We start from the raw sequence: 54,136 nt of genomic DNA, 5'->3' as shown, positions 1-54,136 counted from the left end.
GATGTTTTGGCAATCGGCGGGAAGGAAGGTCGTTGTGTCTTCCGCTTGACAGAGGTTGGCTACCCCACCTTCGTTTACGAACCGGGAAGCCAGGGCTTCATCAAGCTGAACGGCAAACTGATCCCGGTCAGCGCCGCCGGTACGGATCGCTATACCAGCGGCGATCTGCTCGTCACTACGCGCCTGCTGGACGATGAAGGCAATGCGGGCTTGCAAGCGCAGGAATTGATCGTGGTCCCGCCCGGGGCAGGAGATGAACTGGGGTACCGTGGGTATTCTATCTGCGATCAGTAGCAGAAAAACCTGCGGGAGCTGCCTGAATTTTTGCCTTAGGCAGACTATGCGCGGGTTTCGAAGCTGCAATGGACAGGCGGCTCCACCTCCCCCAAGAGAGCCTGCGGGTCGCAGGCTCTAGAGCCGTCTCGGAGCCCCGCGCGTGACCAACCCCATGCGCGGGGCTTCACATTCAAGCGCATCATTTGCAATTGCGAAGGTTTCTTTTTGACAGATAATCTGACCCTTGCCGTCTTCGGCGCCGGTGGAAAGACCGGCACGCTGCTCCTCGAACAGGCGAAGCGGCGCGGCCACCACGTGCGCGGTCTCGAGCATCATTTGCCGGACCCGGCGAAACGGATCGAAGGTGCCGACTATATCCAATGCGACGTGCTCGAGGACGACCTTGCTGATGCCATCCGTGGTTGCGATGCGGTTATTTCTACCCTTGGCGTTTCGTTCACGCCATCGACCGCGATCGACCCACCACCGCTCTACACCGAGGGAACACGCCGCATTCTCGAAGCGATGCGCCGGGCGGACATCGACCGGATCGCAGTGATCTCCGCAGCTTTCGTGGACCAGCAGCCCGGAATGCCGTCATGGTTCCGGCTGACTGTTGTCCCCGCTCTGGCAAACATTCTCGAACACATGCGGGTCATGGAGGGCATGCTCGAGGCCGAGCAAGGTCTCAGGTGGACGGCCGCAAGACCCGGTTGGCTTATCAATTTGCCCTATAGCGGCGAAGCGCGAGTGAAAGCGCGGACGCTATCGGCGGACTGCTTCCGCTGCCGCCATGCCGATCTCGCTGCCCTGCTTCTCGATTCAGTAGTGAGTGGGAGGTGGATCAACGAAAAGCCTGCAATCGGCAAGCCGGAGGCTGACGATCTTGAAGGGCTTCTTGCCCTTCGCGAGGAACTGGAAAGCCTCTTCGCATCTTCGTCGCGATAGGTTGAGCGATGGCGATGTTTGTCGCCGTTTGGAATGCGCCGCTTGCGGCATCGGCAATTCGGTCTGGAGTTTGAGAACATGACACATGACAAGAAAGACATCGCAGTGTCGCGGTGGGAAGGCGAGGGCGGGGCACTGCCCTGCGGTCCCCAGGAAGCGCTAGCAGCCACTTGCGACGAGTGGGATATCCCCGCCCTGTCGGACGCGGAGCTCATCCAGCTGCGCATCCGGGTCATTGCCTTGGAAAATATCGTTCTCAGCCTTCTGTCGAAGGCAAGCAACGAGCAGCTGGAGCATATCGCTGAAATGGCGGACTTTATAACGCCGCGGCCCGACGCGAAGCAGCATCCGCTGACCATCCACGCAGCGACCCAAATGAACCATATGGTGGAGCGCGCCAAGCATTTTCGATCATGACGCAGAATGCGGATGGCAACTGGTTGCTTATTTTTCCCACGCTGCCGTTCAGGTCTTTCTCGAAACAGCCTTCAGGAGGGGGGACACCGTCTCTAGCGGTTGAACTTTCCAAAGAGATCGGAAAGTTCCGCCAGTTTCATTCGCTGTGCTTCCTCGTCGCCGCTTTCGATTATGGCTGCGATGGACTCCTGCGCATGGATGGCGAGAACTTTGGTTCTCGTTGCTCGCAAGGCAGCTTCGATGGCTGAAATTTGTTGCAGAATGTCCACGCAGGAACGCTCGTCTTCCATCATGCATATCACGCCTCGTGCCTGACCCTCGATCCGTCGCAGGCGTGTGATCTCTTTTGCGAATTTCATCGTTCGATTCCTCACGATCTCAGGCGACACACAGGAGACTGCCCGGTTATTGCGGGCATGTATGCGAACCGCCGCGTAAATTGGCTGAGCGAAAAGTTCCCTACAAGGCTACTCGGGAAGGAACCGCTAAGCTCTCGAAGGGTTGATCTAATCTGTCGTTGAACGTGGCTTAAAAAGGCCGTCATCCAGTGTGCGGTACTGCGGAAGAAGAACGTCTGCCAAATCCCAGGGAACAGGAGCGGCGAATGGCCGAGAACCAACGATCGAAACGAGCGGAAAGCGGCGGTAATTACTGGCGCTTCATGGCGATGGTCTCGACCTCGACGGTGCTCATGTTCTTCCTCATGTATGCCAACACCTATGATGCCGACCACTTCTTCTGGAGCGAGACGCGCTTCTGGATGATGTTCGTCATGGGCGCGATGATGATGGTCGTCATGATCCTTTTCATGTGGGGGATGTACAAGGACAGAAAGAAAAATTTCATCATCATTGGCGTCGCAGCCATAGTCTTCGCGCTCGCGCTCTGGCTGGTCCGCAGTCAGACGACGGTCACGGGAAGCGAGTACATGCAGGCGATGATTCCGCACCATTCGATCGCAATCATGACCAGCGAACGGGCGCATATCCGCGATCCGCGCGTGCGCAAGCTCGCGCACGATATCATCCTCGCCCAGCGCCGCGAGATCGCGCAGATGAAATATCTTATCGCCGATATCGAAGAGAACGGAGTGAGGACCACCGAGAGGCTCCCCGAGGACATCGAAACTCCGCAAGGAGCAATGCGATGAACAAGACATTCTACACTTTTGCCGGACTGGCATTCGCTCTTGCTGCCTGCAACCAGAACACCGCCATCGGCAACGATCGCGAAGCGCAGGTCGATCCAGCGCCCACTCCCGCGCCGATCGAGCCGGCGGCGAGTGCTTTGCGGAACATCGCCACGGCGATCGTCAAACCGGAAACGATGACCACAGCCGAGGTCCAGACCATCGGCGGCGAGCGCGGACGCTGTATTTATCGGCTAACCGAAGTGGGTTTCCCGACGTTCGTCTACGAACCGGGTGTTCGCGGCTTCGTAAAGCTGAACGGCAAGCTGATTCCCCTTACCGCCGAAGGCCCCGATCGCTATTCGAGCGGCGAACTCCTGATCGCGACACGGCTTGTCGATGAAGAAGGAAATGCCGGTCTTCAAGCTCAGGAAATCATCATCGTCCCGCCAGGGGCGAAAGACGAGCTGGGCTATCGAGGATATGTACAATGCGATGAAGGAGTTACGTTGTGACAAGCTTCACCAAGGGGTTGAGCCTCGGTATCGTCGCAACCCTGCTGCTGCTGGTGGCGATTGCGCTGATCGTCATCCTAACCGGTGCATACAATGTAGCGGCCGATGATCGTCATTTGCCGACTACCGAGTGGGCACTCGACACTTCCATGACCAATTCGGTGCAAAGCCGCGCCGAAGACCTTCAAGCACCTGAATTCACTCCGGCAATGGTCGCGGCCGGCGCGGGTGACTACAAGGCCATGTGCGCGCATTGCCATGGCGGTGTCGGCGAGGGGCGGGCGGAATGGAGCGCAGGCATGCTGCCGCATCCACCTGCTCTGGCGACAGCCGCGGAGATGTGGTCGGACGAAGAGGTGTTCTGGCTCGTCAAACACGGCGTAAAGGCATCGGGAATGCCTGCCTTCGGCGGCACGCACGACGATCGGGCAATCTGGAACATTGCAGCGTTCGTGAAAAGCATGCCGGAAATGACCGAGGATGAATATGCCGCGTATCGGGGTGGTCACTGATGCCGGTGTTCGGAACGGGAGCGCTCGCGCCGTTGCGGTCCCGACTGCTTCGGTGCACCGACCTATTTGAAGGATGGTGTCGTCGCAAGTGAAGCTGGCAAAGGAAGAATAGTACCGTGCCACCAGTCCACCCCGTGTTCGTTCACTATCCCATCGCCTTGGGAGCCACCTCGGTCCTGGCAGACACCGCCGCGCTCGTCGCCCACCTCCCCTCGCTGCTCGTTCTCGGGCAATGGTCGATGGCGATTGCTGCTGCAGGTGCGGTAATTGCCGGTATCGCTGGCTACTGGGACATGAAGCGAGACGATCTGGCGGATGAGACACACGAGCTGGTGCACCTTCACTTGAACTCCGGGCTGGTTCTGTTGACCGCTCTCCTTGTCGCGGCAGTATGGCGTTGGTCTCTGGCAGAACCAACGCTTTTCTATCTTGTCTTCGCCTGGATACTTCTCGCCGGCATAGCGCTTCAGGCCTGGATGGGCGGAGAGATCGTTTATGCCCATGGCGGCGGCGTGGCGGCAGCGGGACAGGGAACGGCGCCCGAAGAAGAAGCGAAAAGACCTTCGCGCAAGTTCTACAGTATACTCACCGGCAAGGCCAACGGTAGCAAGCAGCATGATCGGTGAATGGCTTCTTCCCGCTCTTGATCGGAATACGCTTAGGCGGAATAAGCCAAGGCCAGAATCAGCCCATAAGTTGCTTGCGCAAGTACCGTCGTGAGGGGGGTGAGCTTTCCGTAGTGCAGTCCGAATGCTCCCGGCGGCTCGAGCCGGTGCTGACGGCTGGGAGCATCGTATTCGGTGGCCATACGCGGATGGATTATAGGCAGCGCAGGAAGGAAAACGGCTATCAGAAACAGGCCATGGGCAGTTCCCAAAAGGAGGCCGAGCCACCAATCGGATATATGTAGGCTAGCGAACAACAAGGCATAAAAGAAAGCGAAGAACCAGCCACCAAGCAAATAGAGCAGATAGCCGAAGATCAGAGCCCGTCGCCGGTCAGCGGCCACGAATGTGCCGAAGAGAAACGGCAGGCTGAGGCGGGAAAAGCCGAAAAGTTGCGCGCCTTCCAAAATGCTGGTCATCACTGCGGTCGCCACCAGGCCCCACACTGCCGGCGTGACCCAGTTCGCCAAAACCTCCTGCAGCGCTTCGTTCAAACTTCGTCTCCGTTTTTCTCGCCAAGGGCCAAGGCCGCGTGGACGAGCGCCGCATGCGACAGACCTTGCGGAAGGTTGCCGAGCATGATCTGTGCCTCTGGATCGTACTCTTCCGAGAAAATCCTCAGGTCGTTTCCTGCCCCGAGGAGCTTGCGCATCCTCCCCGCAGCTTCGTCGCGCCTGCCCGCCAGCGCCAGATATTCGGCCGCCCAGAAACTACAGGCCATGAACGCTCCTTCGGGGGAGCTGTTATCGTCTATGGACGGATCGTAACGCCAGACGAAAGATCCTTTGGCAAGCTCCGCATCGATCCGCTCGTAGGTCGCAACCATTCGCGGATGATCCGCCTCGATGATCCCCAGCTTGGGCAACAGCAGAACGCTCGCGTCGAGATGCTCGCAGTCCAAGGCTCCGGTATAGGCCTGTCTGTCCTCGTTCCAGCCGTGCTCCAACACGACGGCACGGATCGTGTCGAGGTTTGAGCGCACCTTGTCGCGGTCGAGTTCCAGAAGGTCGCGCTCTTCGAGCCACAGCGCGCCATCGAGAGCACCCCAGCACATCGCTTTCGAGTAAAGATGGTGCAATCGGCCTCGCCGCATCTCCCAGATGCCATTGTCAGGCTGCTGCCAGTTCCCGCACACGGTCTCCACAAAACCGGCCAGTCTCTTCGCTTCGGACCGACCGAAAGTCCCGCCCTGTTCTACCAGTGCGCGGGCGCCCAGGATCACAGAACCGTAACTGTCGAGCTGCACCTGTTGGCTGGCGCCATTGCCGATCCGGACGGGGGCGGAATTGCGGTAGCCCTCAAGATGGGAAACCTCTTTTTCCGGAAGATCGCTTCGGCCGAAAATGTCGTACACAGGTCGCAGTTCGGGCTTGTCCCTTTGCGTCGCATGCATCAGCCAATTGAAATAGGCCTCGGCTTCGTCCTGCAGTCCGCAGCGGACGAAAGCCGAAAGCACGAAATAGGCATCGCGCATCCAGCAATAGCGGTAATCCCAGTTCCGCTTGCCGCCGATCCATTCAGGGAGCGAAGATGTGGCGGCGGCCGCGACCGCGCCCGTTTCGCGGCTGGCCAACAGCCGCAAGGCCATCAGGCTCCGCCGGACAGGCTCGCGAAAATTGCCGCTATAATTGCTGCGCGATAACCACGCGCTCCACCACTGCTCGGCAGCCTGACGCTTCGTCTCGCATTCTTCGCCAAGCACAGGGATGACGCCGATGTCGCGGCGACAAAAGGACAATGAAAAGTACCGGCGATCGCCGGTCTGCAACTTTTCGGATCCAGCGACCTGTCGGCTGTCGCTGTCGCAATCCGCAACATCTGTGCGAAAAAGGATCAGATCGGCCTCGTGCTGGCAGGCCCACGATGTTTTGCCACGTTTTGCAAGATGCGGGTCTTTGCCGAAACACGGGCGAGGTTCGTAAACGAATTCGATGGTGGGGTTGCCACTTTCCGCCTCGACAATGCGAATGAGTTCGCGCTCGGGCTCGAGAGTTCCGCCGAGGCCGTTTGTGCGTAGCGCAAGGAAATCGGTTACTGAAACAATGCCCGTATCCTGGATCAGGCGCGTACGCAGGATCGGCGCTCCACCGATATAGCAGCGTTCGGTGGTGCTCTTTCCCTTCAGCCCGACTGCAAATCTTCCTCCCCAAGCCCCCAGCACGCCGGCGAATAGCGCCGGATCCGCGATGTTGGGCAGGCAGAGCCAGTCGATGCTCCCTGCCTTGGAGACCAGAGCACAGGCCTGCATATCTCCGATGACAGCGTAATCGGCGAGTGGCCTGAAGCCTTCGTCAACCTGATCAGCCCTCACCTTCGCCACAGGCGCGCAACGGCCGTCGCGATGCCGATCAGACCCGCCCCGATCGCGAGGGGAGCGCGGTTTTTCGTCAGCCACAATTGACTGCTGCGTCGCTTCGCCTTGGCGTCGAACGAGCCATGCGCACCATGATCGCCCGCTACCGGCTCATACAGATTGTGCCGCCGGTCGGGCGAAACAGGCTCGTCGGTCTGCTGGCCCGAAACGGCGGTACTAGCCAGATAGCGATCCAGTACCGGCGAGGCGAACCTGTCTCCCCAAACCGATTGCAATGTCGGCCAGCCCAGCTTCACCTCCTTGCGGCCTGCGCTTGCAGCAAAGTGTATCGCCTCTGCGGCGACTTCGGGTTGGTAGGGGGCGCTCGCCGGTTTGGGCTGCATCGGCAGGTTCGTCTTGATCCAGTCGAACTGCGGGGTGTTGACGCCGGGCAGTTGGACCATGCTGATCCGCACCCTGGACTTGTCATGGAGCAATTCGGACCGGACCGAATCGTGGAAACCTTGGATCGCATGCTTGGCCCCGCAATAGGCCGATTGCAGGGGTATGCCGCGATAGGCGAGGGCGCTCCCGACCAGCACGATCGAGCCGCGGTCGCGCGGCACCATTCGCTTCAGCGCGGCGTAGGTCCCGTGCACCTGTCCGAGATAGGTCACTTTCGTGACCCGCTCGTAATCCTCGAGCGACATGTCGACAAAGCGCGAGAGGACGCCGGCGAAGGCTGCATTGATCCATACGTCGACCGGTCCCAATTCTTGCTCGATCCTTGTTGCCGCGTCTTCGACGGCTCCGGCATCGGCGACGTCGCACTGGCAGATGAGGCCTTCGCCGCCAGCCTGCTCGACCTCTCGCATCGCGCCTTCAAGACCATCGCGTCCTCTGGCGATCAGACCGATCTTCGCGCCGTCTTGGGCGAACCGCCGTATGGTCGCCCGTCCGACCCCTGCCGAAGCACCGGTAACCACCACGACTGGTTTCGAGTTCGTTTTATCCATGTCGTATCAAAGCTCCCCCCTACTTGCGAGTTCCGCGATCCGATCACCGGTGCGGCAGGCGATCGCCTGGATCGTCAGCGAAGGGTTCACTCCGCCGGACGTGGGAAAGACCGAAGCGTCGCAAATCCACAGATTGGGAATATCCCAGCTGCGGCAGTCGGCATCGACCACGCTTGTCGCCCGATCCTTGCCCATGCGGGCGGTGCCCATCAGATGTGCTGTCTCGCTCTCGTTGCGCCAGCGCTGCGTAACTCCGACGACGTCCAGCGCGCGATCCATGAAATCCAGCGCATGATCGATCATGGCGTGCTCGTTGTCGCGGAAGGAGAACGTTACCCTTGAAATGGGCAGGCCGTATCGATCGGTCTCGTCGGCGAGCGTGACGCGATTGCGCTCGTCGGGAAGCACTTCGCCGACCATCTTCAGGCCCACCGAATGATTATAGCGGTTCATTTCGTCGAGGAGCTCGTGCCCCCACAGGGATTTACCCGAAACCGTTCTTGCCCAATCAGCAGGCAACGGTCCCGGGGCCATGTAACACCAACCGCCGTGATAGTCCTTGCCAGCATCCTCGTAGTTCCAGTGTTCGGTCAGGGCGAGACTGGGCGGTGCCTTGTAGGAGCGGATCTCGTCCTGCGAATAGCCGTGAACCGACTGGTTGAGATGGACAATGAGGTTCCTGCCGACCAGTCCCGACGAGTTTGCGAGACCGTCGGGAAACTCGCAAGTGGCGGAGTTGAGGAGCAGGCGGGGTGTCTCGATCGCATAACCCGCCACCACGACGTTCCTGGCCTTCTGAAAGCGCCATTCATTACCGCGATGATAGTGGACGCCGGTCACTCGCCCATTCGTAGTTTCGATCCGCCCGACCATCGCCAGATCGCGGATTTCGGCCCCGGCGGCGAGCGCCCGAGGCAGCCAGGTGTTGAGCACCGACTGCTTGGCATTGGTCGAGCAACCGGCGGCGCAGAAACCGCGATAGACGCACGGAGGGGCCTTGCCGCGTGGCGCTGAAAGCGTCGCGATCGGCGTTTCGGCCCAAGCGATACCGAGCTTCTCCGCGCCCCTTGCGAGATAACGGGCGGGGGCGTTCAGGGGATGGGCGCGATAAGGATGGCGCGGGCGCTTCGGTCCCCAAGGATAGCGGACCGGACCCGAGATGCTCAAAGTTTGCTCGACCTCGCGGTAATAGCGCCACATCTCACGCCAATCGAGCGGCCAGTCGACCCCATAACCCAGCTTGCTGCGACTCTTGAACCATTCGGGCCGGAACCGCAGCGAGACCATCATGTAGTGGACGGTCGATCCGCCGACGGCCTTGCCCGAATTGTTCGCGCCCAAATGAATTGGATCGGCACCATCGACAATCCGCTCGTCGGTCCAGTAGAGCTTAGACTGGTGATGCTCGTCCGAGGCAAAATCCTCCAGCGGTCGCCAATAGGCTCCGGCGTCCATGGCGATAACCGAGAAGCCCGCTTCGGCCAGCTTGCAGGCAAGCGTGCCGCCGCCTGCACCGGTGCCGACGATGACGAAGTCTACTTCTTCCTCGCCATATTCGCGCATGGGAACCCAGCCGCCGCGCGTGAACACATCGGGGGCCTTGCCATTCAGCGCGCGGGGCCGCTCTTGCGGGTTATCGTTCATGATGTTGCGGCCACCCGCGAAGGGGACGCCGTGATTCCTCGACGGCTTCCCACGGATCACGCCTGTTCTCGCCAAGCCGGACATAGCCGCGCGGGGATGCCGGTCCGCCAAACCCCATCGCGCTCCACAGCGAGGGCTGCGCCCAATGCGCGGAAGCCAGATCGGGCAGCAGACGCCATTTCCAGAATAGCTCGGACGGCAAGTCCTCCCATAGTTCGGCGCAGACCTCGCCATGTTCCACCATCCCCAGAACCTTGTTTGCGTTATCGGGTTCAAGTTCCGCAAAGTCGCGATCGAAGCGCAGCCTTGCTTCCGCTTCGATCGCATCGAGCCCCCGGCGCCAGCATTCGGCGGTGCGGGGCAGGCAGTCCAGCCGGTGCCCGTCGCCTTCGTCTTTGCCGATCTTTCGCACCACCATCGCCAGGGTGGTGGTTGCGGGTCGTTCCGGTGAGTCGGGGCAAACACGGGTTGTGATCGCACGCAGTGTTGCCAGTTGGGTATCGCTGAGCACGCCTTCGGCGACGGCAAGGGCAAGCCGCCTGTCGACGACTTCGCGGGTTTGCTCGTTCCAGCTCGGTGTGTCTCGCTTGGCAAGCACGTCATAGGTCGGAAAAGGGTCAGTCACGGGCGAATCTACGGATCAGCAACAGTGCTCCAAGGCCGGCGATGGCAAGCCCCGTGAAGGACGGTGGCGCGGGGATGGGCGGCCCGGCGAGCACGTTCTGTCGCCAGTTCTTCCAGCCTCCCATGTTCTTCGACACGCCATAGGCGTGAAACGCCGATCCCAGCAGGCCCAGCGCCGCGGTGGCGGCGAGCGAGGCAGTGGTGATCCAGGTCACGCGCCCGGTCAGGGCAGCGCGCGCCAGCGCGAGGGCAGCGACCGGCGGGATTGCCACTGGTAACCACATTGCGGGATTGTGATACGCGCCTCGGAAGTGGAGCAGTGCGGCCTCTCCGGCTGTCCCGGCAAGGCCCAAAGCGGTGAAGCCGGCAAGCGCACGCCCCGATAACAACGGCACTGGACCCAGCGCCGCGGCGCCGGAACCCAGTGCCTGGGAGGCTGCGCCGAGCGCACCCGCAACAACCAGCGCGGCAGGTGCACCGATCGGTGCCTGGTAGAAGACATTCCCGAGGCTGAAACCACCCGGCTGCTTGGCAATGTTGTAGATATGGAAGCCCAGACCGGCCGCACCTATCCCCACGCTGGCGGCATGAACGCCGATGGACCACGGTCTGACCGCGCTGTTCGCTCCGCCTCGTACAACGAGCGCGCCGTCAGTGATGAGGGATAACGCCGAAGCCCCGAGCGGCAGGACCATCGCCTTGTTGGCAAAGGAGCCGCGATAATGCTCCACAGAGGAATCCGACAGCACCGAACCGGCAACAATGGCCGCGCCTCCGGCAATCAGTCCCGCAGCGTGAGGTCTATCGTCGGCGGGCATCAGTCTTCCGTGAAAACCTTGCTCATCACCTGCTTCGCTGCACCTTTTAGCATGCCCGCTTCGTTCGGATCGCCCTTCAACGCGCTCGTCATGAACGCCTTGGCCTGCTCGAACTTGATGTGCGGCGGCAGCGGCGGGACCTCCGGATCGGTCTTCACCTCGAGAACGCACGGCTTCCCTGCCGAAAGCGCCTCTTCCCATGCAGAACCGAGCTGCCCTGGGTCGTCCACGAAAATTCCCTTGAGGCCGATCATCTCGGCGAACTTGTGATAGGGCATATCGGGCAGGCGCTGCGTCATTTCGGCCTTCGGATTGCCTTCCATCACCCGTTGCTCCCAAGTGACCTGGTTCAAATCCTCGTTGTTGAGCACGCACACGACGAAGGTCTTGTTGGCCCATTTGTGATGGTACTTGGCCACCGTAATGAGCTCGGCCATATTGTTCATCTGCATCGCGCCGTCGCCCACCATCGCGATCACCGGCCGGTCGGGATAGGCGAACTTGGAGGCGATCGCATAGGGCACGCCCGCGCCCATAGAGGCGAGACCGCCCGAAAGCGAGCCCATCATGCCGCGTCGCATCTGGACATCGCGGGCATACCAGTTGGCGCAGGAGCCGGAATCGCTTGTCAGGATCGCGCGATCCGGCACACGCGGGGATAGCTCGGTAAACACGCGTTGCGGGTTGACCGGGTTGGCTTCCACCATCGCGCGGTCGTGCAGCGTCTCTTCCCAGTCCTTTTTCCAGCCAGCGATATCGTCGCGCCAGCCAGTGTCGGTTTTCTGCTCGAGCAGGGGCAGTAGCGCCTCGATAGTGAGCGCGACATCGCCCTGCAGGTTCACATCGTGCGGGAAGCGGATCGAGAGCATTCCGGGCTCGATATCTACCTGCACCCCGCGCGCCTGGTCTTCCTTGGGCAGGAATTCCGAATAGGGGAAACCGGACCCGAGCGTCAGCAGCGTGTCGCACTCCATCATCAGATCGTAGCTCGGCTTGGTGCCAAGCAGGCCGATCGATCCGGTCACCCACGGAAGATCGTCGGGCAACACGTCCTTGCCGAGCAGCGCCTTGGCCGCGCCTGCACCCAGCTTGTCGGCGATGGCGATGACTTCATCCGTCGCACCCTTACTGCCAGCGCCCACGAGCATGGCCACCTTCTTGCCTGAGTTGAGAACTTCCGCCGCACGCTGGAGGTCGTCCTGCGCCGGGACGATCTTCGGCCTGCTATATCCCACACCCGAGAACACCGCCCCGTGCTTGCGGGGCGGTTCCGCCATGTCCTCTTCCTGCAGATCGTTGGGAAATACGAGCGCGGTGACGCGGTTGTTGCCCTTGGCGATCCGCACTGCGCGGTCCACCAAATGGCGCACCTGCGCCGGGACCATGGCATAGCCGGTGAATGCTCCCGCCACGTCCTTGAACATCGAGGTCATGTCGAGTTCCTGCTGGTAATGCGCGCCCACGGCGGTGCGCGCCTGCTGGCCGACGATGGCCAGCACCGGCATGTGGTCCATCCGCGCATCGTAGAGCCCGGTCAGCAGATGCGAGGCGCCGGGGCCCGAGGTCGCCAAGCACACGCCCAACTCGCCGGTGAACTTCGCATGCGCCGAGGCCATGAAGGCGGCCATTTCCTCGTGGCGCACCTGAACGAATTCGAATTTGTCCTTCATCTCGTCGAGGGCGCCGACAAGACCATTGATGCCGTCTCCGGGATAGCCGAAGATCCGGCGCACGCCCCATTCGTGAAGGCGCTTCCAAACAAATTGCGATACTGTCTGTGCCATGATGTCTCCTGAGTCAGGCCCATCCGTCGTATTTGGGAAACGAAAGGTGCCCGGCGAGAGTTCCGAAAGACCGAGGTCTTGAAAAGAAAACAGGAGCAGGTGCACCATGGATGCGATCGGTTGCAAACGTTGGGTTATCGCCGAGGGCTATATTCCCGGAAGCAGCATGGTGAACGCCGATCGGGCACTGGAAAGCCATGAGACCGCATGTATTCTCAATGCCGGTGATCAGCCTGCCAAGGTGCGGATCACTCTGTTCTTCACTGATCGCGATCCGGTCGGCCCTTATGAAATCGATGTCGGGCCCCGGCGAACACTGCATATGCGGTTCAACGATCTGGCCGAACCGGAGGCGGTACCACGAGACACCAGCTATGCCAGCATCATCGAAAGCGATGTTCCGATCATCGTCCAGCATACCCGGCTCGACAGTCGCGCTGCTGAGATCTCCCTCCTGTCGACGATGGCCTTTCCCGCAGAATAGTTCCGGATTAGAGCGGCAGACGGTCTTCCCGGACAAACAGGTCGGGTGACAACGCATCGAGGTTCGGCACGCCATACTGGCCAAGCTCGTTCATCATCTCGGATCGGAGAAGTTCGATCGCGCGGCTGACTCCCGCAGCCCCGAAAGCGTAAAGGCCATAAAGTGTGGCCCGACCGGTCAGAACCGCGTCCGCGCCCAAGGCGCGTGCTTTGAGAATATCGCTGCCTCGGCGAATGCCACCCGAGATGTAAAGCGCGATACGATCTCCGGAGAGTTCTCGGGCGCGCGGCAGGATATCGAGCGCCGAAACCGCCCAGTCTGCCTGCCTACCCCCATGACCGCCAAGAATAACGCCATCGACACCATGCTCAATCGCGCGTGACACATCCTCGAGATTGAGAACACCTTTGAGGAAAAGAGGCTTGCACCATCGTTCGCGGATCCTGGCGAGGTCGTCCCAGCCAAGCGATTTCGGCATTTGCTCTCGGATCCAGTTCGCGCTGTCGAAGAACGAGCGCTCGTCCTTCGGGACGAAGTCGATGACGTTGGAAAACTCCGGCAGACCGCGCGAAAGCGTCGTCACCAGCCAGCGAGGATGACGTGCAGCGTCGATCAGTCCGGGAAGGTTGGGGAAACCGCTAGCGGTTCGGTTCCGCTCGTCCCATTCGCGTTGACCGAAGATCTGGGCGTTGCTGGTGACCACCAGGGCTTCGCAGCCTGCCCGGTCGGCGCGGTCGACGAGCTCCTGCCAGATTTCCTCGCCACCGAAGACATAGAGCTGCCACCAGTGCCGCAGCCCCGGCACCGCCGCGACATCTTCCATCCTGTCGTTCGACATCGTGCTCTGGATGAACGGTACGCCGGCTTCGGCAGCGCCTTGCGCCAGCGCGACATCGGCATTGCGCATGAAAATGCCGTTGAGGCCGGTTGGCGCAATCGCAAGAGGGAGCGATGCGTCGCGGCCCAGCATTTTTGCGGAAACATCGCGGCACGCTTCGTCGGACAGCGTGAAGGGCATCGCTCGCCATTCTGCAAAGGCTTTGCGTTCCCTGTCCAGTGTGGCTTCTTGCCCCGCGCCGCCCTCGAGATATTCAAGGACGAACCGGGGCATGAGCTTGTGGGCCCGGGCGCGGAGATCCGCGATCGACCTGACCCGCGCTATTTTCCTGCCGGCATAGTGAATGCGCCGGGGAGATGATCCGACTTGGGCGACAGTGCCACTCGCTTCTCCCCGCCTGCTCAGGTCCCGTCCCCTGTCGGATCTGACCTACTGGACCGCACGACCTGGCATCTCCTCGTCGGAAACCCGCCAGACCGTGTTGCCCACATCGTCGGCGACCAGCAGCCCGCCTCGCCCATCTAGGGCAACCCCGACGGGCCGACCGTAAGCCTCGCCATCGGCGCTCAGAAAGCCGGTGAGGATATCGTAGACCGGACCGCTGGGTCGCCCTTCAGCGAAAGGGACAAACACGACCTTGTATCCGCTCGGGGGTTTGCGGTTCCACGAGCCGTGCTGACCTATGAAAGCACCTTGCAGGCCAAGCGGTGCCGGCTTGGAAGGATCGGTAAACGCCAGCCCCAGCGAGGCGGTGTGCGGTCCCAGCGCATAGTCGGGTATCAAGGCCCGCGCGACGAGATCGGGACGTTGGGGTTCGACCCTCTCGTCGACCTGATCACCCCAGTACGAATAAGGCCAGCCATAGAATCCGCCATCCTCGACCGCTGTCATGTAGTCGGGCGGAACGTCCGGTCCAAGCTCGTCACGTTCGTTGACCGCCGTCCAGAGCCGGTCGCTCTCCGGTTCGAAGGCCATTCCCACCGGATTGCGCAAACCGCTGGCGAAGAGGCGTTCGGCACCGGTGCGCAGATCGATCTCGCGGATCGCGGCGCGACCGACTTCCTGCTCCAGTCCACATTCGCCGATATTACTCGCCGAACCGATAGCCACATACAGTTTCGTGTTGTCGGGACTGACGGCGAGGCCGCGCGTCCAGTGCTGGTTATATGGCCCGGCGGGAAGGGTGGCGATTGTCTCGCCCGCACCGGCGATAGTCGTGGCGCCGGTTTCATAGCGGAAACGAAGGACCGCATCGGTATTGGCGACATAGAGATCTGACCCGACCAGCGCCATACCGAAGGGCGAATTGAGACCGGTGATGAAGGGCGTCCGCATATCGGCGACACCGTCATCGTCCGTATCGCGCAAAAGCGTGATACGGTTAGCGCTCGGGACCGCCGAACCAGCCTTCTTCATGAAAAGCTTCATGAAAAAACCCTTGATGCCCTTTCCGAGTTCAGGCTGCGGCGGCGCTGCGGATTCTGCGACGAGGACATCGCCGTTGGGCAGAACATGGAGCCAGCGAGGATGATCTAGCCCGGTGGCGAATGGCGTGACCGCCAAGCCCCGTGCCGGCACGGGCGCGGCGCCGTCGGGCCAGCCGGTGGCGGGGGCGACATCGAACGTTGGCAAAAGAGTCTCGGCCGGTTCGACGATCTGCGGCGCCGGCCCGCTTGCGGCTTCCACCGGTATATCCGCCACATGGCCGCATCCGGCAAGAGCAAGGGAGGCAAGGCAGGTTAAAAGAGCCGTCAGGCGCATGGAGCCTCCTTTTGTAGTTCGGATTCGCCGCGCACTCCCTGTTCGGTAGCCGGTCGCGCAAACGTGAAGAGGCCATAGCGCATGGCACCGGTTCGATAGGCAAGCATCAACCTGGGTAAACTTAGCGCAAAGCTGCGGTTGCGCGTCTCGCTGCTGGTGACAAGTTTACGATAGGAACTGTCGGTGGCGAGCCGTTTCATGAGCCTAAGCAGACAAATGTCCCAGGTCCGCCTTACCTGACGGCTTATATCCTCGAAAGAGAGAAGCTCGAACCCAGCGCGTGCGGCGAAGTCGACATACTCCTCGCGCGTTCCCATTCCTGGAAGTTGCCCTTCGCGGCAAATCGGCTCGAGCAAATGGCGGATCTCCCATGAGCGCGCGCTTTCCGATGCAAGCCAGGCGCAGATCACCAACTTGCCGCCGGGCTTGGTGACGCGATGAGCTTCGGCGAAGCATCTCTCCTTGTCGGACATATGCTCGGTGCTCTCGATCGCATAGGCACCGTCGAAAGACTGTTCCGCCAGATCGTTGTGCAGCCAGTCGCGGAGCAGAAATCGAACACTGCCAGTCCGCTGCTCTGCGCGCGCATGTTGCTCCTGCGAAATCGTAAGGCCGGTAACCTCCACGTCATAGGACGTGGCAAGACGCTCGGCCGTTGCACCATAGCCGCATCCAATATCGCAGAAATGCTGCCCGGCTTCGGGTTCCATGCGTTCGCCGACCAAATCGACTAGTGCGTCCACTGCCTCGCTGGCCCGCTCGTCGCCCGATCGCCAATAGCCATGATGGACATGTTCGCCCCAGACCTCGCGATAAACACGATCGAGCTCGTCATAGTGACCAGAAACATCGCGCGATTGCGGTTGGGAACGGGGAACGATCATCACCGGTTCCAATCCGTGTGGCCGGAGACTTGTTCCGAGTTGCCCTGTAGATAGTATAGAAAATCAGAGATTTGGTGGCAGAGTGCCGCGCAGCGTGGAGTGACTGTATGAGCAAGCGTCTGATCACCCGCTATCTTTCCGGCATCGTCGAGCGCGGAACGCTGGTGGTGCATTTCGCCGACGGTTCGTGCGAGAATTTTGGCACGCCTTCCGAACATTTCCCCGATGTTGCCATCCGATTTGTCGACCGAAAGGTCTCTCGGGACATACTCCTCGACCCGCGACTGGGCGCGGCGGAGGCGTTCATGGACGGGCGCCTGCTTGTCGAGCGTGGCGGGATCATGGAACTGGTCGAACTTTTGCGAGCCAACACGCCTTGGGACCGTGGAGGTTCGATCGGCCCGCCGAGCCGCCTGCGACGATGGCGTAACCGTGCCGCTTTCGCTTTGGAGTCGGTGAATTCGCGGATTGGCTCGCAGCGCAATGTCGCGCATCATTACGATATCGGAAACGCGTTCTACCAACTGATGCTCGATCACCAGCACATGCAGTATAGCTGCGCCTATTGGGACGAAGGCGTCGAGACACTGGCCGAAGCTCAGGAGGCCAAGCTCGCCCATATCGCCGCGAAGCTCGCGCTCGCACCGGGTCAAGAGGTTCTCGATATCGGCTGTGGCTGGGGCGGAATGGCGATCTATCTCGCCCGAACAATGGATCTGAGCGTCACGGGCATCACGCTCAGCGAGGAGCAGCTCGGCCTTGCGCGTACACGCGCCGACGAAGCGGGCGTCTCCGACCGCGTGAAGTTCGAACTGATCGACTACCGCGATCTTGCCGCCAGCGGGCAGCGTTTCGATCGGATTGTCTCTGTAGGCATGTTCGAGCATGTCGGACGCCCGCAATTCGAGACATTCTTCCGCAGCTGCGCCAATATGCTCGCGGATGACGGAGTGATGCTGCTCCATACGATCGGTCGGATCGGCACACCGGGGACAACCGACGCTTTCACGCGCAAATACATCTTCCCCGGCGGCTATATTCCGGCGCTTTCGGAAACCGTCGCGGCGAGCGAGAAATATCGTCTCATTGCCAGTGACGTCGAAGTGCTGCGGCTGCATTACGCCAGAACGCTGCGCGCATGGTATGCCAATTGCGAAGCCAACCGCGAGAGGATCGAGGTAATGTTCGATGCGCGGTTCTATCGCATGTGGATCTTCTACCTAGCCGGCGCCACGGCGGCTTTCGAAAATGGCGGAATGTGCAATTACCAGATTCAGTATTGCCGGGATCGGCGGGCTTTGCCCTTGACGCGCGGATATATGGGCGAGGAGGAAGGGATGTTGCGGGGCAGGTGGGGCAACCTTTCGGGACGGGTTTCTTAAGTTCCTTTGCTGACCTGACAGCAACCGTACGGGCCAGCCACGGAAGATCATGTCCAGATGCTACTGCTCATGGTGCAGTTCTACTTTCGCGCGAAGGAGTTGCATCATCCAATCTGGTCGAACGCAAGGCGCATATCATCAAGGCGACAGCTTCATGCGTGTCTTTCACGTGATTTTCCGCATCATCGAGAGAAACCACCATATCGAGCAGGACGTTTTCGTCGCAGTTTGCTTGACCGTCTTTGCCGACATACCGGTGTCTGACGGTCCTGATCGATCGGATCAGTGACCGGCTGCACCGGGTCCAGATCCATGAACCCGACGTATTGCTCGACGCTGCAAAAAGCCTCGCTGAGATCGGGGCGAGTCTACGATGCTCGCGTGACATACGGATGCGCGCCTTGCGGCGTTACCTTCGCAGATGCAAGGAGCGCGTTCCGCAATTGGTCAGTCGGCTATCGGGATAGGTTTTAGCAATTCAATTCTGCGCTGCTTTCCACGCGCCCATCGAACCCAGGTACACATCCACATTGTCAAAGCCGTGGGCGTCGAGCCAGCCTGCCGCCACTGTCGCCCGCATTCCGCTCGCGCACATGAGGGTGTAGCTGCGGGCCGGGTCCAGATCCTGCCAGCGCTTAGACAGTTCGCCGACATAAATATGCTCCGAGCCGTCGATCGCGGCTGCCGCCCGTTCATCGGCATCACGCACATCGAGCAGTGTCCATTCGTTGTGTTCGCCGGTCAGCCGCCGTTCGACTGTTTCGGTATCCACCATCGGAATCGATCGCATCTTCTTGCCCGCCGCCGCCGCGGGCACCACGCCTACGTAACCACCCAGAACGTTGTCCAGTGCAATGCGGACCAGGTGTTCCATGGCAGTATTCAGCTGGCCCTGCGACGAGGCGATCAGGGCGACACTCTCCCCTTCGCCGATAAACCACCCCGCAAAGGCGGGGATCATCCCAACCGGGAGATTGATACTGCCGGGCAGATGGCCCGACGCATAGGCGAGCGGCTCGCGGATATCGACGAGGTGGTCCGCGCCGCATTCGCCTAGCTCCTGTAGCGACATCGGTTTCGGCTCAATGACCCGCGGAGCGGGACTCCCGCCCTCCAGGTTCAGCCGCTCCATCAACCTGAAATAGGGAGGCTGATAATGGTTCTCTCCCACCTTGAAGTCGATAAAGGCTTCGCGGTCCTCGATCTGCAGCCGCGGATTGTTGTGCCGCTCGTGGCCCACGCTTGAGAACTCGCGGTCGGCCATGCCCGACCCGCAAACAGAACCGGCGCCGTGGGCCGGATAAATGATGGCCTGATCGCCCAGGTCGCAGATCTTGCGCAGGGAATCATAGAGCAGGCCTGCGACCTCGCGTTTGCGGTCGGGATAGAAGTCGGTGCGTCCGACGTCGCCGACGAACAAGACGTCGCCGGTAAACACGGCAACGGCTTTCTCCGGATATTCGGTGTCGAACAATGCGTAGGCGAGATGATCGAATGTATGGCCCGGCGTCTCCAATACGCGGAATTCGAGCTGGCCGACGCGATAGCTGTCGCCCTCGCACGTCGTTTGCGCATAGACGACTTCGCCATCGGCGTTCGGGCCGTGCAGCACCTTTGCCCCGGTCATGTCGGCCAGGACCGCTGCGCCGGAAACGAGGTCCTCATTACGATGCGTCTCGAAAATATGCGTGATCGCCAAGCCTTCGGCGCGGGCCTTCTCGATATAGATGTCGCAATCGCGGCGCGGATCGATCACTGCCGCCTGCCCGCCGGACCCGACGAGATAGGACAGATGGGATAGGCCGGGTGTCTTGATTTTTTCGAGAAGCATGATGAGTTTCCTTCTGGTCGGTTTACGAGGGGATGCGGTCAGGCCGAAAGCAGGCCTCCGAGCAAAACGGTTGGCAACCGTAAAGGATTGCGAGTTCACAGGAAAAGTGCCGCCTGTGCGGACGATGAGGAAAAACAAGTGCGTCGAGAATGCCTATAGCGATGGACGCCGAGAGATATGCCAATCTCGATTTCCTTTTTGGATATTCGTTCATATCAAACCTCGAGCGATATCGTCGGGCAGAGACGGATCGGCATTATCCCGCGACAATTCGCGAAACGCGCGGTTCTGCGACAGGAACACACGCCCGCCGATTTTCTCGAGAAATTCGGTTCGCTTGAGCCGATCCATCACCGGGCCTTTAACTTCCGATAGGTGGAGGTCGATCCCGCTATCGGAGAGCCGGTGATTGATCGCCTCGAGGCTTTCCAGGCCCGAGGCGTCCACTTCGTTGACCGCACTGCACATCAGGATGACGTGGCGCACCTCTGGCTGGTCCGCGACGCGCTCGAGCACATATTCCTCCAGCCAGCGCGCATTGAGATAGGTCAGGCTTTCATCGATACGGATCGACAGGACGTGCGGAACGGTAAAGACATCATGCCGCTCCACATTACGGAAATGTTCGGTTTCCGGAACACGCCCGACGATAGCCGCGTGCGGCCGCGATGCGCGCCACAGATACAGCAGCAGACCAACCACGACACCGGTAATCACGCCCAGTTCCACGCCAGCCAAGAGAGTGGTGACGATGGTCGCCAGATGCGCTGCGAAATCCGCCTTGGAATAGCGCCACAGCTGACCGGGCGTCTTCAGATCGACCAGGCTGAGCACCGCGACGATAATCGTGGCCGCCAGCGTGGCGATAGGCAGGCTGAACAGCAGCGGCGTAAGGAACAGCGATGCCAGGGCGATCCCGATGGCCGTATAGGCGCCCGCAGCCGGCGTTTCCGCGCCGGCATCGAAGTTTACCACCGAGCGGGCGAACCCGCCCGTCACCGGATAGCCGCCCGAAAAGGCGCTTGCGATATTCGATGCGCCCAAGCCGATCAGCTCCTGGTCGGGCGCAATACGCTGGCGTCTCTTGGCGGCCAAGGTCTGCGCGACCGAGACGCTCTCCACGAAACCGATCACCGAGATCAGCAGCGCGGGCACCCATAGCTGCGCGATCAGGTCCATGTCGGTCGACGGGGTGGCGAAAGGCGGCAGGCCCTGCGGAATGGCCCCGACCAGATCGACGCCCTTTTCCGCAAGATCGAGCATAACGGCCGCGAGAATGGTCAGCGCCACCGCGATCACGGGCCCCGCCTTAGCAGCGATATCGGCGGCGCGCGGTTTCAGGCCGATCCTCAAGAGGGCTGGTTTCAGTCCGCCCCTGACCCAGAACAGGAACAGCGTCGCCGGGATACCGATGGCCAGCGTCCACGGATTGGTCAGGCCTATATTGGACGCAAGCGATCCCAGCATCTCCGGCCAATTGTCGCCGCCGCCCGAAATCCCGAGAATATGCTTGATCTGGCTCGTGGCGATCAGAATGCCGCTGGCCGTGATGAAGCCGCTGATCACCGGATGCGAGAGCAGGTTGGCGAGAAAGCCCAGCCGAAGAAAGCCCAGCACAGCCAGCATGATGCCCGACAGAGCGGCCAGCGTGATCGCGGCTTCGAGATATTCGGCCGTGTCCTGCGCAGCGACAGCGCCCGCGGCCGATGCGGTCATCAGTGACAGGACCGCGACCGGACCCACCGCCAGCGTCCGGCTCGTCCCAAACAGCGCATAGGCCACCAGCGGCAGGATCGAGGCATATAGCCCGACGACCGGTGGCAGCCCGGCGAGCAAGGCGTAAGCCAGGCTTTGCGGGATAAGCATAATCGTGACGATCACCGCCGCCACCAGATCGTTCGTCAGGACAGAACCATTATAGGTGCGCCCCCATTGCAGAATGGGGAGGTAGCGTGCCAGCAAGGTGGGTTCGGCCATGGCTTCGATTGCTCCGACGACGCTTTAGCGCTGCGGCTCGAACAAGCGTACGATCAGCATTCCGCCCAGCATCGCCACCACGAAAGCCGCCGCCTTTGCCGGTTCGATCGCCAGTGCAGCGAATCCAGGTCCGGGACACAGGCTGGCAATTCCCCAACCGGTGCCGAACAGCGCCGCGCCGCCGATCAGACGGGGGGTCAGGTCGGTCCGGTCGGGAAGAGCGAACGTCGCGCCAATCAAAGGCTGCGCCATGCGTGCCTGGATCCGCCAGGCAATCGCCATCACGATCACCGCGCCGCCCATCACGAAAGCAAGAGTGGGATCCCAGTCCCCAAAAATGTCGAGAAAACCGCGTACACGCGCCGGGTCGACCATGCCGCCCAGCGCCAGCCCGGCGCCGAACAACGTCCCCGATAGGAGCGTCACCGGCCACGAACGCGTCATGACAGCACCTCCAGCCCAAAGGCATTCATGATGGCGACGGTCGCGATCCCGGCCGCCATGAAGGTCACCATGGCGACGAGCGAGCGCTGTGACAACCGGCTGACTCCGCAAACGCCGTGGCCGCTGGTGCAGCCACTGCCGATGCGCGTGCCGATGCCGACCAGCAGGCCCGCCACAATCAGCGGTACGTAACCGGCAAAGCTGGCCTGGATCCCGCCAGGGCCCCAGGCAATCAGCATTGCGCCAATCGGCAGACCCAGGACAAACGCCCACGCGCCGGATCTGGGCGTACCGTCACCGCTGATGCCGAAGGCGCGGGCGGCGATGCCGGACACGCCGGCAATTCGCCCTGCGCCCAGCAGCATCAGCGCGGCCGCGAGGCCGATGAGCACGCCTCCGAGCAATCCTGCCAGTGGAGCGGCGTCGGGAAATCCGGGCAGCATCACAGCTTGTTCACCGGCATCTTGAGGTAGGACGTGCCGTCATCTTCCGGCGGAGGCAAATGTCCACCGCGCATGTTCACCTGGATGGCGGGCAGGATCAGGCGCGGCATCTCCAGCGTCGCATCGCGCTGCGTGCGCATATCGACGAACTCATCCTCATCAACATCTTCGTGAAGATGCACATTGGCTGTGCGCTGTGCGAGCATGGTGGTTTCCCAGACGAATTCGGTGCGGTTGGGTGCCTTGTAATCATGGCACAGGAATACCCGCGTCTTGTCCGGCAGGCGCATCAGTCGCCGGACCGAGCGATAGAGATTGCGCGCATTGCCGCCCGGAAAATCGGCCCGCGCAGAGCCATAATCGGGCATGAACATCGTATCGCCGATAAAGGCCGCATCGCCCACGATATAGGCGATGTCGGCCGGGGTATGGCCGGGAACGTGGAGCGCGATCAGCGGTATATCGCCGATCATCAACTCGTCGCCATCCTCCAGCAGGCGGTCGAACTGCGAGCCGTCGCGCTCGAATTCGGTGCCTTCGTTGAACACCTTGCCGAACACGCCCTGAACGGTCACGATGTCGCGGCCGATGGCCATTTCGCCGCCCAGCTTCTCCTGCAGATAGGGCGCGGCCGACAGGTGATCGGCATGTGCGTGGGTTTCCAGAATCCAGTCGACGGTCAGGCCTGCCTCGCGCACATAATCGATAATCTCGTCCGCCGCTTCCAAGCTGGTGCGGCCCGAAGGCTGATCGAAATCCCAGACGCTGTCGATAATGGCCGCGCGCTTGGTCTGATCGTCGCTGACGACATAGGTCGCGGTAAAGGTCGGCTCATGGAAGAACGCTTTGACGTGAGGCGCTCGCGGATTGCCGGCAAGAACGCCGTTCACCTGTTCGATGGCCTTTTCGATATTCGTGTCGTCACTCATACTGTCTCTCCGATGTCGTCGCTCGGCTGGGGGATTGGCCGAGCTCAGGGCAAAACATGTCATGCAGCAATTCCAGAACACGCTGCGCATTGGGGTCGCACACACGGTAGAACACCGACTGGGCCTCCTTGCGGGTCGCGACGAGATCGCCTTCGCGCAATTTTGCGAGGTGCTGCGACAGGGCGGACTGGCTCAGCCCGACGCGCTGCGCCAGATCCCCGACGGACAACTCGCCTTCCTCGGCCAGGAAGCAGAGGACCAGCAGGCGCGATTCGTTGGCCATCGCTTTCAGCAGGCGGCTGGCCTCGCCAGCCTGGCGCATGAAATCCGTTTCTGAAGGCCCGTCCTGGCCCATAATCTTCTCCATTAGCTATTACTAATTTAGAGCAGGCTAAGATATTCTCAAGGAATGACTTTTGCCTTTCACCGATCTTTCGATGGTGGCATTGGAACCTGTAGCCGCTCCAGCTTCGTTGAGCGGGCAGGAGAGTGAACATGGAATACGATTTGGTAGTGATCGGCACGGGGACTGCAGCCATGGTTTGCGCTATGCGCGTTGCGAAAGCTGGCTGGAAAGTCGCGGTCGTCGACGAGAAACCGTTTGGCGGCACCTGCGCGCTACGCGGCTGCGATCCCAAAAAGATGCTGGTGGCCGGCGCAGAAGCGATCGAAGCAAAACAACGAATGACAGGTCACGGGGTAGAGGGGACTTTACGCATCGATTGGTCCGACCTTATCCGCTTCAAGCGCAGCTTCACCGACCCCGTGCCTGAAAAGCATGAGCGTCGGTATGAAGAGGCCGGCATCGTGACCTTGCATGGAACGGCAAAATTCACGGGGCCTGATCGGCTCTCCGTAGGCGACCAGGAAATCGAATACCGCAAAATCCTGATTGCGTCAGGAGCCAGACCTATACCTCTAGTCATCCCGGGCGAAAAGCACCTGATCGACAATGAGGGCTTTCTCGAATTGCCCTCGCTGCCGAAGCGGATCGTGATGGTCGGCGGCGGATATATCGCCGCCGAGTTTGCGCATATCGCCGCCCGCGCGGGAGCCGAGGTAACGATCCTCCAGCGGGGACCGCGCATGTTGACGCAGTTCGAACCAGAACTGGTGAGCTGGCTCATGGATGCGATCAATCGGATCGGTGTCCGCGTGATTACCGATACGACCGTCGATGCCATTCGAGAACGGGACGGAGAGTATACGGTCCATGCGAGTGGCAAGGAGGGGCCGATCGAGGTTGCGGCCGATCTTGTCGTTCATGCGGCAGGACGGGCCCCGGCGATTGAGCGGCTCGATCTCGAAAAGGGCGGTGTCGCAGTCGAAAACGGAAAGCTGAAGCTGAACGAATTTCTGCAGAGCGTGAGCAATCCGGCCGTCTACGCTGCCGGAGATGCTGCCTCGAACGGGCCGCCACTCACGCCCGTTTCCAGCCATGATGCAAAAGTTGTCGCGACCAATCTCGTCGAAGGCAATCACCGCAAGCCCGACTACAAAGGTGTACCGAGCGTGGCCTTCACGCTTCCGCCTATCGCCCGGGTTGGCCTCACCGAGGCCGACGCGAAAGAGGCGGGGCTGAAATTTCGAACAAAGTGCGAGCGGACCTCTCAATGGTTCACCGCCAGGCGGATCGCTGAACCGGTCTACGGCTACAAGACACTGGTTGATGAGCAGACGGGGAAGATACTGGGCGCCCACCTTGTCGGACCCGGCGCAGATCAGACCATCAATATTTTCGGACTGGCGATCCGCCATGGGCTCACTGCGGACGATCTGAAGACTACGATGTTCGCCTATCCAACCGGCGCGTCTGACATCGGATACATGGTCTAGGGGTGGGTCTAGGGCCGGGCGGTTTCCAGCATGTCTATGACTGCGCAGTCGGGCACATGCCCGCCCGAACACTGCTCGACGGTGGCGGCTAGGTGCCGTTCCAATCGGACGAGATCGTCGATTTTGCCCCGCACTTCTTCGAGGTGATGAACTGCAATCTTGCGCACTTCGTCGCAGCATGCTTTGGCAGGACCGCCCAGGTCCAGAAGTGTCCGAACCTCCTTTGGCGCAAAGCCTAGTTCGCGCGCCCGCTTGATGAATTTGAGTGTGCGAAGGTGACCATCGTCGAACACCCTGTGACCGCCTGCTGTGCGCTCCGGCGCACCGAGCATTCCGATCTTCTCGAAATACCGGATCGTCTCGATATTGACGCCGGTCTTGCGCGCCAGCTCACCTATCGACAGGCCGCCCATGTCGAATCTCCTTGCACCTATATCTACTACAGGAAGTACATAGGGATCGAATCGAGCGGAAGCAAAGATGACCGAGCAGACTATCCAATACGACGAGCCGAAAAACGTGAGCGATCGCGGGGTGGCTGGCGTCGGAGTACTGGCAAGTGCAGCTGCGCTTCTCTCCGCGGCTGCTTGCTGCGTTCTGCCCTTGGCCCTTGTCGCGGTCGGCCTTGGCGCTGGAGGGCTCGCATGGTTTGTTCCCTACCACTTGCCGCTCACAATCGCAGCCTTCCTAGTCGTGGCCCTTGGGTGGTTTCTTCACTTGCGCAAAGTGCGTTTTTGCAGTGCTGATGGCTGTGCGCAGCCTGCCCACAGCAGCGCTACCCGGCTGATATTGCTGATTGCCACCGCGATGGTCGTTCTGTCCGCGCTATGGGGTTTTATTGAACAACCGCTGATGCGTGCACTCGGAGGAGCCTGATGCAGACTGTCTCCACGATCACTTGCCCCCAATGCGAAGCGGCCACGACCGAAACCATGCCGAGCAACGCATGCTGGTTCTTTTACGAGTGCCCGCATTGCCAGAAAAGGCTGAAGCCGCTGGCCGGAGACTGCTGCGTCTTTTGCTCTTATGGAGATGTGCCATGTCCGCCCATTCAGGAGGCGCGCGAAAATGGCGGCGGTTCCACTTGTGGCGCGTCGCAGTAGAGGACCGCATCACCAACGGTGCGAACGAGATGTCTGTTCCAGTCGTCGAGGGCTTTGCCCTATTTCCTGTTTCCAGTTGGGGCGCTGGTAGGCGCGCGCAACGCCTGCTTGCGAACCGCTCACATGGTTCACCACCGCCAAGCCAGCTTCGGGTAAGGATACCGCTAGCGATTTCAACGAGGAGAAATGCAAGCGACAAGAACCCCGATATTACAAACGAAGGTTGCCAAATGGCCCTATATGACCCATACGATGCCATATAGGAGTATCATGATGACTGCATTTCAGCCTGTAGACACCGCAATTCGCGATTTTCGGCCCGTCCCGATTACCGATGACGAGGCCGCTGCGATGTTTCGTGCGGTGGTAAACCTGTTCGGAAAATGGGATGTGACCGACGAACAGGCATCCACACTGCTTGACGTCCCCGTGCGGTCTTACCGCCGCTGGAAAGCGGACGGTGAACCCGGCCGGATCGACCGCGACGGCAAGGCGCGATTGTCCAACCTGATCGGTATTCACAAGGCGCTGCGCTATATCTTTCGTGAGACACGGCGCGCCCATGACTGGATCAAGGCACCCAATAGCGCATTTCAGGGTCGCTCCGCGCTCGATATCATGCTGGGCGGCGAACTGACCGATCTGATGCGGGTGCGCCGCTATCTCGACGCCGAGCGTGGCGGCTGGTGATCGATCCCGACACGGTCCCGGTTTCCACCATTGAATGGCAAGACGCGGTCCGTATCATCCGCAGCATCCATCCGCCGATCGATCTGTTCGAGGATATTGCCGATCCTGCCGACTGGCCGCTGCTCATCTCGGCGGAGCAAAAGACCAATCCGCGATTGATGGAAAATATCGGCAATCTCAACCTCGTACCGCAAGAACGGCGTGTCGGCGGACCGGGGGCGACGTATCTTATGGCACCGTTCACCCATGTCAGCCCCGACCGCCCGACGCGATTCAGTGACGGCAGCTATGGCGTGCTCTATGCGGGCAACAGCTTCGAGGTCGCGCTGCTCGAAACCATTCATCATCATAGCCGCTTCATGGCGCGCACGAACGAAGCACCAGGCTGGACTTCGCAATTCCGCGAGGTCGTGATGGACATCAATGCGCGGTTGCATGATCTCCGCGCGGATGAGGGACGATTTAGTAAAGCCGCGGATCCGAATGACTATTCGGCAAGCCAAACGCTGGGAGGGCAGTTACGGGCAGCCGGGTCCAACGGCGTGGCTTATTCCAGCGTGCGCCGCGAAAGTGGCGAGTGTGCTGGCCTGTTCTATCCCGACCTCGCCTCAAATGCGATCCAGGGTCGCCATCTTGATTATCATTGGGATGGGGAGCGGGTTGATCTCTACCGCGATACCAGGACAGGGGAAGTGTTTCGGATCGTGTGACATGTGAGATGCAAATTTTCGGCGGAAATTTTGGAAGGGACGCGGCGCTGACCATACGCCGACAGCTCTGGTCTAATATTGCTGTGGGCGGCCTGTCGATATCCCCGCGACCGCCTGTTCCATCATCAATCGTGTCGAACGCAAAGCGCAATTCAACAAAATGCGATCTTCTTGAGTGCAGCCGATATAAATTCGCGCGTCTTCGGGATCGACGAGCATATCGATCAGAGCGGTTTCGTCGCCGCTTCGATCGCCATCTTCGCCGGCAACAAAGGATCGTTTCATAGCCGCTTCGCAAAGGGTCATCAGGCTATCAAAAACTGGGACGAGAATTTCAAGCCGATGCCGCGCCAGCGTCTGGTATATGTAGGGCTGAACCGCTTCGCCATGATCCTTGGCATCGCGCCAGCATCGCATGACGTCCAGAATTATGCTTTCCGGCATATCCAATGCTTCATCAAAGCGGACCGCCTGAGCCTCCGCCATTGTTTAAAGCCTCTCTAGTCTCTCGAACAGAGTCTTGGATCAGGACGCGCGGAACCAATTTATTGTATCACATACCGAGCGGGGTGGGCGAGCGGTCGCCTGATCGACAAAGCTTCAGTACGGCGATACCGGCGATCAATCATCCTTGTCGGCGTGCTCGGGTTTCCCTTGGCGCTCGCCCTTGGCGAAATCCTCAAGCTCGTCCTCGCTCATCGAGTCGTACATGTCTTTCGAAGCGCCTTGCAGATCGCTCACCTTGGTATCGCCGCGCTTCGCAGACAGAGCTGCTCCTGCGGCTTTTTGCTGGGCTTTCGATTTTGTCGGCATGGTATCTGCTCCTCGTCTCCACTCAATATGCTTCTCGCCACTTCGTGCGCGCTCGGTTCGTGGCTTCCGTCACCAGTAAGGTGTGACCGCCCAATAGTCGTACGACCGCGTCTGGTAATCGCGGTCATAAGCGGTGTCGCGCTCACTTTCCTTATAGGTCGGCGCGCCCTTCAACTGATCCTCGGTCACGTCGAGCTGATAGCCACCCAGATCGGTATTGTAGTCGAACTTCTCCCAAGGAAGGCTGTGCAACTCGCCGCCCATACCAAGGAAGCTGCCCACCGAAATCTCGACATCGCGGGCCTGACCACCGCGTTTTTCGATCAGGACACGTTCGACAGTACCGATCTTGTCGCCATTGGACCCATAGACCGCCGTTCCTTCGACGCGGTCGCTGCCAATCAGATCGCTGCTCCTTACGTTTTGATGCGACATCGTGATAACTCCTTTCCGACTGAAATTGACCAAGAGTGACTTGGTCACAGCGGAGTAACGCTCGCACCGCGATGATAGTTTCTCCGCTCGTCGCAAAAATCCTCTTTGATAACAAAGGTTAGTCACTGAAGCAGTAGGCTGATCGCCATTTAATATGAGCAAGGCGCTCGAACGGCCCGGCGGTTTTCTCGTCGAGAATAGGCTGGCAGCACGGCAGGAAACCGCGTCAAGTTTGCGCGCAACTTGCTGGGGGGCGCTGCGGGATCACATTATGGCGGCTCTGGGAATCCCGGTCCGGAGCCTAATCTTCCGACTTCGAATGCTCGACTATCATCAGAACAAGCCCTGAGAAAACCAACCCAAAGCCCAAGAGGTGAGACCAGCGAAAAGGTTCGCCGAGCAACAAATAAGATAGCACAAGCGCGCTGAGGGGCATGACCGCCATAGCACCTGCCGTGAGTGCTCCCGGCGCTTTGCGGGCACCATTATACCATAAAACAGGAGCAAGCCCCGCTGTAGCCGCGCCCCAGAAGGCTACCGCAAACCACCCAGTCTGACCTACGTCGGAAAAATCGAACGGTTGGGGGTCGAAAACGATAGCCAGAACAACAAAAACCAACGCAGCAATCAATGAGGCTGCCAGCGTGGCCTCCAGCGAGCTTATACCGTCGGACAGTTTCCGTGAAAGCAGGGTGTAGGCTGCCTCGAAACACACGGCCATTGCGACAAGAGCTGCGCCGAGGATCGGAGCTTCCGTGTCTCCGCCTCCTTCCGTTCGTAGCAGATTGATTGCTACTATCCCCGCGACCGCAAGGGCCAGTGCTCCCGACGTCCGCCAGTTCATTGCGGCACCGAAGAAAACTACGGCCGCGCCGGCAGTCACTGCCGGTGTTGCGCTCATGATCGTCGAGCCGATCACGCCTGTAGTGAGACGCATACCAAAAAGCATGGCTGCGGTGAAACCGACCATCCCGAATAATGAAATCGCGACAATCACCCACCAGTCCGACCGCTTCGCACCGGCAAACCGTTTCGTCAGCAGCCATGTAAATGGAGCAAGGACCAGACAAGCGATCAGCATTCGCATGCATGATGCCGTGAAGACCGAGAACTGTTGCCCGATTAGCTTGCTGAGCGGCGTCGCACTGCCAAAGAGTGCCATGCCCAGCAAAAGCTGCACAACAATCGCAGGAGCGGTCGAGCGTCTTTCGGATGCCATGATACTGCAAAAAGTTAGCATGCCGGGCTCCGCTTGGAAAACATAGTCTTGTTTCCGTTTCGCGGGCGGCGTCTCGTGTCAGATAGCTCAGTTCTTCAAGGATCTCGTCTATTTCTTATGCTGCGCCAGAGCCCGATCGCACGTATTCGAGCGATGAGAATTGGGAGGTTGGGAGTGATACGGACGTGACCCGCTCATCCGGCGACCGACCGAGATCAGTCCTAGGGCCACGCGCGCTACTTGGTAGCGGATCCGCGCACAAGCTTTCCTGGGAAGGGTTCCGAAAGGCAGGCCGAGCTGATCCGCTAGAATGATAATACTTCTTATGTTAAATCCGATACTTATTGTTAGCATATCAGAGTGCATGTAAAGTTCGCTGACGCAAGAGCGTCAGCCTTAGAAAACCGAAGGCCCTGTTAGCAGTGCCGGGTTCCATTTGCTGGTTGACCTCGGCAAACCATCTGGTGGCGTGCTCTTCATTGAGCTCGTCGATGCAGAGACCCGGAAAAGCCTCCTGCAAGTAGAGCCGCCGGTAGCAGCCATTGATGTTCTTGGTCTTTGGGACACCAGCGCATTGCCCATTTCTCCCAGAACTCGTCGAGGAACTGGGTGAGCAGAAGGATTTCGGCGAACTGATCGACATCTGCGAAAGTGGCGGGAGGGCGGTGTAATGACCGCTGGCACACTTTCACGCACCGAGAAAATTGTCCGGCTCAATGACCGGGCGCGGCAGGCGATGGGGCTGGCCGGTGTTGCCGTGGCGACAGAGGGATTCCGGGCCTTGCCCGAGGCAGATCGGTCTCGGGTGCGTGAGTTGATCGAGACCTTCGACGCCTTCGTGCCGGACAACGATCCGTAAGGCGCGCGTGATTTCGGAACGATCTATCAGGGCGGCGATGGAAATTGGACGATCATGCGACCGGCACAACTTGCCGAAACCGTGTTCTGGAAGATCGATTCCTACGACCGCGATTTGCGGTTCGGCAGCGAGAACCCGGCCAACCTAGCGACTGCCCGTCGAGTGCTGACGATCATGCTTGCCAGCGAATATTGAGGGGTGGAGCATGACCAGGCGCAATCCACCGGTCCACACCGCCGGACCCGACCCCGACCAGATCACCATGCCGGGCGTGCGCCCGGCCACTCTTAGCGAGATGTTGCAATGCCGCGCCGACATGCCGCGAGGTGCTCGGGCCGTGCAGCAACCGATACCTTGACGCGAACATCGCGGTCGAGCCGGTCGAGGATGCGCATCAGCCGGTCGACGGTGAAGCGGTCGAGCTTGACCTGGCGGATGCGCGAGAAATCGGCCGCCGCGATACCTGTGCGGGCCTGGGCATCGCGGACGGTCAGTTTTTCCTTGTCGAGCGTCTTGACCACTTCGGCGGCGAGGATCGCGCGGAGCTGACGCAGGCTCGCATCGGCCACGTCGAAATCGGCAAAGACATTGCCTGACCCGCGCACCAGTTCGATGTCGTCCTTCTGTTCGGTCATTCCAGCATCTCCTTCAATCGTCTGATCCGCTCGCGCACGAGGTCGATCTCGCGCTGCGGCGTCGATATTCCCTTCGTCGACTTCTTCTGGAAGGCATGCACCACCCAGATATCGTCATCCAGTTGCAGGGCGTAGACGACACGGTAGGCATCGCCGCGCTCCTTGATCGCCAGCTCCCAAACACCGGAGCCGAGACCAGCGAGCGGCTTGGCGATGTCCGGCGCCCCGCCATCGGCCACGATCGTCAGCGCATCGAGCGCCTTGTCGATCGCACGGGCCGGGAACGCCCCGAAATCCTTGCGCGCTGCCTTGATCCACGAAATCGGTCGAAGCGTTGGGGCGCGACATGATCCTATGTAGTCATATCTGACAACACTTGTCAATCGGGTATGTCGGGATGTTTGCCAGCGTGATCGAAGCGAAGCTTTCGTCTAACCATGTTTTCGGATTCATCCTGGTAGGACGTTCCCCACCTTCCCTGACCGCCCTCGTGCCGTGCGGAGATCAAAACCGAAGCCTTCCATCCGGCTCCGCAGACGCCCTTGGCGATGCCGAACGGCAGCCAAAGGCGCTGCCAATTCCTGCGGTGAATATAGACGTCAATCTCCGCATCGCCCAATATATTCACGGCAGTTCGTGTGGAGATTGGGGAGTCTATTCTCCGCCAACCGCATGGAACCAGAGCGACCGGATGCGAAAAGTCGGTCGCTTAAGCCTTTTCAACCGACCGATATGCCACTCCGATCCGGTGCTTGGCGCTTTCGCGTCGACGACGAACTGCATCGACAAAACGCCGCGCCGACGCCGCATTCGGAAAGCTGTCGCGCGCGCCCTTTCCTTTACAACCTATGCGACCCCAGTGACGATCGACGACGGTCCAGCCAAACAGGTCAAGCGTGACCGTGAGCTGATAATCGCGTGCGATGTTGCGCGCAGTATCGACAGCCCGCCAGTGCTCGCGGCATTCGAAGTGCTTTGCCATGAATAAACATTACTCACACCGAAACCCGCAAATCCAACGCAGAAACTGAATCACCGCCCTGCCCTGTGATTCAAATCTTCGATTAAGCATCGCAGGGGTCCTGCTATCCGAGCTTGGGCCACGCGGCCTGACATTTTCCGCAAGGACCTAAAGCATGCGGCGGAGGCCGCGCTTTCGCCGTCGATGCGACAAAATGATGACAACGTGGGCTATCTGAAGTTGATATCATCCCACTCGTTGAGGGTTGGCTTGACCCAGGATCTGATCGCGTTGGGCGCTGACGGTGTCGCGATCTTGAATGCAATGCGCTGGGATTCTGCATCGACGGTGCTGCGATACGGCAGGAAGCTGCAGGCATATTCGAGCGCAACCGCACGGTTTCTGGGAAACGATCCGCAATAAGACCAGGGTTTGATTCCGGACAACGAAGTTTCGATACTAGCTTTATTGAAACAGCATCTTCTCGAGTGCATCCGCCAGTTCACATCGCTTCTTGGCAGGGAGCCGGTCCAGATTGCGTTGCTTCCACAGGACGGCAGGCAGGTGCCAAGCTTCCGGTATGCCGAGAAGTTGCCAGTCCGGCTCTCCGCGTTTGAAGCCGACCAGAAACCGCCGATGCGCATCGGGCATGTCGGCAACCATCGCAGCGATGATCGCCTCGCGCGCTTCTTCAAGATCGGCCAGCGCGATCGGCTCATGCGTCATTCCGACAAAACCGCGCTCGAATTCCTCCATAAGCGGTTTTCGTGTCGGGGCAAGAACTTCGCCAATCGGGCGATGGTGACTGATGACGTAGACAAGGAATGCGCGCCGCAGCTCGTCGCCTATACCTTCGTGCGCCAGGAGATCGCGCACGTCGAAAAGATCGCGAGGGTGCTGGCGGTCGAGCGCCGCGACGATCTTGCCCGCATAAAGGTCGCCGAAGGATACGACCTGCAATTCGGCAAAGCCAAAGGCGTCTTCGACTGTTGGCACAACGCTCTTCACGGCAGGATCGTAGACGGTGCCGCGCAGTACCGGCGTCACCTCAATCTTGATCTGCACGCCTCCGGCGCGGACGACCAGCTTGGTGACGATTTTCTCGTCGGCCGAGCGCGAAGCATGGACCTTCGCATCCGGTATTCCGCGTTCGATCCGTTTCGCTATTCGCAGCATGGCCGCGTCGATCGCGGCAAGTGACCTGGTGCGATCCTCGACCGGCAGATAGGTCAGGTCGATGTCCACCGACAGGCGCGGCATGTCGCGCACGAACAGGTTGATCGCGGTACCGCCTTTGAGGGCGAAGGCTTCTTCCTGCGCCACGAAAGGAATGGTGCGGATGAGAAGGGCGACCTGTTGCCGGTAAGGGTCGAGAAAGGCCATGATGCCCGCTACCCCGCCAGATCGGACGGTACGGTTATGTGGTAGCCGGGGTCGAGCGTGCCACCTCTGACCAGGACGCGCTTCCCCGATCCAAGATCGACACGGGTCACATCGAGCCGGGATCGCCAGGCATGCCGGTGGCGGTCCGCGAAGAACAGGAATAGCCGTTTTACCTTCACGCTGGCACACGTCTCCAGCAGGGTTTGCAGGCGACGCGGGCTGAGATCGCTCAGCCCTTCCATCAGGGCATCGACTTGATGGAAACTCTCATGCTTGGGCAACTCGTCGAGCAGCTCGAGCACGGCGCGTTCCTTGCTGGCATAGCGGATGGGCAAGCTTAGGCCAGCGGCGCTGACCATGACCGGGCTGGGTTCCGGCGGCGCGCCGGCATCGCCGGGAAACAGACGCAGACTGTTGTGCCAGCGGAAGGCTACGTCGAGCGGCAAGCTGTCCAGCCATGTCGGCGGTCGCTTCGGCCCGTAGAGGTGAACCTCGCGCATCTCCGCCGAAAGGTAATGGGCATAGCCTAGCTGTTCGAGTGCGGTGCGCCCGCCGACGGTCAGCGGCAGGTCCAGCACGGTCTGGAGCGAGATAACCACCTGCGGCCATGTCAACGGCGCGCGCGAGCGACGATAGACCCGCCGCGCCGGACTTTCGAGCCAGCCAGCGCGGACATACTGGCTGCGCAGCGCCGATGAATAGCCGTGAGCCTCCATCCACGCGGCATCGGCCAGGAGTCCCTCGGGGAGTTCCCGCTGGAGCCGGTTTAGCTTGCCGTCCGAACGCTTAGTCATGCTTCGTGTTTTGGCATACCTTCAAACCAAAATCCAGTTTGAAGCTTTCCGCTTTTGCCAAGCCAAGCTTGGTGTTTGGCGAAGTCTACAAACCTTAGCTCGGACTCAGGGCCCAAACCTGCGGTCGAACTCACGCCTCAGCCGCGAGATCTCGGACGTCTAGTCTGCGAGGTATCCGCGCTGACAATGTTTCGGCATCCCGCTCAAAAGCAGACCAGTTCTCTTAATCTCCGCATTGCGCAATACATTCGCGACAGTTCATGCGGAGATTGGAAAGCCTATTTTCCCAAACTGCCTGAAACCATGGCTACGGGATGTGAAAGGTCGCTCGCCTATGTTTCTTCAACGGACCGATATGCCACTCCGATCCGGCGCTTGGCGCTTCCGCGTCGACGACGAGCTGCATCGACAAAACGCCGAGCCGACGCCGAATTCGGAAAGCTGTCGCGCGCGCCCTTCCCGTTACAACCTATGCGACCCCAGTGACGTTCGACGACGGTCCAGCCAAACAGGTCGAGCGTGACCGTGAGTTGATAGTCGCGTGCGATATTGCGCACGGTGTCGACAGCCCGCCAGTGCTCGCGGCATTCGAAGTGCTTTGCCATGGAAAAACATTGCTCACACCGAAGCCCTCAAATCCAACGCAGAAACTGAATCACCGCCCTGCCCTGTGATTCAAATCTTCGATTAAGCATGCAATGTGTGCACTGCCTTCCAACCCTGTCCCATGCGCAGGTTTGGAATTGCCCGCAAGGACCTCGATCAAAGGACTCCGTAACGGACCGCCCGTCCTGATTTGAACGCAGCATTCCGCCAGTTATTGTTTTTAATGACCTAGAATGCTATGCCCAGACAGGAGCGAATGATGGAAACCTTTGATCCATACGCAAATGACGGACCGATCGAGTACGTCGTTAAGACCGGTGACCCATCGCGTGGCGCATCGATGCGAGATGAACGAATCCTCCTCGATGATGGCTTTGATGCTTCTTACAGTTCTGGCGAAACAAGCTCTGGCTCTCTGACCGCTCTCGTTTTAGCTATCCTTTTCATGATCGTAGCTTTCGCCAGCATGTAGGCTGGCCGGGTTTCTCTAAAAAGGCTCGGTTTCATCTTTGATCCCGATCATAGAATCTCCGGTCAAAGCGTTCCTCCGATCCATCGGGCGATCTCTGATCCTCATCAAATTCACGTCGGCGCTGACCATATCGCTGGGTATTCGCATCGAGCCGCTGTCCTAGCGAGGTGCCTCCGTCGTCGATTCTCTTGCCAATCGAACCGTCGGACGAGCCACTTGCCAAGTTGCGCGCTCCCCCATGTGAACGACGCGGCGCGGACCCACGAAGGTCGGCTTCGGAAAATTCCCCAGGAACAGAAACATTTCCGATGATTGACCCACTCTGGGGGATCAAATCCTTATACGGGGCGACGCGCTGATCGTAATAATCGGAGATGATTTCGCGGGCCACCAGATCGTAAGCAGCCTGTTCCTGAGGGGAGTAGTCTGTGCGGGCAAGACTGGGCGCCGTAATGCCCATTTCAGCGGCTTTCTCCTGATAACGACCTGCCACGATCTGGCTCATGTCGAAGTTCACGATCGCGCCGACGCCATCCCGCGTGGATGTGTTACTGCTAAGAGAAAGCGCAGTTTCATCGATCTCCGCAATGCGCCCATCAATCCTTCGGATCTGTTCGAGCGCCTGCTCACGAGAATGGGAGTTGTCGGTGTATGCTTCGCTTCGGTTAAAACTGCCGCTCTGCGAATATGTGCCGCTGTCCTGCGTAACATTCGATCCGTTCGAGCGGTTGTCCGATGTCGATGAGTCGAAGCCATTCGACTGATCGCGACGACCTCCGCGATCGACACTGTCCACATAGACGCCCTGGCCCGAAACTCCTGCCTGTACTCCGCCGCTGATACCGGGTCGCCCACCGCCTCCACGTTGATTGCTACCGCCTCGGCCACCACCGGCGCCGACGCCGATACTTCCTCCCCGGCTAGTTTCCAGCCTATCGGTTTGCGTCTGCTGCTTCCCGGAAGTGGTCGTGATGCGTTCACTTTCGTTGACGCCGTCTCGGGCATCCACCGACTGGTTATCGAAGCGCTGAATATTCTCGCCAGAACGATAACCGGCCGAACTCTCCGACCCACTCGAATTTCGAACACCACTGGTTTGCCTGGTCGAGGTGCGATCAAGAAAAGAAACTGCGCGCGAACGTTCCTGGGTCAATGTATTTCGCGCCGTCTCCAGCTCCGAAAGCGTCTGCTGCCTTTCCGCGTTGTTGAAAGAACTGAGCGACGAGCCGAACGCAAGGCGGCTCATACCCGGAGAGGTGTCGAAGACCGACGAACCATCGGCCATTGTTTTGGTGAACGTTCCGTTCGAATTCACCATCGACTGGACCGCGGCTCCACCCGTGAACGAAGGCGCGGTGTTCCACTGGTTGGCTTGCCGGTTGGAGCTCGACAGGTTCATGTAGCTCTCGTTCCCGTAGGAATAGTTACCGGTCGTTCGCTCGACAGCCGCCGCTTCCGCTGCAGCCTGTGCTGGCGCGAGCATCGACGTCGCTTGCGATGATACGGCCATCGCTCCCCGCGCCATGCCGGCAGCAAGGAACGGAATCGACATCATCAGGAAGCCTGCAATCGTCGCGGTATCGGCGTTGACAGCATCGATACCGGCCATGCCTGCCATCGTGATGCCGCCCGGCGCGGTCGCATTCAACGAGTCCGACGCGCGATCCATGATGAACATGTGCAAGACCACATAGAGTGGGCCCCATGCGGCCAGATAGAAGAAGCCGGTGAAATAACCTTTCAGCGCGGTCACCCCTGTGCGCGGAAGAAGGAAGAGCGGAAAGAGGACCGGGAACATCGCATAGAAGACGACGGTCAGCACGATGTTGAGAAGCGGGACCCACGTCATCGCTTGCTGTGTGATCGACGTGTAGGTGTTGCGCGCCTGTTCCTCGGCGCGGAGCATGGCGAATGTATCGCCATCAGCCGCACCGAGATTGGCGCGCGCTTCGAGGAAGGCACTCACCAGCGAGCGTTGATGGAAAATCTGTTGCGCGGTCTGACTGCTACCGTGGAACTGATTGGCGATGACTGGGAGGTCGGCGATCAGTTTGGCGCGAGCAGCCGCGGGCGTGAGGCCTGGAAAGAGCTTGCGGCCCTCCTCCTCGAGCTGCGCATCGGTATAGGTGACAATTCCGCTCTGAAGGCTCGTGTATCCTGCCTGGCAAGTCACGATCGTCGGGGTGCCCGTGGCAGGGATCCACTTCATACCTCGCGCCGGCGAGCCGGGGCCCATATCGGTCAGGATGTCGTTCGAGTTCGCGATCGTGTCGAAAGACGCATGGCCGAGCAAGATGTCATAGAAGAGGCACTGCTTGAAATACTCCTCGAGATTGGCGCTGATGCGGGGGTCGCGGATCTGGAAGTCCCGGGTGCGATCCCAGAGCCTCGCTCCATAGATCATACCGTTGTTCGACATCTGCAGGGTGCCAGGCATCGTGAAGACGGTCTCGGCCGTGCGCGTCAACCAGTCGCCGGCAGTCGAGCTGACCGACGCGATGAGGGCCAGACCAACCGGGACGTTGCCGACCGTCGAGGGTGCCAGACTGGGATTGAGGCGATCGGTGACCTGCACGGTGGTCGTCGGAACGATGAGTGCCCCGTAAATGAGTGTCGCACCCAGGAACCAGTTGAGCCAGGCGCGCCAGTTCAAACTGAAGGCGACGATCAGAAGCGTGTATATGAAACCCATCACCATCACGACCCGGAGAAGCGAACGGAAGCCCCCTCCCCCCGTCCATGCGGAGACCGCGTTGAGGACGTTGACGATGTATTCCCCGCCCCCAATCGTGAAGATCTCCATCATGGTCCCTGATCCTTACTGGACGCCTTGGTTCGACAGCGACGTGCTGAAGGACAGCGCCGCCGACATCTGCGGGGAGAGATTGTTGCGCAGCGTGCCCTCCAGGAAGACCGCGCGCTGGATGACGTGCTGCGTTCGATCGAGGCGCAGGTTCATGCCTTGGGAATATCCATCGAGGACGTGGCGCACGGAGACGATCTGGTCACGCCATTGCGACAGCGCTTCCTCGTTCGCGTTCTGGAACGTCCCGACTCCCCGCGATGCGTAGCCGTAATATTGCTGCGCAAGCGCATCGAGCAGATCCATCGACACAATCTCGGCCAGATCGTTCATGTCATTGGCTGTCATTCCGCCAAGCGTCGCCGCCGCGTTGACCGAAATGATCTTGTATAGCGGGATCGTGGTCGCGCCGAGCAGTCCGATCTCGTCCGACGTCAGCGCGGTGTTCGACCGGATCTTGGCATTCATGCTCTCGATCATCGCACGGACGCGAGGCTTCAATGCCTGCGCCTGGTCGACCGACATGGTCTGAGTCGTCGGATTGAGACACTTGTCGATCGTATCGCACTTCAGCATCGTGACCGAGTTCGTGCCGTCGAGAAGCGCCGTCAGGAGCGCGCGATCGCCTTGCCCGAAGAACTGGTAGCCGCGCTTTCCGCTCCCATCGCCATCCTGATAATAGATGACGGTCCCCACGAACGTCATGAGGTACTCGCGGAATTGGGGAGAGAAGCTCGGATAGCTCTGCTTCAGCATATCCCACGTGAAGTTGTAGCTTTCCGACGGAATGTTCGGATCGCTGTTCGCAGCGATCGTCGACTCCCGCTGACCGCCGGTCCCGCATTCGTGACGGCCTTTCGCCCAGTCCGAAAAGAGCCCCTGGCTGTTGCCGATCGACTTGCAGATCTCCGACGACATGCGGTCCGACTTTCCCCACAAACCGCCGACGAGATTTTGAGCGGTTTCGCAGCTGTTCATGTTGAACTGGTTCATCTGCTGAGCCTTCTGCGCCATCTCTTCGATCGTCGAGGCGATCTGCGGGCTGATCGACTTGATGGCGAGCTGGAAGGCGAAGCCGAGCGCATTGTTGGCGGTCGCCTTCATCATCGCGACGATCTCGTCGGTGTTGATGAAGGAGAAGCTGCCCGAGAAGACGTCGATGCCGCCGCAACCCGCCTTGATCGAGGGCAGTTGCAGATTGACCGGGTTCACGCTCTTCTGCGGAAACCGTGTCCAGATGTTCCCACCCGAATAATAGCCCGCGGATTGGCCCTGATAGGCGGTCGGCCCGGTCGCGTTGGCCGCCGCACCCATGTCGTTGAAGAAATCGTTGAGCTCGGCCCCAACCTGCGCGCTGACCGGCGCAGCGGCCATGCCTGTCGTCGCCACCGCGAAGAGAGCGACACCGGCGCGTTTTGCGAAACGGGCGGCGATGCCGCCTCTCGTCCGAGTAGACATCAGTAATCGCTCCCTGGCTCGATCTGCGTGAGGTAGAAGATGCGCTGCATGACTTCGTCGGCCGCCATGACGCCGTAGCCGATCGGGATCGGCTGCTTGGTTTGCGTGTCGAACAGGACGATCGCCGGCACGGTGCCTCCCTGAAGACCCATTCGCTGGTACTGTCCGCTGTCGATCACGTAATTCGGGAAGAGCTCATTCGGACCACCGTCCATTGATACAGCCAGCACTTCGAGGCCGTAGTTGTCGGACAACGCGCGCATGACCGGCGAGAACGTCCGGCACGCCGAGCAGCTCGAAGAGTAGAAGTAGAAGACGCCGTAGCGCTGCGTGAGCGCCTGCATCGATCCCTCGCGCTGGTCGCGGCGGTCCGTGAGCCAGGTCTGCTTGGCCAAGGTGCCCACTGGCCGTTCGAGTGTGTAGTCGAGCTCGGGGTTCTGCCAGATCGACCTGCTCCACGTATCGGCGAAGGTCGACGCACGATCGAGCTGCTCACGCTGAAAGCGGATGTAGTTGACGATGTTCTCGGAGGTCGGTTCGAGGATCGCGAGCGCCTTGAGTTCGTCGAGCTGCTTGGTGATCGCCGCCATTCGCTCCACGGCGGGTACGGTTTGGGCGGGCTGTTGCTCCCTCTCCTTCGCCTCGCGCTTCACCTTCTCGGAATTGCAGTAGAACCACGACCCGAGCTTGCGCTCGTGGCAGTAGAAGGCATCGCGCTGGGACGCCGTGTCCGCCGTCTGCGCCAAACTGGGGGCCGTGGCTGCGGCGACTACTGCCGCAAGGCTGAGCAAAGCGAGCTTGTTCATGAGCGTTTCCCTTTGTCGAGGTCGAGCATCTGCAGGAGGAAGGCGGTCTTGAGGTGACCCCGACCACGGTCGATCATCCGGATCATTCCGCCGGACAGGGTCGTCGCGCCGTCGATGCCGGCGTCGGTGAGGCAGAAATCGAAGGCGCTCTCGCCCGCCCGGGAGATCCAACCGCGTTCGAGCAATCGGCCGATAGCGGCCACGAGCTCCGCCCTTGATGCTGGCCGCAGGAACCAGTCGTGGATGCGCGAGAACATCTCCTCCTCGCTGGCAGCAAGGTTGCGTCCGATCGCGACGCTGATTGCGAGATCGAGCACCTCGGCAGCTGGGAACGGATCCCCTTTCTGAAACGCAATGACTTCGCCGCCCGACACTTCAAGTCCCTCCATTCAGAGTGTAGTAGTCTTCAATCTTGGTCTGGATCTGGAGCGACATTTCGATCTCGTCGGGCAGCTTGGCCGCATCGACGAACTCAGCGTAAACCTCGCGGAAATCCATCCGGCTGAGGTCGAGCTGCTGGAACTGGGCAATGAGGAAACCCTCGCAGTCGGGCTCCTTGGCCTTGCCCCATCGCATCCCTAGCTGAGCCTTGCCTTGCTCGTTGAGGATGCGGACCAGCTTGCTCCCGTAGCAGCAGTAGGATTGCTTGCGCGTCACGCAGACGCCGAGGATCTTGTCCGAGCAGTAGGTGCCGACATAATGGCAGAGCCCGGCGTCATCCTTCTTGTCGACGTCCCGGTCCTGGCTGTTGCAGAGCCACGGCGTGAGAAGGGGAACGCCCTTCCCGCTGCAGCAATTGGACAGCCCGAACACCTTCTTCGTGCATTTGAGGTTCTCGCCGCTGAAGATCTTGAGCTGGTTCGGGTCGAACTCGTCCCTGAGTTCGCCCAGGACGTTCATGGCGACCATTGCGTCCTTGAACTCGGTCGACGCCTCGCGCGTGACACTCGTGCATTCGCCGTCGATGCAGTAGAGGTCGCCAGCACAGACGTAGGCAGGCGGCGGAGGCGCGCCCGTGTCCGGTGTCGTGCACTGGAACCAGCGATCATAGACGTTGCAGGTGATGCCATCGGCGTCGTAGCTCAGACATTCGTCATGGCTGAGCGAGCATTCCGGACGTGCCTCGAGCGCAGCACAGTCGTTCGCCGGAAGCAAACCCTGGCACTGATACGTGCGGCTCCACTCCCAGCACGGGCGGGTTACGGGCAAGCCATTGATGACGCGCGTCTCGCTGGGAGCCGTGCAGGTCTCGCCTTGGAGCGAGCACGTCGCTCCACCGATCGTGGCTTCGCATTGTGTTTCGTCGACGGACTCGCTGACAATCGAAATCGTGTTCCGCTCAATGCCGCCGGAGACCGCAGTTTGCGCGGGGCAAGAATAGGTCAGACGGTAAATTGGGTCGCCGGGTTCGGAGCAGTAGCGAGTGCGTCCATTGTCGTACCACTGAAGGCACCCTTGGCCTATCCGGACCCGGTTGATCTCCTGACAACCGCCGGCATCGAGCTGGCCTTGAATGGCGGCGCATTGCCGCGCGCCTAGATTGACATCCCTGTCGAACCCCTCATCGCAGGTGTACTCCCAATACCGGGAACCCTGTGTCTGAATTGTCAGGAGAGCCCTGCACGTCCGCGCTTCGTCGAAAGGCTGCGAGCCCTGGTTGCAACTCTCGAGATAGGTGGTCGAGCCACCGCCCCCGGGAGGCAGTGGATTGCATGAACCGCTCGATCCACCCGGGCTAGCGCCGGGACCAAGATAGGCGTCGGGATCGCTTTCGATGGCGGATGCCGCGGAGAGATCGATCGTCGCAGGATCGACGACCTTGCGGTATGGATCTACGACGATGCGATAGTCCTGCTGATAGCGCTGCGCTTCGCCGGCCGTCGTCAGGCCGACCGCATCGTCAGCATACTCGAGCGATGGAAAATCGGTCCCTCCGTATGTCGGGACGTTCGCTTGCGCACCATCGGCGAGGATGGACCCGTTGGTGGCATCGCGGACGCCCTCCCCGATCGCCTCGCCCTCTGCGCGCGCATCGGCCGAAGTCATCTGGGCATGGGCGAGCTGACCCGTCGCAACGAGAACGGCACAAGCAAGAACGAGGCCGCGGATGTTCACCGCGCAGACCTGTAGTTGGCGAGCGCAACCCGCGAGACCGGCGAGCCGGGGCCGTTGGCGTTCGAGAAGGTCTCTAGCACGTAGCCAACGCTGACGTTGCCGGCGATCCGGTCGTGCGGAGGCGGCGTGGTCACGCAGTCGAGCTGGTCGCAGGGTTCGAAATCGCTCGAAAGCGCGACGTAGGTCGGTACCCGGTCGACCCGAAACGACCGGAACAGCCGCGGATCGATCGCGACGTTGCTCGCGCCAGCCTGGTCCACAACATTGCGGATGCCGGTGATGAACGCCTGCGGGTTTCCGGCCGAGAAGCCACGGAACACGACGACGCCACCAGCTTTGGTCGTGTCCTCGATCATCTTCGCGAGAGATTCCTCGGGCATCGAAAGGCTCGCGAATGCGATGAACAGTGGAGCACCTTCGGGATTGGCCATGCCCGCTTTCGCGCCGGCGACCATTTCGTCGAAGTCGAAAGGCCCGTCACCGCCCGCAATATCGGACACATCGAGACCTTCGATCGAAGCGTAACCCTCATTGACGATCGTCTGCGCCTCTTCCTGATGTTCCTCGCCATTGGAGGTCACGTAGTCGAAGAGTGCCTGGGCATCCTCTTGGAACTCTCCCGCGCGCGCCTCGATAGCTTGGGGGTCGAACCCGTCAGCGCTCTGCGCGAAGACCGCCGTTACACAGCCGATGAGGCTGAAGCCGGTGAGCGACATAGCGATTTTTCGGTTCACGGCGAGCCTCCGTCCTACAGCACGCAGCAATTGCGTTTACGCCAAAGGAGGAAGCCGACGTCCTCTCCCTTGACCGGGTAAACCTGTCCGGATTTGGGCAGGATGGTTGTCGCCCCGATCGGCGAGCAGCTTTCGCGTCCGCTGACCATCGGCGTGGGGTTGACCTGCTGAAGCCGATACTGGCTCTTCTTGAGGATCGGCATGATGTATTTGGAGCAAAGGGCCTTCGAGCCGCTGGTTCCCCAGGCGAGGCCCTGACGATGCATCTTGTAGATCATTCTCTCGGCCGCGAGCCGCGCCGACTGCTTGATTCCGACATTGGCTCCGATATTGCCGTTCATCGGATACATCGGCCCTTGGCAACCCGAACACCAGAACAGCTCGTCGATCGGCAGTTTGGCGGTCGAGGCGATGCAGTCGGCCGAACACGCGGCCTGCGCGATCGGCGAGGTGAAGAGCGCCGCTTCCGGGTTTAACAGCGTCGTCAGCTCGTCGTCCTGCCAGAGCGGATCGATCTCGCTCATATAGGCAATGTCGAAGGAGCTCGCCTCAAGGCACAGGAAGTCGGTTACGACCTCCAGCCAATAGAGAAGCGGATAGATGTAATAATGAACGTGATATTTGGCGGTGTTCTGCGATTGTCCTCCGATCTGCGAAGAGTTCGACGCATAGCCGTTACCGATCGGGAAGCCAGGGTCGAGCTTGATGCCTCCGAGATTTGGAAAGCACCACGGTTTTGTCGAGACATCGACAAGGCGCACGGGTTCCCAGAATCCCATCGCAAGCCCGACGCGCGGCACGGGCGTTCCGCACGCGCAGATCGGCAGATCCGGATTCTTGGTATCGGCGCGCGAGGATGGCCAGATCTTGAGCGATCCGAGCGAAAGTGGAAACATGCAGCCCCAGCACACATCCGTGATCGGATTGACAAACGATCCGGAACAACGCCCCGGACCGGAGGGCAGTCCTTGGGCGGACGCCGGCGCGACAAGAGCAAGGGCGGCAAGCGCCGCAACAACGGTAAGCCACCTACGCAACATCGTCGGTCTCCCTGAAGAGCCAGGCATCGTCCGCGGCGTTCTTCAGCCTGGCCCATGCCCAGCCCTGAACGGCCATGAAGGTGAAGGCCGCGGCCAGGCTCGGGAGAGCGGCGGACCCGATCAGCTGGCGAAGCTCGCCAAGGAACAGAAGTGCGACCGCGAGAACCAGGCAGGCTGCGATGACGCGGAAGCGCGCAGCCCGCAGCTCCTTGGTTTCCGGAGCGGCCAGCGGAACCGGGATCATATCGCGCCAGGACGTCACGATTGCCTCCGGGGGATAGCTTTTTCGGTAACCAGCAGGAGATCGCCCTTTGCCTCGACGAGCGCGGGCGTGCGGGTGATGCCGAAATGACTGGTGAGCTTGCCCTCCTGGTCGAAGTAGAACCGACGCTGGTGAGTTTTCATGGATTCGAAGGGCGAACCGTCGACGAAAATGATCTTGGCGCGTTCATCGGGTCCGTGCCCGAGCGCCCATTCAACCTCGGCGGGATCGTCGCCGTCCACGAAGACGAGCTTCTTGGATAGCCCCGAAGTCGTTAGCGGATTGACCCGCTGACCACGCGCCGCGATCAGATTGCCTTGGTGGTCGCGAATGTCGTTCTCGACCACGATCGCGGGATCGAATTCCCACGAACGCGTCTCTTCGGCACGCGCCATTCCCGGAACGGGAACCGGACGCATGACGCGATCCTTCACTTTCGCGGCGAACTGCTGGTTCATCTCGTCGAGCTTGCCGGTCGCCTGCGCATGATCGAGACGCGCCTTGATGACGGACAGGAGGTCGGGCTCGATGACGGGCCAGGTCTGACCCATCTGGCCATGATCCTGCGCCTGCGCCTGCGCAGTCGGCATCGACGGCGCCGTCGCAGCCGCGGTGACGGCGGCGCATGAGAGGATGACGAGACGATACCTCACAGGATCGCCACTCCCGTTCCAACGAGGCGGTCGCGGCACACGAAGCCGATGTGCGAATAGCGGCTGTCGAAGCCATCCTTGTGGTGAGTGGCCGCGAACACGCAGCCTTCCGGAACGACGCCGAGAGGACCTTCGGTCAGGGGATCGCCCCGTTTGGTGAGCGGCTTGATCGATGCGATGCGCTCGCCATTGACCAGCACGTCGCGGCCTTCGCGGGTCACGAAATCGCCGGGCAGACCGAAGGCGATCTTGGCGAAGGCGCCAGGCTCTTCGCCGAAATACTTCTGGGTGACCGGATCATGGCCCGGGTGGAATATCACGTAATCCCCGCGGTCGGGAAAGCGGCCACTTTCGACAAGGAACGCCCAGTTCGGCAGCGAATCCGTTGCGTTAATCATGAAGGCATGGGTCTCGCTCCATTGCTGCAGGGACGTCACCGCCGTTCCGACGCCGAAAAGCGCGGCGATCGCGAGTAGCTTGCCCTTGGTCGACAGCCGCTTGGCTCTATTGTTGAACACCGCCCTGCCCTCCCCCGTTCGCGGCCATGAACGCCTGCATTTCCTGCTCGACACGCGCGTCTTGCGTTTGTTGCATGTCGATCGAAGCCTGGGCGATTTGCGGGCGCGGCACCTTCGCGTAGACAGCCGCCTTTACGCTCTGGGTGACATCCGGAACCTCGCCGCCGATCACAGCCTCGTGCACGAGAACGACCTTCCCGCTCTTCGACAGGCCGGCGACGGTCCGATCGAGTGTAGCCATGAAAACGGCCGTTTCCTGGGCGGCGGTCTGTTCGTCGGAACTCGATCGCGCCTGGGCCTGCAGATATTCGCCGATGATGCCTTGCAGCTGAAGCTGCACGAACTCCTGGCGTCCCCCATCTTCAGAGACGAGGTTCTTGGTGACCCAGGCTCCCCAGATGAAGATGGCGGCGGCGGCAGCGAGCAGCGCGATCTCCCGGGGTGAAAGACCCGCGAAAGCGCGTTTGGCAGCCACTGTCTTGGGCCTGCGAACTTCGCCGGTCGCCGCACGATCGGCATTCTCGAACAGATCAGTCATTGTCACCTCCAGCGACTTCGAAAACGGAGCGAAGGCTCGCGCGGCGAAAGAAAGCGATGAGAACCCAGGTGCCGCCGAGGACCGTGAATACGATCGTTTGGAATTGCGCCTGTCGAGCCGCGTCGGCCGCGAGGAAGCGCGCGGTCAAATTGTCCAGCTGAAGCATCGTCCCAGAAAGGGTGAAGCTGCCGAGGAGGACGAAGAACAAGGTCGCGACGCCAAGGGTCGCGAGGCCCGTCGTGGCGAACCACCCGATCAGGCGGAGCGCAACGGCCATTGCGTCTTGGCCGCGTGCGATCCGGGTGTGCGGGGATCCGGCGTGTGCAAACGCGTTCATTCCGCGGCCTCCAGCATATGATGGCTTTCGGGAAAGGCTACTGCCTCGATCGCATCGTGCATCGGGAAGCCAAGGTGGACGTAATCCTCGATGTCGGCGAAGACGTCGGGGCTCGAGGAATAGAGCGCTGCCGAATACCGATCGAGGACGAGCCGCCCGATGCTCTCGGTGTCGGGCCCCCGAATGAACACGTCCGAGTAGTCCGCGCCGTTGCGCTTCAAGGACCGCAAGAGCGCCTCGGTCATGTTGTCCATCTCGAAGCGATCCGAATTGCGAAAGTCGGAGATCGTCTCGCCCTTCTGCTGAAGGATGAGGAACCAGTCGGAGTTCTCGAGCGCGGCGCGCGACCCCTCCGACTTGTAGTAATCGTGGATCGATTGCGTCGCCGTGATGAGCGAACCGCCATATTTGCGGCAGGTGCGCGAATAAGTCTCGACGAAGTCTGCCATCGCCCCGCCCTTCAGCATCTGCCAGGCTTCATCGATGATGAGTGGTTTGGGGATCGAGCGGTCCATCCGGCGCATCACCTGAGAGGCAATGAACATCACGGATGTCAGCACCACGCCGCGCAACTCCTCGCGCGTCGCCAGATCGGAAAGCTCGAAGACGGTGAGGTCGGCTGACAGGTCCAGATTGGCATCGCCGAGGAAGAAGCGACCGAATGTCCCGGTCGAGGCGAACGGCAGCAGCGAGGTCGCAAGATCGTAGGCGAAGGGATGTTCGGGCTGCTTTAGCGCCTCGATGATGTGGTCCACCGTTCCATCGCGACCCTCTGCTTCCCAGACGGCGTTGACGGCCTGGTCGATGAGCCCCCGCTCGGTGTCGTTCAGTCGGGTCTCGTTCCGCGCCATCTGCGAAATGATCGACTTCAACATGGCGAGGCAGTCGACCAGATAGTCATCGTCGCCTTGGGCCAGCTCTTGGTCGATCATCCGGAAGGGGTTGATCGAAATGCCCGAAGAGAGCTTGAATTCGGTAAAGGTGCCGCCGAGCGCCTTCGCCATGTGCTCGAAACTGCGACCGTCATCGATCACGATCGTCTTCGCGCCGACGCCGGCGAAGCTCGCCGTCAGATCCTGAAGGAGGACCGATTTCCCCGAACCCGACTTGCCCGCGATCGCCACGTTGTGGTTGCCGGCACCGTTCTGGAACGGCGACCAGAATTGCGGTTGTCCCCGGCGCCCGATGAACAGCAGATGCGGAATGTTGCCGCCTACATATTCACCCTGGATCGGTGCGATGGCCGCGACGTTCGTGGAGCGCATGGTGCGCAGCCGCTTCATGCGCTTGTAATCGGAATCGAGTCCGTCCGCGAGCATGAGCGGGAAATGGGCCATGAAGGCGGGCAGCTGGATATGGGTCTCGTCGATCAGGTCCCACCCGCTCGCCTTGTAGAGCGCCTTGAGCGTTCGCTCGCAGGGCTCGCCACGTCCCTTGGGCGCAAGGATCGAAACCGCATAATAGCATGAGACCAGCTTTTCGCCCTGCTTCACACGGTCTTGGACGAACTGCCATTCGGCGGCCTCTGTGCGAAGCTTCGGGACGAGCTTGACGCCCTTTCCCTCCGCCAGCGAGCTCGTGCGCGCGAACTTGTATCCCGCCTTGCTTTCCGAAGACTCCTGCCCGGGGATGACCCCGCACACGGTCTGGAGGACCGGGCATGGCAAGTTCAGCTTGGGATTGAAGATATCGCCGATGATCTTCTGCGTGTCCCACGGAGCCCAGCGATCGGGGAAATTGCGTACCGCCATCGTCCGGATGTCGAAGCGCTCGGGAACGAAATCCTTCATCTCCGGCACGCCCTCGACAGAGGCACCCGTTGGGCGGAGCGACTGCGCATGAAGGATAAGGCGATCTTTCTCGACATGGGTGACGAGATCGCGGCGGACGCATTGTTCGTTGATTGGGTCGAACCGGTTGTACCCCGGAACCTCGTCTCCAGCTCCGGTCGATGGAGCCAGGATCTCGTCGAAAAAGCGGATCAGATCGGTGGGCTCGAATTGCTTGATTGGAACGTCGATCGATTCCAGCGCCGAAATGGTTCCGTCGCGCATCGTCACCAGATCATCGGTCGTCAACCCGGAGCCTTGACTGACGCCGACCGACATGACGACACGGTAATTGCGGACGAAGAAGGGGCCGTCGCTCGCGAGAGTCGACCACGCGCCGTTGCGGAGCTTGTCGAGACGATGTCGGGCAAGGGTCTGGAAGACGCCCGAGGCGCTGAAGCGCGGTAGCGCCCAGTCCTGCAGCTTCTCCGCGACGCGCGGAGAGGAATAATTGGTTACGCTGAATTTGGTCCCGGGCAGGAGGATATCGGAGAACAGCGAGCTTATGATGTCGTTGACGCGATCATTGGCCCCGACCAGCGGCGCAAGCTCGAGGATGAAGCCTTTCGAGCGGACCTGGTGGAAGACCCGCTTGTCTTCGTCGTAGGAGCGATAGCCAAGGTAATGCGACAGCATCGGCACCTGCGGCGGGTTCGACTTCTGCTCGGGTTTCCGGCTGTCGCCGACCACCAGGTCCACGATGTTGCTGAATGCTCTCATCATCGCGCTTCACTCCACCACGCCGGGAAACGATGCGGCCTGCCGCCGCGGCTTCGCCTGCTGGCCTGCAAGGCGTTCGGATACCTGCGCCTCGATCGCCGCGATGGGATCGGTCCCTGTCGCGACGGCGACTTCCGGCGGCTTTGCCGTAGGATCAGCCGCGGGCGGGAGGATATCGGGGGTGATCGCGAGGAACGGCGGGGCACTCTCCGCAGCGGCAAGCAGCCCCTGGTTGCGCGTCGGATGGCGCCCGCGCATCGCCATCGCCTCCATCGCATCGCCGCGACCAGGCAAGACGGCCTCGGTCCTGACGGTCCGCCGTGCGTGGATCATGCCCGTCGCATCGGTGTAGCCCGGAAAGACAACGGCAAGCTCGTAACTGGGGGCACTGGTCGCCGTCATGGGAACGGACGCGAGAACGGTGTTGTGGACCGGAGCATCGATCCCGTCATCCATCTGGTAGGGACCGGCGGGATTGAGCAGATCGGTGGAGCTCGTTTCCTCGATCCGCGATATCGCGTTGTCGTCGATCACGGTGGAGGGGGCGCACACACCGTCGGGAGCATCGCACCGGAAACTGCCGCTCACATTGGTGCCCAGTGTGGTGCAGGCCGAGAGCGCGCCGCCAAGCGCGGCGATGGCGAGAATGGCTTTGCTGTTCACGATGCACTCCCTTGGATCCAGCTTTCGAGGAATTCGCGGGGGCGGTAGCCGTGAACGACGGCACCATCCTCGCGGACGATTACGGGGGTTCCATTGAAGCCATGCCGGCGCGCGAAAGCTTCGTTGGCATCGAGCCCCGACGTGTCGCATTCCGATCCGGTGGTAATCGACCCGCCATCATACGCCTGATTCACGGCCCGGCGCTTGTCGGGAGAGCAGATCACGGCTTCGGAAATCGGGCGTGTGCCGAGCACCGAGATTGGGCGCTCGACGACCTTCACGTTGAGCGTCTCGAGGGTCTCGTGAAGCCGCTTGCAATAGCCACAGCGGAAGTCGCTGAAGACGGTGACCGTCTTTGTCCCCCGGCCCATCACGACCGCGCCGTTCTGCGGCAACGCAGCCAATGCGCGAGGGTCGATCTGATCGTCGATCGAGCCGCCCGTGGCATCGCCTGCGGCGGGCGCTTGCATGTCGACGCCAGGCGAGGCCGACTCTCCGCCCCCTCCCCCGATCAGCATGTCGGGGTTCATCTCGAGCAGCCGCGCCGCCGTCAGATCCTGCTTGGTCTCCATGTCGTAGACGCGGCCGATAATGAGATAGCGAGCGCCGTGATCGATGTAGAAGAGGTTCTGCCGAGCCTGCACCTCGCATACGCCCTCGATCTTCTCGCAGTCGATCGCTGTGATCTCGGTCTTGGGCAGGCGTTCGGCGAGGGCCTGTTGCACGGCGGCGTCCGAGGAACTCTGCGCAAGAGCCTGGGCTCCAAGGGCAAGAACGCCTCCCGCGCCAAGGATCCCGACTGCTTGAACAGTCCGGACGAGACCGGCTTTATGATCGTCGTGCATGAGCCGCTTGAGGGTCAAATTCTTCAGCATGATTGCCTCTCAGTTCCTGATGAAGGTGCCGTCGAGGAACACGACCTCGACACTTGCGCCGGTGGGCATCTCGACGACGGGCTGATATTGCTCCGCGCGCTCGATGAGATATTCGGAGAGGGTCGTGCCGGCCTGTTCGGCACCGCCGCCAAGAGCGCGCAGGCCGACCTCACTTGCATCCGGATCTTCGCGACCCCCCGAGATGATGGGCGCATTGAACGAGCCGTTGAGGGCGCTGCCGGCGCTGCTGACGAGACCAGCGAGGAAGGCCTGAGTCGTCAGGGACCCCTCGCGGCTGACAACCCGGCCGCGAACACCGACCTTGCCGCCGAAGGCGATGAAGCCCTTCACCTCCGATACGGCGAAGCGGCCGCCAGGCTGCGCGCATGTCATGCGCTGAAGCTTCACGTAGACCTTTTCCGAGGAGAGATCCCCGTAAGCCGCGCCGTTCACCATGCAGCCCTGTACGCGAGTGGCGAGAAGGCGACCCTCGCTGTAGACCGAGCGCGCTGGTCCGGTGATGCGCAGAAGGACAGGGAGCGGATCGCTCTGGCTCCGCGTATTCGTGGTGGCGTCGACCCCGACGACCACCGTCGCCTTCGCGATCGAGTTGGGAGGCAAGTAGTTCGGAGAGTCTGTGTAGATGGCGGGCGACTTGGAAGCGTCGATCCGCGAACCCGTGCCATTCGCCGTGAACGAGACCATCTGCACGTCGTTGGCGCGCCGCGGCGGCTGCGGCGTCGCCGCGACAGGCGATGAGGAGGGGGCGACTCCCAAAGCCTGTGCGGCGGCGACCGGACCCGGAGCACTCGGTCGGGCGTTGCCGCGGCTCGCCTGCTGGCGTAGCTGCTCGTTCTCGCGCTCGTATGCTTCCAGAACACGCTGGCCATCGCGGACCATCGCGGCGTTCTCGTTGCGCAGGCTCTCGACCTGCGACTGAAGCTCCATCATCTGGCCGGCCTGCGCTTCGACGCCCTTCAGCCGCTGCCCCTGGGAGTTGATCTCGCCCTCGTACATGGCGACCCATTCCTGGTCGACACGCTGGCGGTTCATGAGGGCGTCGGTCGAGACCGTGGTCTCGGTCCCGTCGTCCATCGCCTGTTCGATGGTATCGTCGGTATCGAGGACGTACATCGAACCCGCGATCGCGATGACGCCCACCAGCCCGTACATCAGCATCTTCTGACGCTTCTGGGTCTGGTCGTTCTCCGCGATCGAACCCCTCTCGTCGAGCTCATCGTGCTCGTCGTATCCGGCGGCATCCAGATCCTTGGGTTTGCGCTTCAGGAGATCCATCTCAGTTACCTTCCTGTGGGGACGACGACATAGACGGCAGTCGCCTGCCCACTCGCGAGGTCACGGTTTGAAATGCTGACGGCGATCGCACCGTCGCCGGCGATGAGCTCTTCCTGCAGCGTCATGGGAGCGGCTCCGGTGTTCTCGATCCGAAGAACCTTGCCCGTCATGGTCGGGCTGCGATATTCGCTGACCAGCTGGACCTTGATGTCGCCGACGTTCACCGGCGCGCGAGCGGCGTCGCTGATTTCGAAGCCCGTCACGGGACGCTGTTCGAACATCGCCCGAACGAGGCCCACCGCACGATCGGCGAGCGAAGCAGCTTGCAGCGTTTCGGCCTGCGGCTGCGGATGCTCGATATCCGCGTTGGCCACGAAGACCTGCAACGCGCCGTCACCCGACACCTGACAGTCGAACTTGTAGACGTATCCCTTCTGCGTTGTGCCGAAGAAGGAAATGTTCGGCTTGGTGTAGCCTCCCGGCACCGACAGATAGATGTCGCCGCGCGTGGGTTCGTGGACAATCGAGAAGTCCTCTGCCTCGATACCGCTCTGGACGCGCGACACGGCGACGAACTGATCGTCCTTGAGCGCGATCCGGGTAAGGTCTGATTTCGACGCCTGACAACGTACCTCGCCGTTGTCGACGGCGAGAATGTGTTCCTGCGCGAGTGCGGGCGCAGCCGACATGACGAACGCGCCTGCGATAAGCGCCGCGCCGCTCAAGCGCGTAAGGTAGCAGTCGAGGCGCGAGGCCAACAGCCCGCCGGAGACGATCATGAGCGAAGAAATGACGGGGTTCATTCTTCCTCTCCTTCTTTCACGACGACGCCGAAGCCCTTCAGGCGGAGCGAGACGCCGGTATATTTCCAGTGGAACTCGAAGACCTTGTGTTCGCGGCGGACGTCGCGCGAACCGACGATCGTATGGAGGACGCCGCCGACCTGGCTCGTGAGTTCGTCGGGGTTGGTCCTGATCCAGTCGATGGTAACGAACTGCGTGACCTGCGAGCCTTCCTGCTCGGCCATGATCTCCATCAGCTTGGCTTTGAGCGCGCCGCGCGATTCCGGCGCGGCGATCGCGACGATCCCGTCGAGCCAGTACTGGAGGGTTTCAGGCGAGCGATTGAGCGCGAGCTGCGCGGTGTCGCGCGTTACCGCCTCGAGATACTCGGGCGTGACCGACGAGGAGCTTAGCGTCATTTCGCTAGGGAGGATCGGCTGAAGGACGACCTCCCGATCGCGCGTCGAGGCGGCCGTGAACATCACAACCACAAGGATGCCTGTCCGTCGTCAGAACATTTGGCACAGAACTGGTCGCTCGTTTGATGAGTGTTGGCCTCGTCTGGAGGGTTGATCTT

At 60.8% G+C, this 54,136-nt stretch carries 63 protein-coding genes and 1 pseudogene (1 of these 64 cut by a window edge); 18 read left to right on the top strand and 46 right to left on the bottom strand.

What is annotated here, in order from left to right:
• The 3 genes from Q9K01_RS12290 to Q9K01_RS12280 form a co-directional block, all read left to right on the top strand.
• A protein-coding gene (locus Q9K01_RS12290) for a DUF6692 family protein (RefSeq protein ID WP_066850778.1) crosses the window boundary here: on the top strand, window positions 1-294 show its 3' portion. The gene continues 192 nt to the left of window position 1, outside the view; 294 of the gene's 486 nt are visible here — the last part of the coding sequence; the start codon falls outside the window, past its left edge; it ends in the stop codon at window positions 292-294.
• Between the two features lie 207 nt (window positions 295-501).
• Window positions 502-1,224: an NAD(P)-dependent oxidoreductase gene (locus Q9K01_RS12285; RefSeq protein WP_066850779.1), complete on the top strand. Its 723-nt coding sequence runs from the start codon at window positions 502-504 to the stop codon at window positions 1,222-1,224.
• Window positions 1,225-1,302: 78 nt separating this feature from the next.
• Window positions 1,303-1,641 carry a hypothetical protein gene (locus tag Q9K01_RS12280; protein ID WP_066850947.1) on the top strand — a complete coding sequence of 113 codons (339 nt, stop codon included), beginning with the start codon at window positions 1,303-1,305 and terminating at the stop codon, window positions 1,639-1,641.
• A gap of 92 nt (window positions 1,642-1,733) precedes the next feature.
• On the opposite strand, the gene Q9K01_RS12275 is transcribed toward Q9K01_RS12280, so the two are convergent.
• A complete protein-coding gene (locus tag Q9K01_RS12275) occupies window positions 1,734-2,000 on the bottom strand; it encodes a metal-sensitive transcriptional regulator (RefSeq protein ID WP_066850780.1) in 267 nt (88 codons plus the stop codon).
• 308 nt (window positions 2,001-2,308) lie between these two features.
• On the opposite strand from Q9K01_RS12275, the gene Q9K01_RS12270 reads away from it, so the two are divergent.
• From Q9K01_RS12270 to Q9K01_RS12255, 4 genes are all read left to right on the top strand, one after another.
• A complete protein-coding gene (locus Q9K01_RS12270) occupies window positions 2,309-2,791 on the top strand; it encodes a DUF305 domain-containing protein (protein ID WP_066850948.1) in 483 nt (160 codons plus the stop codon).
• Window positions 2,788-3,285: a DUF6692 family protein gene (locus Q9K01_RS12265; RefSeq protein WP_066850781.1), complete on the top strand. Its 498-nt coding sequence runs from the start codon at window positions 2,788-2,790 to the stop codon at window positions 3,283-3,285. The genes Q9K01_RS12270 and Q9K01_RS12265 overlap by 4 nt, the downstream gene beginning before the upstream one ends.
• A complete protein-coding gene (locus Q9K01_RS12260) occupies window positions 3,282-3,797 on the top strand; it encodes a c-type cytochrome (protein WP_305930512.1) in 516 nt (171 codons plus the stop codon). The genes Q9K01_RS12265 and Q9K01_RS12260 overlap by 4 nt, the downstream gene beginning before the upstream one ends.
• A gap of 134 nt (window positions 3,798-3,931) precedes the next feature.
• Entirely contained in the window at window positions 3,932-4,423 is a 492-nt protein-coding gene (locus tag Q9K01_RS12255; protein ID WP_087910613.1) for a DUF2231 domain-containing protein, read from the top strand.
• A 32-nt stretch (window positions 4,424-4,455) separates the two neighbouring features.
• Here Q9K01_RS12255 and Q9K01_RS12250 read toward each other — a convergent pair whose 3' ends face one another.
• From Q9K01_RS12250 to Q9K01_RS12220, 7 genes are all read right to left on the bottom strand, one after another.
• Window positions 4,456-4,956 (bottom strand): hypothetical protein, encoded by a 501-nt coding sequence (locus tag Q9K01_RS12250; RefSeq protein ID WP_232469182.1) that lies wholly within the window; start codon window positions 4,954-4,956, stop codon window positions 4,456-4,458.
• Window positions 4,953-6,773: a glycoside hydrolase family 15 protein gene (locus tag Q9K01_RS12245; protein ID WP_305930511.1), complete on the bottom strand. Its 1,821-nt coding sequence runs from the start codon at window positions 6,771-6,773 to the stop codon at window positions 4,953-4,955. Before Q9K01_RS12245 ends, Q9K01_RS12250 begins: the two co-directional genes overlap by 4 nt.
• The gene (locus Q9K01_RS12240) at window positions 6,770-7,771 is read right to left on the bottom strand and encodes an SDR family oxidoreductase (RefSeq protein WP_066850785.1); all 1,002 of its coding nucleotides are present in this window, start codon (window positions 7,769-7,771) and stop codon (window positions 6,770-6,772) included. The genes Q9K01_RS12245 and Q9K01_RS12240 overlap by 4 nt, the downstream gene beginning before the upstream one ends.
• A 6-nt stretch (window positions 7,772-7,777) precedes the next feature.
• Window positions 7,778-9,415: a GMC family oxidoreductase gene (locus tag Q9K01_RS12235; RefSeq protein ID WP_305930510.1), complete on the bottom strand. Its 1,638-nt coding sequence runs from the start codon at window positions 9,413-9,415 to the stop codon at window positions 7,778-7,780.
• Window positions 9,405-9,926: a gluconate 2-dehydrogenase subunit 3 family protein gene (locus tag Q9K01_RS12230; RefSeq protein ID WP_305930509.1), complete on the bottom strand. Its 522-nt coding sequence runs from the start codon at window positions 9,924-9,926 to the stop codon at window positions 9,405-9,407. The genes Q9K01_RS12235 and Q9K01_RS12230 overlap by 11 nt, the downstream gene beginning before the upstream one ends.
• 106 nt (window positions 9,927-10,032) lie before the next feature.
• Window positions 10,033-10,857, bottom strand: coding sequence for a hypothetical protein (locus Q9K01_RS12225; RefSeq protein ID WP_066850788.1), 825 nt, complete (start codon window positions 10,855-10,857; stop codon window positions 10,033-10,035).
• Window positions 10,857-12,641, bottom strand: coding sequence for a thiamine pyrophosphate-requiring protein (locus tag Q9K01_RS12220; protein ID WP_305930508.1), 1,785 nt, complete (start codon window positions 12,639-12,641; stop codon window positions 10,857-10,859). Before Q9K01_RS12220 ends, Q9K01_RS12225 begins: the two co-directional genes overlap by 1 nt.
• A gap of 106 nt (window positions 12,642-12,747) precedes the next feature.
• Here Q9K01_RS12220 and Q9K01_RS12215 point away from each other — a divergent pair, with 106 nt between their 5' ends.
• On the top strand, window positions 12,748-13,125 hold the full coding sequence (locus Q9K01_RS12215; protein WP_066850790.1) for a sensory rhodopsin transducer: 378 nt from the start codon (window positions 12,748-12,750) through the stop codon (window positions 13,123-13,125).
• Window positions 13,126-13,132: 7 nt separating this feature from the next.
• Here Q9K01_RS12215 and Q9K01_RS12210 read toward each other — a convergent pair whose 3' ends face one another.
• The 3 genes from Q9K01_RS12210 to Q9K01_RS12200 form a co-directional block, all read right to left on the bottom strand.
• On the bottom strand, window positions 13,133-14,236 hold the full coding sequence (locus Q9K01_RS12210; RefSeq protein WP_087910614.1) for an alpha-hydroxy acid oxidase: 1,104 nt from the start codon (window positions 14,234-14,236) through the stop codon (window positions 13,133-13,135).
• A 156-nt stretch (window positions 14,237-14,392) separates the two neighbouring features.
• Window positions 14,393-15,724 carry a PQQ-dependent sugar dehydrogenase gene (locus Q9K01_RS12205; RefSeq protein ID WP_422785316.1) on the bottom strand — a complete coding sequence of 444 codons (1,332 nt, stop codon included), beginning with the start codon at window positions 15,722-15,724 and terminating at the stop codon, window positions 14,393-14,395.
• Complete coding sequence (locus Q9K01_RS12200; protein ID WP_305930572.1) at window positions 15,715-16,608, bottom strand: class I SAM-dependent methyltransferase; 894 nt, start codon at window positions 16,606-16,608, stop codon at window positions 15,715-15,717. The genes Q9K01_RS12205 and Q9K01_RS12200 overlap by 10 nt, the downstream gene beginning before the upstream one ends.
• A gap of 107 nt (window positions 16,609-16,715) precedes the next feature.
• Here Q9K01_RS12200 and Q9K01_RS12195 point away from each other — a divergent pair, with 107 nt between their 5' ends.
• Window positions 16,716-17,990 (top strand): SAM-dependent methyltransferase, encoded by a 1,275-nt coding sequence (locus Q9K01_RS12195; protein ID WP_305930506.1) that lies wholly within the window; start codon window positions 16,716-16,718, stop codon window positions 17,988-17,990.
• A gap of 478 nt (window positions 17,991-18,468) precedes the next feature.
• Here Q9K01_RS12195 and Q9K01_RS12190 read toward each other — a convergent pair whose 3' ends face one another.
• The 6 genes from Q9K01_RS12190 to Q9K01_RS12165 form a co-directional block, all read right to left on the bottom strand.
• Window positions 18,469-19,821 carry an MBL fold metallo-hydrolase gene (locus Q9K01_RS12190; protein WP_063612649.1) on the bottom strand — a complete coding sequence of 451 codons (1,353 nt, stop codon included), beginning with the start codon at window positions 19,819-19,821 and terminating at the stop codon, window positions 18,469-18,471.
• Between the two features lie 210 nt (window positions 19,822-20,031).
• Window positions 20,032-21,798 carry a SulP family inorganic anion transporter gene (locus Q9K01_RS12185; protein WP_063612648.1) on the bottom strand — a complete coding sequence of 589 codons (1,767 nt, stop codon included), beginning with the start codon at window positions 21,796-21,798 and terminating at the stop codon, window positions 20,032-20,034.
• A 24-nt stretch (window positions 21,799-21,822) separates the two neighbouring features.
• Entirely contained in the window at window positions 21,823-22,242 is a 420-nt protein-coding gene (locus Q9K01_RS12180) for a DUF6691 family protein (protein ID WP_063612647.1), read from the bottom strand.
• Window positions 22,239-22,685, bottom strand: a complete 447-nt coding sequence (locus Q9K01_RS12175) for a YeeE/YedE family protein (protein ID WP_305930505.1) — start codon at window positions 22,683-22,685, stop codon at window positions 22,239-22,241. Before Q9K01_RS12175 ends, Q9K01_RS12180 begins: the two co-directional genes overlap by 4 nt.
• On the bottom strand, window positions 22,685-23,614 hold the full coding sequence (locus Q9K01_RS12170; protein WP_063612645.1) for an MBL fold metallo-hydrolase: 930 nt from the start codon (window positions 23,612-23,614) through the stop codon (window positions 22,685-22,687). The genes Q9K01_RS12175 and Q9K01_RS12170 overlap by 1 nt, the downstream gene beginning before the upstream one ends.
• Window positions 23,607-23,981 (bottom strand): ArsR/SmtB family transcription factor, encoded by a 375-nt coding sequence (locus Q9K01_RS12165; protein WP_225871717.1) that lies wholly within the window; start codon window positions 23,979-23,981, stop codon window positions 23,607-23,609. Before Q9K01_RS12165 ends, Q9K01_RS12170 begins: the two co-directional genes overlap by 8 nt.
• Window positions 23,982-24,109: 128 nt before the next feature.
• Between Q9K01_RS12165 and Q9K01_RS12160 the strand changes: the two genes are divergently transcribed.
• Window positions 24,110-25,450, top strand: coding sequence for a dihydrolipoyl dehydrogenase family protein (locus tag Q9K01_RS12160; RefSeq protein ID WP_063612644.1), 1,341 nt, complete (start codon window positions 24,110-24,112; stop codon window positions 25,448-25,450).
• Between the two features lie 8 nt (window positions 25,451-25,458).
• On the opposite strand, the gene Q9K01_RS12155 is transcribed toward Q9K01_RS12160, so the two are convergent.
• Window positions 25,459-25,863, bottom strand: coding sequence for a MerR family transcriptional regulator (locus tag Q9K01_RS12155; RefSeq protein ID WP_063612643.1), 405 nt, complete (start codon window positions 25,861-25,863; stop codon window positions 25,459-25,461).
• A 67-nt stretch (window positions 25,864-25,930) separates the two neighbouring features.
• Between Q9K01_RS12155 and Q9K01_RS12150 the strand changes: the two genes are divergently transcribed.
• The 4 genes from Q9K01_RS12150 (at window position 25,931) to Q9K01_RS12135 (ending at window position 27,953) form a co-directional block, all read left to right on the top strand.
• Complete coding sequence (locus Q9K01_RS12150) at window positions 25,931-26,326, top strand: hypothetical protein (protein WP_185885840.1); 396 nt, start codon at window positions 25,931-25,933, stop codon at window positions 26,324-26,326.
• Entirely contained in the window at window positions 26,326-26,553 is a 228-nt protein-coding gene (locus Q9K01_RS12145; RefSeq protein WP_082834648.1) for a GDCCVxC domain-containing (seleno)protein, read from the top strand. The genes Q9K01_RS12150 and Q9K01_RS12145 overlap by 1 nt, the downstream gene beginning before the upstream one ends.
• 273 nt (window positions 26,554-26,826) lie before the next feature.
• Window positions 26,827-27,243 (top strand): MbcA/ParS/Xre antitoxin family protein, encoded by a 417-nt coding sequence (locus Q9K01_RS12140; RefSeq protein ID WP_063612731.1) that lies wholly within the window; start codon window positions 26,827-26,829, stop codon window positions 27,241-27,243.
• Window positions 27,240-27,953 (top strand): RES family NAD+ phosphorylase, encoded by a 714-nt coding sequence (locus Q9K01_RS12135; protein WP_305930504.1) that lies wholly within the window; start codon window positions 27,240-27,242, stop codon window positions 27,951-27,953. The genes Q9K01_RS12140 and Q9K01_RS12135 overlap by 4 nt, the downstream gene beginning before the upstream one ends.
• Before the next feature lie 72 nt (window positions 27,954-28,025).
• Here Q9K01_RS12135 and Q9K01_RS12130 read toward each other — a convergent pair whose 3' ends face one another.
• The 4 genes from Q9K01_RS12130 to Q9K01_RS12115 all read right to left on the bottom strand — a co-directional run bounded on the left by Q9K01_RS12130 (window position 28,026) and on the right by Q9K01_RS12115 (window position 30,420).
• Entirely contained in the window at window positions 28,026-28,439 is a 414-nt protein-coding gene (locus Q9K01_RS12130) for a hypothetical protein (protein WP_063612640.1), read from the bottom strand.
• 135 nt (window positions 28,440-28,574) lie between these two features.
• Window positions 28,575-28,766, bottom strand: a complete 192-nt coding sequence (locus tag Q9K01_RS12125) for a DUF3008 family protein (protein ID WP_063612639.1) — start codon at window positions 28,764-28,766, stop codon at window positions 28,575-28,577.
• 69 nt (window positions 28,767-28,835) lie between these two features.
• The gene (locus tag Q9K01_RS12120; RefSeq protein ID WP_063612638.1) at window positions 28,836-29,201 is read right to left on the bottom strand and encodes a PRC-barrel domain-containing protein; all 366 of its coding nucleotides are present in this window, start codon (window positions 29,199-29,201) and stop codon (window positions 28,836-28,838) included.
• 301 nt (window positions 29,202-29,502) lie between these two features.
• Entirely contained in the window at window positions 29,503-30,420 is a 918-nt protein-coding gene (locus Q9K01_RS12115) for a DMT family transporter (protein WP_063612637.1), read from the bottom strand.
• A gap of 545 nt (window positions 30,421-30,965) precedes the next feature.
• Between Q9K01_RS12115 and Q9K01_RS12110 the strand changes: the two genes are divergently transcribed.
• The 3 genes and pseudogenes from Q9K01_RS12110 to Q9K01_RS12100 form a co-directional block, all read left to right on the top strand.
• Complete coding sequence (locus Q9K01_RS12110; RefSeq protein WP_257730376.1) at window positions 30,966-31,091, top strand: hypothetical protein; 126 nt, start codon at window positions 30,966-30,968, stop codon at window positions 31,089-31,091.
• Window positions 31,091-31,279 carry a hypothetical protein gene (locus Q9K01_RS12105; RefSeq protein WP_082834649.1) on the top strand — a complete coding sequence of 63 codons (189 nt, stop codon included), beginning with the start codon at window positions 31,091-31,093 and terminating at the stop codon, window positions 31,277-31,279. Before Q9K01_RS12110 ends, Q9K01_RS12105 begins: the two co-directional genes overlap by 1 nt.
• 15 nt (window positions 31,280-31,294) lie before the next feature.
• Window positions 31,295-31,474: pseudogene (locus Q9K01_RS12100) on the top strand (DUF3768 domain-containing protein); the annotation flags it as partial.
• A 92-nt stretch (window positions 31,475-31,566) separates the two neighbouring features.
• Here Q9K01_RS12100 and Q9K01_RS12095 read toward each other — a convergent pair.
• The 6 genes from Q9K01_RS12095 to Q9K01_RS12070 form a co-directional block, all read right to left on the bottom strand.
• Window positions 31,567-31,914: a helix-turn-helix domain-containing protein gene (locus Q9K01_RS12095; RefSeq protein ID WP_063612636.1), complete on the bottom strand. Its 348-nt coding sequence runs from the start codon at window positions 31,912-31,914 to the stop codon at window positions 31,567-31,569.
• A complete protein-coding gene (locus tag Q9K01_RS12090; RefSeq protein WP_063612635.1) occupies window positions 31,911-32,297 on the bottom strand; it encodes a type II toxin-antitoxin system RelE/ParE family toxin in 387 nt (128 codons plus the stop codon). Before Q9K01_RS12090 ends, Q9K01_RS12095 begins: the two co-directional genes overlap by 4 nt.
• A gap of 326 nt (window positions 32,298-32,623) precedes the next feature.
• The gene (locus Q9K01_RS12085) at window positions 32,624-32,896 is read right to left on the bottom strand and encodes a WGR domain-containing protein (RefSeq protein WP_067502382.1); all 273 of its coding nucleotides are present in this window, start codon (window positions 32,894-32,896) and stop codon (window positions 32,624-32,626) included.
• A gap of 444 nt (window positions 32,897-33,340) precedes the next feature.
• Complete coding sequence (locus tag Q9K01_RS12080; protein WP_067505954.1) at window positions 33,341-34,258, bottom strand: nucleotidyl transferase AbiEii/AbiGii toxin family protein; 918 nt, start codon at window positions 34,256-34,258, stop codon at window positions 33,341-33,343.
• A gap of 8 nt (window positions 34,259-34,266) precedes the next feature.
• Entirely contained in the window at window positions 34,267-35,052 is a 786-nt protein-coding gene (locus Q9K01_RS12075) for a type IV toxin-antitoxin system AbiEi family antitoxin (protein WP_094744547.1), read from the bottom strand.
• 332 nt (window positions 35,053-35,384) lie between these two features.
• Window positions 35,385-35,657, bottom strand: coding sequence for a WGR domain-containing protein (locus Q9K01_RS12070; protein ID WP_067501020.1), 273 nt, complete (start codon window positions 35,655-35,657; stop codon window positions 35,385-35,387).
• Window positions 35,658-35,914: 257 nt separating this feature from the next.
• On the opposite strand from Q9K01_RS12070, the gene Q9K01_RS12065 reads away from it, so the two are divergent.
• On the top strand, window positions 35,915-36,130 hold the full coding sequence (locus tag Q9K01_RS12065) for a hypothetical protein (RefSeq protein WP_179408788.1): 216 nt from the start codon (window positions 35,915-35,917) through the stop codon (window positions 36,128-36,130).
• A 31-nt stretch (window positions 36,131-36,161) separates the two neighbouring features.
• Here Q9K01_RS12065 and Q9K01_RS12060 read toward each other — a convergent pair whose 3' ends face one another.
• The 18 genes from Q9K01_RS12060 to Q9K01_RS11975 are packed head-to-tail and all read right to left on the bottom strand — an operon-like array spanning window position 36,162 to window position 54,044.
• Entirely contained in the window at window positions 36,162-38,936 is a 2,775-nt protein-coding gene (locus tag Q9K01_RS12060) for a conjugal transfer protein TraG N-terminal domain-containing protein (protein WP_179408787.1), read from the bottom strand.
• Between the two features lie 12 nt (window positions 38,937-38,948).
• Window positions 38,949-40,391 (bottom strand): conjugal transfer protein TraH, encoded by a 1,443-nt coding sequence (locus Q9K01_RS12055; protein WP_305930503.1) that lies wholly within the window; start codon window positions 40,389-40,391, stop codon window positions 38,949-38,951.
• Window positions 40,391-41,197: a conjugal transfer protein TraF gene (gene traF, locus Q9K01_RS12050; RefSeq protein WP_160729019.1), complete on the bottom strand. Its 807-nt coding sequence runs from the start codon at window positions 41,195-41,197 to the stop codon at window positions 40,391-40,393. The genes Q9K01_RS12055 and traF overlap by 1 nt, the downstream gene beginning before the upstream one ends.
• A complete protein-coding gene (locus tag Q9K01_RS12045; RefSeq protein ID WP_179408785.1) occupies window positions 41,194-41,571 on the bottom strand; it encodes a hypothetical protein in 378 nt (125 codons plus the stop codon). Before Q9K01_RS12045 ends, traF begins: the two co-directional genes overlap by 4 nt.
• A gap of 1 nt (window position 41,572) precedes the next feature.
• On the bottom strand, window positions 41,573-43,312 hold the full coding sequence (locus Q9K01_RS12040; protein WP_179408784.1) for a conjugal transfer protein TraN: 1,740 nt from the start codon (window positions 43,310-43,312) through the stop codon (window positions 41,573-41,575).
• Window positions 43,309-44,046, bottom strand: coding sequence for a type-F conjugative transfer system pilin assembly protein TrbC (gene trbC, locus Q9K01_RS12035; RefSeq protein WP_305930502.1), 738 nt, complete (start codon window positions 44,044-44,046; stop codon window positions 43,309-43,311). Before trbC ends, Q9K01_RS12040 begins: the two co-directional genes overlap by 4 nt.
• 14 nt (window positions 44,047-44,060) lie before the next feature.
• Window positions 44,061-45,113 (bottom strand): conjugal transfer pilus assembly protein TraU, encoded by a 1,053-nt coding sequence (gene traU, locus Q9K01_RS12030; RefSeq protein ID WP_373285051.1) that lies wholly within the window; start codon window positions 45,111-45,113, stop codon window positions 44,061-44,063.
• Window positions 45,076-45,330: a hypothetical protein gene (locus Q9K01_RS12025; protein WP_305930501.1), complete on the bottom strand. Its 255-nt coding sequence runs from the start codon at window positions 45,328-45,330 to the stop codon at window positions 45,076-45,078. The genes traU and Q9K01_RS12025 overlap by 38 nt, the downstream gene beginning before the upstream one ends.
• Window positions 45,331-45,344: 14 nt before the next feature.
• Entirely contained in the window at window positions 45,345-46,001 is a 657-nt protein-coding gene (traW, locus tag Q9K01_RS12020) for a type-F conjugative transfer system protein TraW (RefSeq protein WP_229735712.1), read from the bottom strand.
• On the bottom strand, window positions 45,998-46,519 hold the full coding sequence (locus tag Q9K01_RS12015) for a S26 family signal peptidase (protein WP_229735711.1): 522 nt from the start codon (window positions 46,517-46,519) through the stop codon (window positions 45,998-46,000). Before Q9K01_RS12015 ends, traW begins: the two co-directional genes overlap by 4 nt.
• Window positions 46,506-47,057: a TrbI F-type domain-containing protein gene (locus Q9K01_RS12010; protein ID WP_179408783.1), complete on the bottom strand. Its 552-nt coding sequence runs from the start codon at window positions 47,055-47,057 to the stop codon at window positions 46,506-46,508. Before Q9K01_RS12010 ends, Q9K01_RS12015 begins: the two co-directional genes overlap by 14 nt.
• Window positions 47,050-47,394, bottom strand: a complete 345-nt coding sequence (locus tag Q9K01_RS12005) for a hypothetical protein (protein ID WP_119587721.1) — start codon at window positions 47,392-47,394, stop codon at window positions 47,050-47,052. Before Q9K01_RS12005 ends, Q9K01_RS12010 begins: the two co-directional genes overlap by 8 nt.
• A complete protein-coding gene (gene traC, locus Q9K01_RS12000) occupies window positions 47,391-49,946 on the bottom strand; it encodes a type IV secretion system protein TraC (RefSeq protein WP_419957075.1) in 2,556 nt (851 codons plus the stop codon). Before traC ends, Q9K01_RS12005 begins: the two co-directional genes overlap by 4 nt.
• A 6-nt stretch (window positions 49,947-49,952) precedes the next feature.
• A complete protein-coding gene (locus Q9K01_RS11995) occupies window positions 49,953-50,606 on the bottom strand; it encodes a hypothetical protein (RefSeq protein ID WP_305930500.1) in 654 nt (217 codons plus the stop codon).
• Window positions 50,603-51,451 carry a DsbC family protein gene (locus Q9K01_RS11990; protein WP_422785320.1) on the bottom strand — a complete coding sequence of 283 codons (849 nt, stop codon included), beginning with the start codon at window positions 51,449-51,451 and terminating at the stop codon, window positions 50,603-50,605. Before Q9K01_RS11990 ends, Q9K01_RS11995 begins: the two co-directional genes overlap by 4 nt.
• Window positions 51,452-51,490: 39 nt before the next feature.
• Window positions 51,491-52,777, bottom strand: coding sequence for a TraB/VirB10 family protein (locus tag Q9K01_RS11985; RefSeq protein ID WP_305930498.1), 1,287 nt, complete (start codon window positions 52,775-52,777; stop codon window positions 51,491-51,493).
• Between the two features lie 5 nt (window positions 52,778-52,782).
• Complete coding sequence (locus Q9K01_RS11980; RefSeq protein ID WP_305930497.1) at window positions 52,783-53,580, bottom strand: type-F conjugative transfer system secretin TraK; 798 nt, start codon at window positions 53,578-53,580, stop codon at window positions 52,783-52,785.
• Window positions 53,577-54,044: a TraE/TraK family type IV conjugative transfer system protein gene (locus tag Q9K01_RS11975; RefSeq protein ID WP_340324273.1), complete on the bottom strand. Its 468-nt coding sequence runs from the start codon at window positions 54,042-54,044 to the stop codon at window positions 53,577-53,579. The genes Q9K01_RS11980 and Q9K01_RS11975 overlap by 4 nt, the downstream gene beginning before the upstream one ends.
• Window positions 54,045-54,136 lie beyond the last annotated feature (92 nt).

It is taken from the genome of Qipengyuania benthica, assembly GCF_030717865.1.
GTDB lineage: Bacteria > Pseudomonadota > Alphaproteobacteria > Sphingomonadales > Sphingomonadaceae > Qipengyuania > Qipengyuania benthica.
This window is presented reverse-complemented; position numbering and strand designations above follow the sequence as displayed.

What these genes read in the sequence shown, in the direction of transcription:
- Q9K01_RS12280 (WP_066850947.1), top strand. Translation starts at nt 1,303, where the DNA reads ATGACACATGACAAGAAAGACATCGCAGTGTCGCGGTGGGAAGGCGAG.
- Q9K01_RS12275 (WP_066850780.1), bottom strand. Translation starts at nt 2,000, where the DNA reads ATGAAATTCGCAAAAGAGATCACACGCCTGCGACGGATCGAGGGTCAG.
- Q9K01_RS12270 (WP_066850948.1), top strand. Translation starts at nt 2,309, where the DNA reads ATGGTCTCGACCTCGACGGTGCTCATGTTCTTCCTCATGTATGCCAAC.
- Q9K01_RS12265 (WP_066850781.1), top strand. Translation starts at nt 2,788, where the DNA reads ATGAACAAGACATTCTACACTTTTGCCGGACTGGCATTCGCTCTTGCT.
- Q9K01_RS12240 (WP_066850785.1), bottom strand. Translation starts at nt 7,771, where the DNA reads ATGGATAAAACGAACTCGAAACCAGTCGTGGTGGTTACCGGTGCTTCG.
- Q9K01_RS12235 (WP_305930510.1), bottom strand. Translation starts at nt 9,415, where the DNA reads ATGAACGATAACCCGCAAGAGCGGCCCCGCGCGCTGAATGGCAAGGCC.
- Q9K01_RS12225 (WP_066850788.1), bottom strand. Translation starts at nt 10,857, where the DNA reads ATGCCCGCCGACGATAGACCTCACGCTGCGGGACTGATTGCCGGAGGC.
- Q9K01_RS12220 (WP_305930508.1), bottom strand. Translation starts at nt 12,641, where the DNA reads ATGGCACAGACAGTATCGCAATTTGTTTGGAAGCGCCTTCACGAATGG.
- Q9K01_RS12215 (WP_066850790.1), top strand. Translation starts at nt 12,748, where the DNA reads ATGGATGCGATCGGTTGCAAACGTTGGGTTATCGCCGAGGGCTATATT.
- Q9K01_RS12210 (WP_087910614.1), bottom strand. Translation starts at nt 14,236, where the DNA reads ATGCCCCGGTTCGTCCTTGAATATCTCGAGGGCGGCGCGGGGCAAGAA.
- Q9K01_RS12205 (WP_422785316.1), bottom strand. Translation starts at nt 15,724, where the DNA reads ATGCGCCTGACGGCTCTTTTAACCTGCCTTGCCTCCCTTGCTCTTGCC.
- Q9K01_RS12200 (WP_305930572.1), bottom strand. Translation starts at nt 16,608, where the DNA reads ATGATCGTTCCCCGTTCCCAACCGCAATCGCGCGATGTTTCTGGTCAC.
- Q9K01_RS12195 (WP_305930506.1), top strand. Translation starts at nt 16,716, where the DNA reads ATGAGCAAGCGTCTGATCACCCGCTATCTTTCCGGCATCGTCGAGCGC.
- Q9K01_RS12190 (WP_063612649.1), bottom strand. Translation starts at nt 19,821, where the DNA reads ATGCTTCTCGAAAAAATCAAGACACCCGGCCTATCCCATCTGTCCTAT.
- Q9K01_RS12185 (WP_063612648.1), bottom strand. Translation starts at nt 21,798, where the DNA reads ATGGCCGAACCCACCTTGCTGGCACGCTACCTCCCCATTCTGCAATGG.
- Q9K01_RS12180 (WP_063612647.1), bottom strand. Translation starts at nt 22,242, where the DNA reads ATGACGCGTTCGTGGCCGGTGACGCTCCTATCGGGGACGTTGTTCGGC.
- Q9K01_RS12175 (WP_305930505.1), bottom strand. Translation starts at nt 22,685, where the DNA reads ATGCTGCCCGGATTTCCCGACGCCGCTCCACTGGCAGGATTGCTCGGA.
- Q9K01_RS12170 (WP_063612645.1), bottom strand. Translation starts at nt 23,614, where the DNA reads ATGAGTGACGACACGAATATCGAAAAGGCCATCGAACAGGTGAACGGC.
- Q9K01_RS12165 (WP_225871717.1), bottom strand. Translation starts at nt 23,981, where the DNA reads ATGGAGAAGATTATGGGCCAGGACGGGCCTTCAGAAACGGATTTCATG.
- Q9K01_RS12160 (WP_063612644.1), top strand. Translation starts at nt 24,110, where the DNA reads ATGGAATACGATTTGGTAGTGATCGGCACGGGGACTGCAGCCATGGTT.
- Q9K01_RS12155 (WP_063612643.1), bottom strand. Translation starts at nt 25,863, where the DNA reads ATGGGCGGCCTGTCGATAGGTGAGCTGGCGCGCAAGACCGGCGTCAAT.
- Q9K01_RS12150 (WP_185885840.1), top strand. Translation starts at nt 25,931, where the DNA reads ATGACCGAGCAGACTATCCAATACGACGAGCCGAAAAACGTGAGCGAT.
- Q9K01_RS12145 (WP_082834648.1), top strand. Translation starts at nt 26,326, where the DNA reads ATGCAGACTGTCTCCACGATCACTTGCCCCCAATGCGAAGCGGCCACG.
- Q9K01_RS12140 (WP_063612731.1), top strand. Translation starts at nt 26,827, where the DNA reads ATGACTGCATTTCAGCCTGTAGACACCGCAATTCGCGATTTTCGGCCC.
- Q9K01_RS12130 (WP_063612640.1), bottom strand. Translation starts at nt 28,439, where the DNA reads ATGGCGGAGGCTCAGGCGGTCCGCTTTGATGAAGCATTGGATATGCCG.
- Q9K01_RS12125 (WP_063612639.1), bottom strand. Translation starts at nt 28,766, where the DNA reads ATGCCGACAAAATCGAAAGCCCAGCAAAAAGCCGCAGGAGCAGCTCTG.
- Q9K01_RS12120 (WP_063612638.1), bottom strand. Translation starts at nt 29,201, where the DNA reads ATGTCGCATCAAAACGTAAGGAGCAGCGATCTGATTGGCAGCGACCGC.
- Q9K01_RS12115 (WP_063612637.1), bottom strand. Translation starts at nt 30,420, where the DNA reads ATGGCATCCGAAAGACGCTCGACCGCTCCTGCGATTGTTGTGCAGCTT.
- Q9K01_RS12110 (WP_257730376.1), top strand. Translation starts at nt 30,966, where the DNA reads ATGTTCTTGGTCTTTGGGACACCAGCGCATTGCCCATTTCTCCCAGAA.
- Q9K01_RS12105 (WP_082834649.1), top strand. Translation starts at nt 31,091, where the DNA reads ATGACCGCTGGCACACTTTCACGCACCGAGAAAATTGTCCGGCTCAAT.
- Q9K01_RS12095 (WP_063612636.1), bottom strand. Translation starts at nt 31,914, where the DNA reads ATGACCGAACAGAAGGACGACATCGAACTGGTGCGCGGGTCAGGCAAT.
- Q9K01_RS12085 (WP_067502382.1), bottom strand. Translation starts at nt 32,896, where the DNA reads ATGGCAAAGCACTTCGAATGCCGCGAGCACTGGCGGGCTGTCGATACT.
- Q9K01_RS12080 (WP_067505954.1), bottom strand. Translation starts at nt 34,258, where the DNA reads ATGGCCTTTCTCGACCCTTACCGGCAACAGGTCGCCCTTCTCATCCGC.
- Q9K01_RS12075 (WP_094744547.1), bottom strand. Translation starts at nt 35,052, where the DNA reads ATGACTAAGCGTTCGGACGGCAAGCTAAACCGGCTCCAGCGGGAACTC.
- Q9K01_RS12070 (WP_067501020.1), bottom strand. Translation starts at nt 35,657, where the DNA reads ATGGCAAAGCACTTCGAATGCCGCGAGCACTGGCGGGCTGTCGACACC.
- Q9K01_RS12065 (WP_179408788.1), top strand. Translation starts at nt 35,915, where the DNA reads ATGATGGAAACCTTTGATCCATACGCAAATGACGGACCGATCGAGTAC.
- Q9K01_RS12060 (WP_179408787.1), bottom strand. Translation starts at nt 38,936, where the DNA reads ATGATGGAGATCTTCACGATTGGGGGCGGGGAATACATCGTCAACGTC.
- Q9K01_RS12055 (WP_305930503.1), bottom strand. Translation starts at nt 40,391, where the DNA reads ATGTCTACTCGGACGAGAGGCGGCATCGCCGCCCGTTTCGCAAAACGC.
- traF (WP_160729019.1), bottom strand. Translation starts at nt 41,197, where the DNA reads ATGAACAAGCTCGCTTTGCTCAGCCTTGCGGCAGTAGTCGCCGCAGCC.
- traU (WP_373285051.1), bottom strand. Translation starts at nt 45,113, where the DNA reads ATGCCTGGCTCTTCAGGGAGACCGACGATGTTGCGTAGGTGGCTTACC.
- Q9K01_RS12025 (WP_305930501.1), bottom strand. Translation starts at nt 45,330, where the DNA reads ATGATCCCGGTTCCGCTGGCCGCTCCGGAAACCAAGGAGCTGCGGGCT.
- Q9K01_RS12010 (WP_179408783.1), bottom strand. Translation starts at nt 47,057, where the DNA reads ATGACTGATCTGTTCGAGAATGCCGATCGTGCGGCGACCGGCGAAGTT.
- Q9K01_RS12005 (WP_119587721.1), bottom strand. Translation starts at nt 47,394, where the DNA reads ATGAACGCGTTTGCACACGCCGGATCCCCGCACACCCGGATCGCACGC.
- traC (WP_419957075.1), bottom strand. Translation starts at nt 49,946, where the DNA reads ATGATGAGAGCATTCAGCAACATCGTGGACCTGGTGGTCGGCGACAGC.
- Q9K01_RS11990 (WP_422785320.1), bottom strand. Translation starts at nt 51,451, where the DNA reads ATGCACGACGATCATAAAGCCGGTCTCGTCCGGACTGTTCAAGCAGTC.
- Q9K01_RS11985 (WP_305930498.1), bottom strand. Translation starts at nt 52,777, where the DNA reads ATGGATCTCCTGAAGCGCAAACCCAAGGATCTGGATGCCGCCGGATAC.
- Q9K01_RS11980 (WP_305930497.1), bottom strand. Translation starts at nt 53,580, where the DNA reads ATGAACCCCGTCATTTCTTCGCTCATGATCGTCTCCGGCGGGCTGTTG.